Origin of the sequence: Streptomyces diastatochromogenes (assembly GCF_002242805.1) — a bacterium.
Classification (GTDB): domain Bacteria; phylum Actinomycetota; class Actinomycetes; order Streptomycetales; family Streptomycetaceae; genus Streptomyces; species Streptomyces diastatochromogenes.
The window spans coordinates 285,204-341,306 of the sequence record NZ_MCGQ01000016.1; the positions used below are offsets into that span (position 1 = coordinate 285,204).

Annotated in this window: 52 protein-coding genes, 1 other RNA gene and 1 pseudogene (2 of these 54 running past the window's edge); 28 read left to right on the forward strand and 26 right to left on the reverse strand. The window is 69.5% G+C overall.

Going from position 1 to position 56,103, the window contains the following annotated elements:
- The 3 genes in view from BEK98_RS20765 to BEK98_RS20775 are tightly spaced (at most 18 nt apart) and all read left to right on the forward strand, a layout consistent with a single transcriptional unit that may run on beyond the window.
- On the forward strand, positions 1–117 hold the final stretch of the coding sequence (locus BEK98_RS20765) for a Nif3-like dinuclear metal center hexameric protein (protein WP_094218090.1). 720 nt of this gene lie to the left of the window's left edge; the window shows 117 of its 837 coding nt (coding positions 721–837); the start codon falls outside the window, past its left edge; it ends in the stop codon at positions 115–117.
- A gap of 18 nt (positions 118–135) precedes the next feature.
- Complete coding sequence (locus tag BEK98_RS20770) at positions 136–879, forward strand: CT398-like coiled coil hairpin domain-containing protein (protein WP_094218091.1); 744 nt, start codon at positions 136–138, stop codon at positions 877–879.
- 12 nt (positions 880–891) lie between these two features.
- A complete protein-coding gene (locus BEK98_RS20775) occupies positions 892–2,220 on the forward strand; it encodes a bifunctional RNase H/acid phosphatase (RefSeq protein ID WP_094218092.1) in 1,329 nt (442 codons plus the stop codon).
- Here the strand turns inward: BEK98_RS20775 and BEK98_RS20780 are convergent.
- Positions 2,192–2,839, reverse strand: coding sequence for a bifunctional 4-hydroxy-2-oxoglutarate aldolase/2-dehydro-3-deoxy-phosphogluconate aldolase (locus BEK98_RS20780; RefSeq protein ID WP_094218093.1), 648 nt, complete (start codon positions 2,837–2,839; stop codon positions 2,192–2,194). The genes BEK98_RS20775 and BEK98_RS20780 overlap by 29 nt on opposite strands.
- 76 nt (positions 2,840–2,915) lie before the next feature.
- Entirely contained in the window at positions 2,916–3,698 is a 783-nt protein-coding gene (gene yaaA / locus BEK98_RS20785; RefSeq protein WP_094218094.1) for a peroxide stress protein YaaA, read from the reverse strand.
- Positions 3,699–3,774: 76 nt separating this feature from the next.
- On the opposite strand from yaaA, the gene BEK98_RS20790 reads away from it, so the two are divergent.
- Positions 3,775–5,208, forward strand: coding sequence for an RNB domain-containing ribonuclease (locus tag BEK98_RS20790; protein WP_094218095.1), 1,434 nt, complete (start codon positions 3,775–3,777; stop codon positions 5,206–5,208).
- Here the strand turns inward: BEK98_RS20790 and BEK98_RS20795 are convergent.
- The 3 genes from BEK98_RS20795 to BEK98_RS20805 are packed head-to-tail and all read right to left on the reverse strand — an operon-like array spanning position 5,159 to position 8,172.
- On the reverse strand, positions 5,159–5,773 hold the full coding sequence (locus tag BEK98_RS20795) for a hypothetical protein (protein ID WP_094218096.1): 615 nt from the start codon (positions 5,771–5,773) through the stop codon (positions 5,159–5,161). The genes BEK98_RS20790 and BEK98_RS20795 overlap by 50 nt on opposite strands.
- Complete coding sequence (locus tag BEK98_RS20800; RefSeq protein ID WP_094218097.1) at positions 5,770–6,516, reverse strand: MerR family transcriptional regulator; 747 nt, start codon at positions 6,514–6,516, stop codon at positions 5,770–5,772. Before BEK98_RS20800 ends, BEK98_RS20795 begins: the two co-directional genes overlap by 4 nt.
- A 33-nt stretch (positions 6,517–6,549) precedes the next feature.
- A complete protein-coding gene (locus tag BEK98_RS20805) occupies positions 6,550–8,172 on the reverse strand; it encodes an FAD-dependent monooxygenase (protein ID WP_279635473.1) in 1,623 nt (540 codons plus the stop codon).
- Positions 8,173–8,272: 100 nt separating this feature from the next.
- Here BEK98_RS20805 and BEK98_RS20810 point away from each other — a divergent pair, with 100 nt between their 5' ends.
- The 7 genes and pseudogenes from BEK98_RS20810 to BEK98_RS20845 all read left to right on the forward strand — a co-directional run bounded on the left by BEK98_RS20810 (position 8,273) and on the right by BEK98_RS20845 (position 12,913).
- The gene (locus BEK98_RS20810; RefSeq protein WP_094218099.1) at positions 8,273–8,881 is read left to right on the forward strand and encodes a TetR/AcrR family transcriptional regulator; all 609 of its coding nucleotides are present in this window, start codon (positions 8,273–8,275) and stop codon (positions 8,879–8,881) included.
- Positions 8,882–8,974: 93 nt separating this feature from the next.
- On the forward strand, positions 8,975–9,385 hold the full coding sequence (locus tag BEK98_RS20815; RefSeq protein ID WP_094218100.1) for a DUF4260 family protein: 411 nt from the start codon (positions 8,975–8,977) through the stop codon (positions 9,383–9,385).
- On the forward strand, positions 9,378–9,899 hold the full coding sequence (locus BEK98_RS20820) for a TetR/AcrR family transcriptional regulator (protein WP_425276616.1): 522 nt from the start codon (positions 9,378–9,380) through the stop codon (positions 9,897–9,899). Before BEK98_RS20815 ends, BEK98_RS20820 begins: the two co-directional genes overlap by 8 nt.
- A 156-nt stretch (positions 9,900–10,055) precedes the next feature.
- Complete coding sequence (locus BEK98_RS20825) at positions 10,056–10,874, forward strand: AraC family transcriptional regulator (protein WP_094218101.1); 819 nt, start codon at positions 10,056–10,058, stop codon at positions 10,872–10,874.
- A gap of 88 nt (positions 10,875–10,962) precedes the next feature.
- A pseudogene (locus BEK98_RS51295) lies at positions 10,963–11,679 on the forward strand (DMT family transporter); the annotation flags it as partial.
- Between the two features lie 118 nt (positions 11,680–11,797).
- Positions 11,798–12,204, forward strand: an RNA gene (gene rnpB, locus BEK98_RS20840) — RNase P RNA component class A.
- Positions 12,205–12,235: 31 nt separating this feature from the next.
- Positions 12,236–12,913, forward strand: a complete 678-nt coding sequence (locus BEK98_RS20845; RefSeq protein WP_094218103.1) for a DUF429 domain-containing protein — start codon at positions 12,236–12,238, stop codon at positions 12,911–12,913.
- Between the two features lie 747 nt (positions 12,914–13,660).
- Here the strand turns inward: BEK98_RS20845 and BEK98_RS20850 are convergent.
- Both BEK98_RS20850 and BEK98_RS20855 read right to left on the reverse strand, forming a co-directional pair.
- Entirely contained in the window at positions 13,661–14,134 is a 474-nt protein-coding gene (locus BEK98_RS20850) for a hypothetical protein (protein WP_094218104.1), read from the reverse strand.
- A 20-nt stretch (positions 14,135–14,154) separates the two neighbouring features.
- Complete coding sequence (locus BEK98_RS20855) at positions 14,155–15,393, reverse strand: helix-turn-helix domain-containing protein (RefSeq protein WP_244201913.1); 1,239 nt, start codon at positions 15,391–15,393, stop codon at positions 14,155–14,157.
- Positions 15,394–15,674: 281 nt separating this feature from the next.
- On the opposite strand from BEK98_RS20855, the gene BEK98_RS20860 reads away from it, so the two are divergent.
- From BEK98_RS20860 to BEK98_RS20870, 3 genes are all read left to right on the forward strand, one after another.
- Positions 15,675–16,103, forward strand: coding sequence for an ATP-binding protein (locus tag BEK98_RS20860; protein WP_094218267.1), 429 nt, complete (start codon positions 15,675–15,677; stop codon positions 16,101–16,103).
- Positions 16,104–16,469: 366 nt separating this feature from the next.
- Entirely contained in the window at positions 16,470–17,630 is a 1,161-nt protein-coding gene (locus BEK98_RS20865) for a methyltransferase domain-containing protein (RefSeq protein WP_094218106.1), read from the forward strand.
- A 10-nt stretch (positions 17,631–17,640) separates the two neighbouring features.
- A complete protein-coding gene (locus BEK98_RS20870) occupies positions 17,641–17,961 on the forward strand; it encodes a DUF6087 family protein (protein ID WP_094218107.1) in 321 nt (106 codons plus the stop codon).
- A gap of 630 nt (positions 17,962–18,591) precedes the next feature.
- On the opposite strand, the gene BEK98_RS20875 is transcribed toward BEK98_RS20870, so the two are convergent.
- The 5 genes from BEK98_RS20875 to BEK98_RS20895 all read right to left on the reverse strand — a co-directional run bounded on the left by BEK98_RS20875 (position 18,592) and on the right by BEK98_RS20895 (position 28,396).
- Complete coding sequence (locus BEK98_RS20875; protein ID WP_244201914.1) at positions 18,592–20,178, reverse strand: serine/threonine-protein kinase; 1,587 nt, start codon at positions 20,176–20,178, stop codon at positions 18,592–18,594.
- Between the two features lie 70 nt (positions 20,179–20,248).
- Positions 20,249–23,395, reverse strand: coding sequence for a type I restriction endonuclease subunit R (locus BEK98_RS20880; protein ID WP_094218109.1), 3,147 nt, complete (start codon positions 23,393–23,395; stop codon positions 20,249–20,251).
- The gene (locus BEK98_RS20885; RefSeq protein WP_094218110.1) at positions 23,392–24,657 is read right to left on the reverse strand and encodes a restriction endonuclease subunit S; all 1,266 of its coding nucleotides are present in this window, start codon (positions 24,655–24,657) and stop codon (positions 23,392–23,394) included. Before BEK98_RS20885 ends, BEK98_RS20880 begins: the two co-directional genes overlap by 4 nt.
- Positions 24,654–26,600: a type I restriction-modification system subunit M gene (locus BEK98_RS20890; RefSeq protein WP_094218111.1), complete on the reverse strand. Its 1,947-nt coding sequence runs from the start codon at positions 26,598–26,600 to the stop codon at positions 24,654–24,656. The genes BEK98_RS20885 and BEK98_RS20890 overlap by 4 nt, the downstream gene beginning before the upstream one ends.
- Before the next feature lie 23 nt (positions 26,601–26,623).
- Positions 26,624–28,396 (reverse strand): N-6 DNA methylase, encoded by a 1,773-nt coding sequence (locus BEK98_RS20895; protein WP_244201915.1) that lies wholly within the window; start codon positions 28,394–28,396, stop codon positions 26,624–26,626.
- Positions 28,397–29,144: 748 nt separating this feature from the next.
- Between BEK98_RS20895 and BEK98_RS20905 the strand changes: the two genes are divergently transcribed.
- Positions 29,145–30,812 carry a DUF6119 family protein gene (locus BEK98_RS20905; RefSeq protein WP_094218114.1) on the forward strand — a complete coding sequence of 556 codons (1,668 nt, stop codon included), beginning with the start codon at positions 29,145–29,147 and terminating at the stop codon, positions 30,810–30,812.
- A 141-nt stretch (positions 30,813–30,953) separates the two neighbouring features.
- Here BEK98_RS20905 and BEK98_RS20910 read toward each other — a convergent pair whose 3' ends face one another.
- Positions 30,954–31,418, reverse strand: a complete 465-nt coding sequence (locus tag BEK98_RS20910) for an ATP-binding protein (RefSeq protein WP_094218268.1) — start codon at positions 31,416–31,418, stop codon at positions 30,954–30,956.
- Positions 31,419–31,627: 209 nt separating this feature from the next.
- On the opposite strand from BEK98_RS20910, the gene BEK98_RS20915 reads away from it, so the two are divergent.
- Together BEK98_RS20915 and BEK98_RS20920 are read left to right on the forward strand one after the other, a co-directional pair.
- A complete protein-coding gene (locus tag BEK98_RS20915) occupies positions 31,628–32,953 on the forward strand; it encodes an NsdA family TPR-like regulatory protein (protein ID WP_094218115.1) in 1,326 nt (441 codons plus the stop codon).
- Between the two features lie 136 nt (positions 32,954–33,089).
- Entirely contained in the window at positions 33,090–34,010 is a 921-nt protein-coding gene (locus BEK98_RS20920; RefSeq protein ID WP_094218116.1) for a tyrosine-protein phosphatase, read from the forward strand.
- Between the two features lie 16 nt (positions 34,011–34,026).
- Here the strand turns inward: BEK98_RS20920 and BEK98_RS20925 are convergent, their stop codons facing one another.
- Both BEK98_RS20925 and BEK98_RS20930 read right to left on the reverse strand, forming a co-directional pair.
- Complete coding sequence (locus BEK98_RS20925) at positions 34,027–34,374, reverse strand: MazG-like family protein (RefSeq protein WP_094218117.1); 348 nt, start codon at positions 34,372–34,374, stop codon at positions 34,027–34,029.
- Positions 34,375–34,403: 29 nt separating this feature from the next.
- Positions 34,404–34,949: a DoxX family membrane protein gene (locus BEK98_RS20930; RefSeq protein ID WP_094218118.1), complete on the reverse strand. Its 546-nt coding sequence runs from the start codon at positions 34,947–34,949 to the stop codon at positions 34,404–34,406.
- A gap of 118 nt (positions 34,950–35,067) precedes the next feature.
- Between BEK98_RS20930 and BEK98_RS20935 the strand changes: the two genes are divergently transcribed.
- Both BEK98_RS20935 and BEK98_RS20940 read left to right on the forward strand, forming a co-directional pair.
- Positions 35,068–35,394 carry a nuclear transport factor 2-like protein gene (locus BEK98_RS20935; RefSeq protein ID WP_094218119.1) on the forward strand — a complete coding sequence of 109 codons (327 nt, stop codon included), beginning with the start codon at positions 35,068–35,070 and terminating at the stop codon, positions 35,392–35,394.
- Between the two features lie 106 nt (positions 35,395–35,500).
- Positions 35,501–36,487, forward strand: coding sequence for an aldo/keto reductase (locus BEK98_RS20940; protein WP_094218120.1), 987 nt, complete (start codon positions 35,501–35,503; stop codon positions 36,485–36,487).
- 29 nt (positions 36,488–36,516) lie between these two features.
- Here the strand turns inward: BEK98_RS20940 and BEK98_RS20945 are convergent, their stop codons facing one another.
- Both BEK98_RS20945 and BEK98_RS20950 read right to left on the reverse strand, forming a co-directional pair.
- Positions 36,517–37,311 carry an ABC transporter ATP-binding protein gene (locus BEK98_RS20945; protein WP_094218121.1) on the reverse strand — a complete coding sequence of 265 codons (795 nt, stop codon included), beginning with the start codon at positions 37,309–37,311 and terminating at the stop codon, positions 36,517–36,519.
- A 43-nt stretch (positions 37,312–37,354) separates the two neighbouring features.
- Complete coding sequence (locus BEK98_RS20950; RefSeq protein WP_094218122.1) at positions 37,355–38,830, reverse strand: ABC transporter permease; 1,476 nt, start codon at positions 38,828–38,830, stop codon at positions 37,355–37,357.
- A 200-nt stretch (positions 38,831–39,030) separates the two neighbouring features.
- Between BEK98_RS20950 and BEK98_RS20955 the strand changes: the two genes are divergently transcribed.
- Complete coding sequence (locus BEK98_RS20955) at positions 39,031–40,272, forward strand: D-alanyl-D-alanine carboxypeptidase family protein (protein ID WP_208643172.1); 1,242 nt, start codon at positions 39,031–39,033, stop codon at positions 40,270–40,272.
- Between the two features lie 253 nt (positions 40,273–40,525).
- Here the strand turns inward: BEK98_RS20955 and BEK98_RS20960 are convergent, their stop codons facing one another.
- Positions 40,526–41,284: an SDR family oxidoreductase gene (locus BEK98_RS20960; protein ID WP_094218124.1), complete on the reverse strand. Its 759-nt coding sequence runs from the start codon at positions 41,282–41,284 to the stop codon at positions 40,526–40,528.
- Between the two features lie 136 nt (positions 41,285–41,420).
- Positions 41,421–42,434 carry a Gfo/Idh/MocA family protein gene (locus tag BEK98_RS20965; protein ID WP_208643173.1) on the reverse strand — a complete coding sequence of 338 codons (1,014 nt, stop codon included), beginning with the start codon at positions 42,432–42,434 and terminating at the stop codon, positions 41,421–41,423.
- A gap of 86 nt (positions 42,435–42,520) precedes the next feature.
- On the opposite strand from BEK98_RS20965, the gene BEK98_RS20970 reads away from it, so the two are divergent.
- From BEK98_RS20970 to BEK98_RS20990, 5 genes are all read left to right on the forward strand, one after another.
- A complete protein-coding gene (locus BEK98_RS20970) occupies positions 42,521–43,816 on the forward strand; it encodes a multidrug effflux MFS transporter (protein WP_094218125.1) in 1,296 nt (431 codons plus the stop codon).
- Positions 43,768–44,937: a serine hydrolase domain-containing protein gene (locus tag BEK98_RS20975; RefSeq protein WP_094218126.1), complete on the forward strand. Its 1,170-nt coding sequence runs from the start codon at positions 43,768–43,770 to the stop codon at positions 44,935–44,937. Before BEK98_RS20970 ends, BEK98_RS20975 begins: the two co-directional genes overlap by 49 nt.
- 115 nt (positions 44,938–45,052) lie before the next feature.
- A complete protein-coding gene (locus BEK98_RS20980) occupies positions 45,053–46,048 on the forward strand; it encodes a small ribosomal subunit Rsm22 family protein (protein WP_094218127.1) in 996 nt (331 codons plus the stop codon).
- Between the two features lie 26 nt (positions 46,049–46,074).
- Complete coding sequence (locus BEK98_RS20985) at positions 46,075–46,704, forward strand: TetR/AcrR family transcriptional regulator (RefSeq protein WP_094218128.1); 630 nt, start codon at positions 46,075–46,077, stop codon at positions 46,702–46,704.
- Positions 46,705–46,767: 63 nt separating this feature from the next.
- Positions 46,768–47,505, forward strand: coding sequence for a bifunctional DNA primase/polymerase (locus tag BEK98_RS20990; protein WP_094218129.1), 738 nt, complete (start codon positions 46,768–46,770; stop codon positions 47,503–47,505).
- A gap of 28 nt (positions 47,506–47,533) precedes the next feature.
- On the opposite strand, the gene BEK98_RS20995 is transcribed toward BEK98_RS20990, so the two are convergent.
- From BEK98_RS20995 to efeO, 4 genes are read right to left on the reverse strand one after another with little or no spacing between them, the layout of a single operon-like run.
- Entirely contained in the window at positions 47,534–48,529 is a 996-nt protein-coding gene (locus BEK98_RS20995; protein WP_094218130.1) for an SCO2278 family lipoprotein, read from the reverse strand.
- Positions 48,489–49,361 carry an iron uptake transporter permease EfeU gene (efeU, locus tag BEK98_RS21000; RefSeq protein ID WP_094218131.1) on the reverse strand — a complete coding sequence of 291 codons (873 nt, stop codon included), beginning with the start codon at positions 49,359–49,361 and terminating at the stop codon, positions 48,489–48,491. Before efeU ends, BEK98_RS20995 begins: the two co-directional genes overlap by 41 nt.
- A gap of 3 nt (positions 49,362–49,364) precedes the next feature.
- The gene (gene efeB / locus BEK98_RS21005) at positions 49,365–50,627 is read right to left on the reverse strand and encodes an iron uptake transporter deferrochelatase/peroxidase subunit (RefSeq protein WP_094218132.1); all 1,263 of its coding nucleotides are present in this window, start codon (positions 50,625–50,627) and stop codon (positions 49,365–49,367) included.
- Between the two features lie 13 nt (positions 50,628–50,640).
- Complete coding sequence (gene efeO, locus BEK98_RS21010; protein ID WP_094218133.1) at positions 50,641–51,777, reverse strand: iron uptake system protein EfeO; 1,137 nt, start codon at positions 51,775–51,777, stop codon at positions 50,641–50,643.
- Positions 51,778–51,955: 178 nt separating this feature from the next.
- Here efeO and BEK98_RS21015 point away from each other — a divergent pair, with 178 nt between their 5' ends.
- Both BEK98_RS21015 and BEK98_RS21020 read left to right on the forward strand, forming a co-directional pair.
- Positions 51,956–52,846, forward strand: a complete 891-nt coding sequence (locus BEK98_RS21015; RefSeq protein ID WP_094218134.1) for a hypothetical protein — start codon at positions 51,956–51,958, stop codon at positions 52,844–52,846.
- Positions 52,839–53,483, forward strand: coding sequence for a PhzF family phenazine biosynthesis protein (locus tag BEK98_RS21020; protein ID WP_094218135.1), 645 nt, complete (start codon positions 52,839–52,841; stop codon positions 53,481–53,483). The genes BEK98_RS21015 and BEK98_RS21020 overlap by 8 nt, the downstream gene beginning before the upstream one ends.
- 19 nt (positions 53,484–53,502) lie before the next feature.
- Here the strand turns inward: BEK98_RS21020 and BEK98_RS21025 are convergent, their stop codons facing one another.
- Entirely contained in the window at positions 53,503–54,150 is a 648-nt protein-coding gene (locus tag BEK98_RS21025; RefSeq protein WP_094218136.1) for a biliverdin-producing heme oxygenase, read from the reverse strand.
- A 143-nt stretch (positions 54,151–54,293) separates the two neighbouring features.
- Positions 54,294–55,151, reverse strand: coding sequence for a type I methionyl aminopeptidase (map, locus tag BEK98_RS21030; RefSeq protein WP_094218137.1), 858 nt, complete (start codon positions 55,149–55,151; stop codon positions 54,294–54,296).
- Between the two features lie 59 nt (positions 55,152–55,210).
- Between map and BEK98_RS21035 the strand changes: the two genes are divergently transcribed.
- The gene (locus BEK98_RS21035; RefSeq protein WP_167444216.1) at positions 55,211–55,450 is read left to right on the forward strand and encodes a hypothetical protein; all 240 of its coding nucleotides are present in this window, start codon (positions 55,211–55,213) and stop codon (positions 55,448–55,450) included.
- Here the strand turns inward: BEK98_RS21035 and BEK98_RS21040 are convergent, their stop codons facing one another.
- On the reverse strand, positions 55,451–56,103 hold the 3' portion of the coding sequence (locus BEK98_RS21040) for an MFS transporter (protein ID WP_094218139.1). Its footprint extends 625 nt past the window's final position; only the last 653 of its 1,278 coding nucleotides appear in the window; the start codon falls outside the window, past its right edge — the gene reads right to left on this strand; its stop codon occupies positions 55,451–55,453.

Here is a 56,103-nt window from a genome sequence, read left to right on the forward strand (position 1 = left end):
GCCGCAGCCCAGCTCGACGAGATCTCCGACCGCCACGGCTGGGACCTGCGCGTCCACGTGTCCAAGACGGTCACCGACCCCTGGACCGCCCACGCGGCGTCCACCGTCACCAACTAGCCCATCGGGAGCCCCCAACTGAACGCCGCGCCCGCCGACCAGATCCGACTCCTCGACGTCCAGGCCCTCGACGTCCGCCTGCAGCAGCTGGCACACAAGCGGAAGTCGCTGCCCGAGCACGCCGAGATCGAGTCGCTCAACAAGGACCTGACGCAGCTGCGCGACCTGCTGGTGGCCGCGCAGACCGAGGAGAGCGACACCGCCCGCGAGCAGACCAAGGCCGAGCAGGACGTGGACCAGGTGCGCCAGCGTGCCGCCCGCGACCAGCAGCGCCTGGACTCCGGCGCCGTCACCTCGCCGAAGGACCTGTCCAACCTCCAGCACGAGATCGCCTCCCTCGCCAAGCGCCAGGGCGACCTGGAGGACGTCGTCCTGGAGGTCATGGAGCGCCGCGAGGCCGCGCAGGAGCGGGTGACCGAGCTGACCGAGCGGGTCGGGTCCGTCCAGTCGAAGATCGACGACGCGAGCGGCCGCCGGGGCTCGGCCTTCGAGGAGATCGACGGCGAGGTCGCCTCGGTGACCAAGGAGCGCGAGGTCATCGCTGCCTCCGTCCCCGCGGACCTGCTCAAGCTGTACGACAAGCTGCGCCAGCAGCAGGGCGGCATCGGCGCGGCCAAGCTGTACGCCCGCACCTGCCAGGGCTGCCGCCAGGAGCTGGCCATCACCGAGCTGAACGAGATCCGCTCGGCGGCCCCGGACACGGTGATCCGCTGCGAGAACTGCCGTCGCATCCTGGTGCGTACGGCCGAGTCGGGTCTGTAAGGAGTCGGCGCGGTGAGGGAGTTCATCGTCGAGGCCGACGGCGGGTCGCGGGGCAACCCGGGGCCCGCGGGCTACGGTTCCGTGGTGATCGACGCGGCGACGGGCGAAGCCCTCGCGGAGATCGCGGAGTACATCGGCATCGCCACGAACAACGTGGCCGAGTATCGCGGCCTGGTGGCGGGCCTGAGCACCGCGCACACCCTGGACCCCACCGCCCGGGTCCACGTCCGCATGGACTCCAAGCTGGTCATCGAGCAGATGTCGGGCCGCTGGAAGATCAAGCACCCTTCGATGAAGCCCCTCGCTGCCGAGGCGGGCCGCATCTTCCCCCGGGACCAGATCACCTACGAGTGGATCCCCCGCGAACAGAACAAACACGCCGACCGCCTGGCCAACGAGGCGATGGACGCGGGGGCGAAGGGCGGCCAGTGGTCCCCGTCGGAGTCCAGGGCCGCGCTGGACACCCCGCGCGCCGTACCCGAGCCGTCGGGCCCGCCCGGAGACGCGGCAGCGGGTGCGGCGAAGGCGCGGGCGGCGCTGGCGAAGGTCGACTCGGCCGCCGCAGCTGCGGGCAGTCGTGCCGCTGGGGCGGCACGGGTGGGCGCAGCGGCACCTCCCAGCGAGCAGCGCCCCACCACCCCCGACGAGCAGCCCCCCTCAGTGTCCGGTGAGCAGCGCCCCTCCACCCCCGGCTGGAGCGCCGCCGCAGACATGGGCGCCCCCGCCACCTTCGTCCTCCTCCGCCACGGCGAAACCCCCCTCACCCCCCAGAAACGCTTCTCCGGCAGCGGCGGCACCAACCCCTCCCTCTCGGACGCGGGCCGCGAGCAGGCCCACCGAGCAGCAGAGGCACTCGCCAAGCGAGGCACGATCCAGGCGATCCTCGCCTCCCCCCTCGCCCGCACCCGCGAGACCGCCGGCGTCGTCGCCGCCCGCCTCGGCCTGGACGTCACGATCGAAGAGGGCCTGCGGGAGACGGACTTCGGCGCCTGGGAGGGCCTGACCTTCGGCGAGGTCCGCGAGCGCCACCCGGACGATCTGAACGCCTGGCTCGCCGACCCCGAGGCCCACCCCACCGGCGGCGGCGAGAGCTTCGCGGAGACCGCCACCCGGATGGAGGCCACCAGGGAGAAGCTGGTCGCGGCCTACGCGGGCCGCACGGTCCTGCTGGTCACCCACGTCACCCCGATCAAGACCCTCGTACGCCTCGCCCTCGGCGCCCCGCCCGAGTCGCTGTTCCGCATGGAACTCTCCGCTGCCTCCCTGTCGGCGGTGGCGTACTACGCGGACGGCAACGCGAGCGTGCGGCTGTTCAACGACACGTCCCACCTGCGTCCCTGAGCCCGGCGGCGGCCCGCGCCAGCTCCTCGATCCGGGCCCAGTCCCCGGCGGCCACCGCGTCCGCCGGGACCATCCAACTCCCGCCCACGCAGCCGACGTTGGGCAGGGACAGATACTCCGGCGCGTTCGCGGGCCCGATCCCGCCCGTAGGGCAGAAGCGGGCCTGCGGCAGCGGACCGGCCAGGGACTTCAGATAGGCGGTCCCGCCCGCCGCCTGCGCCGGGAAGAACTTCATCTCCCGCACCCCCCGCTCCAGCAACGCCACCACCTCCGAGGTGGTCGACACCCCCGGCAGGAACGGCACCCCGGACGCCCGCATCGCCGTCAGCAGGGCGTCCGTCCACCCGGGGCTGACCAGAAACCGCGCCCCGGCCGCCACGCACGCGCCCACCTGCTCCGGCGCGATGACCGTCCCCGCCCCGACCACCGCGTCCGGCACCTCGTCAGCGATGGCCCGGATCGCGTCCAGCGCGGCGGGCGTCCGCAGCGTCACCTCGATCGCGGGCAGCCCGCCGACGACCAGCGCACGGGCGAGCGGTACGGCATCCCCGGCGTCCTCGATGACGACGACGGGGACGACAGGCGCGAGGTCCAGCACAGACGAGGGCATGCCGCTCATCCTGCCGATGTGATGCAGGGTGCGCAAAGGTCATTGCATATGTTGCAACGACCTGGCCGACGGCCTTAGAGGAGGCTCAGTGAATCTCCTCCACCAGCACGTCCAGCGACCACGCCTGCCCCGCCTTCACCGGCGCCTGAGCCTCCACGACGTACCCGAGGTCCCGCAGCGCCTCCACCAGCTGGGCCGGACCCTTCGGCGCGGCCCCGGCCGACAGCAGGCTCCGTACGATCCGCCCCTTCGTCGCCTTGTTGAAGTGGCTGACGACCTTCCGGGTCGGCGCGTGCAGCACCCGTACGGTCGCCGTACGCCCGGCCACCTCGCCCTTCGGCTTCCACGCGGCCGCGTACGCGGCGGACCGGAGGTCCAGGACGAGCCCGTCCCCGGCGGCCTCGGGCAGCACCGACGCCATCGGCGTCCGCCAGTGGGCGCCCAGCGCCCCGAGCCCCGGCAGCTTCACGCCCATCGAGCACCGGTAGGAGGGGATGCGGTCGTTGACACGCACCGCGCCCCACAGGCCCGAGAACACCAGCAGAGACCGTGCGGCCCGCTTCTTCGCGGTCGCGTCGAGGGAGGCCAGGTCGAGGGCGTCGTACAGCACACCCGTGTAGATCTCCCCGGCGGGCCGCGCCCCGGCCGTCAGCAGTCCGGCGTTCTTCGCGACCTCGCCGCGCAGCCCCTCGCTCAGCCCGAGCACCTCGCGCGCCTTGTCCTCGTCACCGGCGCACAGCTCGACCAGTTCCCCGAGTACGGACTCCCGCGCGTCGGTCAGCCCCGGCAGGGACAGCGACTCCAGCTTCAGCGGGGCGCCACGGCCCGAGGACGCCTTGCCTTCCGAGGGCGGCAGCAGGACAAGCACGGGTAGTACTCCTTCTCTCCGGTTCTGCGCCAGGGTACGGGGTGCTGCCCCCGCGCCTTCGACCTACGCTCGACACATGCCCCGCCGCAAGATCCGCGTGACCGGCGCCCCCAAAGCCCCTCTGAGGGCCGCCCTCGCCGCGCTCCGCGCCGAACTCGGCGTACCGGAGGCCTTTCCCGCCGAGGTCCAGGCGGAGGCCGAGCGGTCGGCGCAGGCGCCCGCCCTGCCGTCGTACGACGTCACGGACCTGCCCTTCTTCACCGTCGACCCGCCCACCTCCACCGACCTCGACCAGGCGATGCACCTGTCCCGGCAGGGCACCGGCTACCGGGTCCGGTACGCCATCGCCGACGTCGCCGCCTTCGTCGCACCCCGCGGTGCCCTGGACGCGGAGGCGCACAAGAGGGTGAACACCCTCTACTTCCCCGACCAGAAGGTCCCGCTCCACCCCACCGTGCTCAGCGAGGACGCCGCGAGTCTGCTGCCCGACCGGACCCGGCCCGCCGTGCTGTGGACGCTCGACCTGGACGCGGAGGGCCGTACCGTCGCCGTCGACGTGCGCCGGGCCCTGGTCCGCAGCCGGGCCAAGCTCGACTACGCGGGCGTGCAGCGGCAGATCGACAGCGGGACGGCCGAGGAGCCGGTCGCCCTGCTCAGGGAGGTCGGCCTGGCCCGGGAGCGCCTCGAGGTGGAGCGCGGCGGGATCTCGCTGGGCGTCCCCGAGCAGGAGATCACCGAGCGGGACCACACCTACGAGCTGAACTACCGCGCCCCGCTGCCCGCCGACGGCTGGAACGCCCAGCTCTCCCTGCTCACCGGCATGGCCGCGGCCGACCTGATGACGGCCACCGGCACCGGCATCCTGCGCACCCTCCCGGCCGCACCCGACGGCGCCGTGGCCCGCCTGCGCCGTACCGCGGTCGCCCTGCACATCGACTGGCCGCACCACGTGTCGTACGCCGCCCTGATCCGCACCCTCGACCCGCACGACACCCACCACGCGGCCTTCCTCCAGGAGTGCACGACCCTGCTGCGCGGCGCCGGCTACACGGTCTTCCGGGACGGGAACCTGCCCGCGATCACCACCCACGCCGCCGTCGCCGCCCCCTACGCCCACTGCACCGCCCCGCTGCGCCGCCTCGCCGACCGCTACGCCGCCGAACTCTGCCTCGCGGCCGCCGCGGGCGAGACCCCGCCCGCCTGGGTCCTCGCCGCACTCGACGCGCTGCCGCAGCGGATGACCGAGGGCAGCCGCCGCGCGGCCGAGGCCGAGCGGGAGTGCGTCGACATCGTGGAGGCCGCCCTCCTCAAGGACCGGGTCGGGGAGGTCTTCGACGGCTGCGTGGTGGACCTCTCGGACCGCCAACCGACCGTCGGCACCGTGCAGTTGACGTCCCCGGCCGTGATCGGCCGGATCGAGGGCGAGCACCTCCCGCTCGGCGAACGCCTGCGGGTCCGGCTCACCCGAGCGGATCCGGGCACGTCGAAGATCCTGTTCGCACCCGCGTGAGGGCTCGCGTGAGGGCTCGTACGAGGTCGTCGGGGTCCTCGGCGTGCAGCCGGACCACGCTCGCCGTCCGGCGACGACCGAAGAGGGTCGTCCGGGTGACCGGCGCGGTGAGTTCGAGGGTGAGGGTGGTCCGGGAGGCGACGGGAAGGTCGAGTTCGCCCGCCGCGCGCTCGTGCGTGGTGCGCGTCTCCCGTCGTACGGCCCCGATCGCCGCCAGCGGTATGCGCAGGTCCACATGGGCGCCGTACCGCACCCGCAGCGCGTCCGGGGTGAGCACGTGCGGGCGGACCACGCAGGCCGCGTGCAGGCCGACGACGAACAGCAGGGTGTAGACGTCCAGCAGGAGCACGACCCGGTGCGCGGCGGGCCAGTCGCGCAGCAGCACGGACATGGTGAACGACTCGACCACACACACGAAGCCCAGCCCGAACAGGGTCGAGCCCTGCCCCCGCGCATACCCGAACGCCCGCCCGCCGGCCGTGCCGTGCGTACGCCGGGCCAGCCACAGCCCGAGACTCACGAACAGCCGCGCCTCGTGCCGGACCAGGCCGTGGACGACTCTCACGACCGTTCCCCGGCGAGGATCCGCAGGAGGCGGCGGATCGCCTCGGCCTGGGCGGGCGCGAAGTCGGCGTAGAGGGCGCGCAGGAAGGCGTTGTCCCGGTCGAAGTCCGACGCGGGCAGAAACTCCGCGGGGACCAGGTCGGCCAGAGTCCGCGCGGCCTGCTCCACGCGCGGGTCGTCCGGCGCGGCGTCCGCGAGCGCGTCGAGCAGCGCGTACGCCTCCTGCGCCCGCGCCAGGGCGTCCGGGCCGTCCAGGGTGCCGCGCAGTGCGGACAGCAGCCGCTCCCGGTCCGCCGCGGCCGCGCCGGTGTCGATCAGGGCGAGGATCTCGCGGTCCTTGGCGGCCATGGGGGAGTCGCTGCCGGGCAGACCGGCGAGGAGACCGGCCAGCTCGGGGGAGAACGGCCCGTCGGCGGGCAGCTCCCCGGCCTCCAGCAGCGTCCGCAGCCGCTGCCGGCGCTCCCTGATCTCCGCCTCCTGTCGGGCCAGGTCCTCGTCCAGTTCGGTGAGCACCTCGACCAGGTCCTTGCCGGCGTCGTCGGCGAGCACGTCCCGTACCTCGGTCAGGCCCATCCCCAGCTCGGTCAGCCGCCGGATCCGGGCGAGGACGACGGCGTGCCGGAGGGTGTAGTGCCGGTACCCGTTGGACAGGCGCTCGGGTTCGGGCAGCAGGCCCAGGTGGTGGTAGTGCCGCACCGCGCGCGTGGTGACGCCGACGGCGGCGGCGAGTTCTCCGATCCGCATGGGTCCAGTACAGACGTTGACGTCGCGGAAGGGTCAAGCGGTGACGGCGGCGGAGCCCAGCCAGCGTTGCAGGGCCTCGGGCAGGGACGCGCCGTCGTCCCCGCCGTCCGCTGCCCTCGTGCTCGCTGCTCCCGCGTTCGCTGCTCCCGTGCTCGCTGCCCCCGCGTCCGCAGCCTCCGCGTCCGCCGCCCACGCCACGAACCCGTCCGGCCGAACGAACAGCGCGGCCAGGTCCGGCCGGGCGGGGCAGGCGACGGTCAGGACGTCCAGCCGGTCGCCGTATGCCTCGGCGCGGGCGCGCAGCCTCGGGTCGTCCGCGAGGTCGAGCAGCAGGGCCCGGCCGGTGTGCAGATGGTCGCCGAGCCGGGTGCCGTCGGAGAGTTCCAGGTCAGGGGCGCTGTGGCCGGTGAGGGGGTGGTCGCCGGGGAGGTCGTAGGTCTGCCATACCCCGGAGATCTGCGTGACCAGGTACGTCGTACCGGTGGTGGTCAGGGCCATGTCGGTCACCACCCGGCGCAGGGCCCGGGCATGCCGGTCGGGGCGCATCAGCGCGATCTGGGCGCGGGTCCAGTCGAGCACCCAGGCGCCGACCGGGTGCCGTTCGGCGGTGTAGCTGTCCAGCAGGGCCTCGGGCGCCCGGCCGCGCACCACGGCGGCGAGCTTCCAGCCCAGGTTCATCGCGTCCCCGATGCCGAGGTTGAGCCCCTGCCCGCCGAACGGCGAGTGCACATGCGCCGCGTCGCCCGCGAGCAGCACCCGGCCCCTGCGGTAGTCGGTGACCTGGCGGGCGTTGTCGGTGAACCGGGTCGCCGTCACGACCTTCGTGACGGTCACCTCCGGCACGCCCGCCACCCGGCGCAGGCTGGCCTGCAGTTCCTCGGCGGTGACGGGCGCCGACCGGTCGGCCGGGGGCCCGTCGAACTCGACGCTGAGGATGCGACCAGGGAAGGGCCCGTGGACGTACGTCCCCACATCGGTGGTGTTCCACCCCGCGCCCAGCCGCTCGGTGCCGGACATCTCCACCACCGCCTGGTAGCCGGTGATCTCCGGGTCCGTCCCCGGGAAGTCGAACCCGGCGAGCTTGCGGACGGTGCTGCGACCGCCGTCGCAGCCCACGAGCCAGCCGGCCCGTATCGTCCCTCCGCGCGTGTGTACGGTCACCCCGTCCGCGTCCGCCTCGAACCCGGTCAGCTCCACACCCCGGCGCACCTCGACGCCCAGCCGCGCGGCCCGCCGGGCCAGGATCCGCTCCAGCTCGGCCTGCGGCACACCGAGACCGGCCTCGGCGGCCGGGCCGACCTCCGCCCAGACGGGGTCGGATCCGTCGAACAGGTCGCGGTCCATCATGATCCCGGCGAAGTGCCCGGCGAACTTCGGCGGGACGCTGAGCCGCTTCCCGAAGGCCCGCATCCGTTCCTGGGCCGCCTCCCACACCGCCGCCATCTCCGGCAGCAGGCCCCGCCGGTAGAACGCCACCGCGCTGGGGATGTTGACCGCGCCCGCCTTGATCGTCTCGTCGACCTCGCTCAGCCGCTCCACGACCAGCACCCGGGCCCCGCCGAGCCCCAGCTCACAGCCGAGGAACAGGCCCACGGGCCCGGCGCCGGCCACCACCACGTCGTAATCGGTCGTCGTCATGCCCTCGTCGGTCGTCATGCCCTCGTCGGTCGTCATGCCCTCGTCGGTCGTCATGCTCTCGTCGGTCGTCATGAATTCACTTTAGTCACTAAAAGTTTTGAGCGGCTATAGTTTTCGCATGAAAGAGGAACTTTCGCTGAGGGAGCGCAAGAAGCGGGAGACGCGGCAGCGGATCTCGGACATCGCCACGTTGCTCTTCGCGCAGCGCGGCTTCGACGCGGTGACGGTCGCCGAGGTGGCCCGCGAGGCAGGCGTCTCCACGATGACGGTCTTCAACTACTTCCCGCGCAAGGAGGACCTGTTCCTCGACCGCATCCCCGAGGCCGCCGACCTGTTCGTCACGGCCGTACGCGAACGCGCCCCCGGCGAACATCCGCTCGCCGCCCTGCGCCGCCTCACGCTCCAACTGCTCGACCAAAGACACCCGTTGAGCGCCATCGCGGAGAGGTTCGTGCACTTCTGGCGTGTCGTCATCGACTCACCGGCCTTGCGTGCCCGCGCCCGCGAGGGGGTCGAGGAGGTCGAGTCCGCCCTGGCCGGAGCCCTGGCCGAAACGGAAGTCGCCGACCCTTGCCTGCTGGCCGCCCTGACGGTCGCCGCGTACCGCACGGTCTACGTCACCTCGGCGCGCCGGCTGATGGCCGGGGATCCGGTGGAGGAGGTCGCGGAGGACCACCGTGCGCGACTGGAGGCCGCCTTCGCCGCGCTGGAGCGGATGGCTGCCTAGCTGCCCCTTGACGGCTAACGATGTTAGCCATACCGTCGTGGCTAACGGCGTTAGCCAGCCTGGCCCGGGCGCCGTATGACCCTGGAGGCAGCCATGTCCGCCACGACCACGAGCGCCACCTCGCCCCTCACCGTCCTGCGTCGCACGGCCTGGCTCGCGGCAGCCCTCTTCTGGTCCGCCTTCGCGGTACTGGAGGCCATGAACCACGGCTGGCTCGCCGGCACCCTCGCCCTGGTCTTCCTGGTCCTGCCCGACCTGACCTTCCTGGTCGCCGTAGACGACGCGCCCCACATGGCGAAGGGCCAACTGCCGCCGCGCGCGGTGCCGTACTACAACGCGATGCACCGCGCGCTGATCCCGCTGGCGCTGCTGGTGGCATACGCGTTCGGCCCCTTCACCTGGGCCCCCGCCTTCGCGGCGCTGTGCGGCTGGCTGGCCCACATCTCGTACGATCGCGCCTTCGGATACGGACTGCGGACGAAGGAGGGCTACCAGCGTGGCTGAGCGCCTGACACCGAGGGCACGGGAGATCGTCGCCGCTGCCCGGGCCCTCCTGGAGGAGTCCGGGGCGGCAGCCCTCACCATGCGCACCCTCGCCGACCGCCTCGGTATCAAGGCCCCGTCCCTCTACAAGCACTTCCCAGACAAGCACGCCGTAGAGGTCGAGCTGACGGCACAGATGCTCGCGGAATCGGCCGAGGCCCTGGAGGCGGCGGAGGCCCACACCCCCGGCTCCCTGGAGACACTCGCCGAGGCCTACCGCACCTACGCCCTCGCCCACCCCCACCTCTACTGCCTGGCCACGGAACAGCCCCTCCCGCGCGCCGAACTCCCCGCGGGCCTGGAGGACCGCGCCGCCCTACCCCTGCTGCGGGCCTGCGCCGGCGACCTGGACCTGGCCCGCGCCATCTGGGCCTTCGCCCACGGCATGGTGATCCTGGAGATCCACGGCCGGTTTCCGGCCGACGCCGACCTGGACGCGGCATGGAAGCGGGGCCTGAAGGTGTTGCACGTCTAAGCGGGGTCGGCGAAGTCGGCTGCGGTTCTGCAGCGCCGCAAAGGGGCGCGGGGAACTGCGCGACCAGCCACGACGGCGCCGCAGACGGCTGACGGCACATCGCGGCACATCCCGCGGAGCGCTCAGCAGGCAGAGCACGGCAAGGGGGTGTGTCCGATGACGGAACAGGCGCTGTGGACGAGGGCGCGACTGGGGCTCTGCGGCCCCCCGCTCGACCTGCTGACCGCGAACTTCCGCCGACACACCTACGCCCCGCACGCCCACGACGAGTACACGGTCGGCGTGTGCGTGGGCGGCTCCGAGGTGATCGACTACCGCGGCGGCCACATCCGCACCGGCCCCGGCACGATCGTCGTCCTCGAACCCGGCGAGATGCACACCGGCGGCCCCGGCACCCCCACCGACGGCTACGCCTACCGCGCCCTGTACGCCGAGCCGACCCTGCTCGCGGACGGCACCCTCGGCACTCTCCCGCACTTCCGCGAACCACTCCTCGACGACCCCGAACTGGCCACGGCCCTCCGCCGCGCCCACACCGAACTCAGCGCCTGCCCCGACCCCCTGGAGGCCGAATCCCGCCTCCCCTGGCTCCTGACGGCCCTGGCCCACCGCCACTCCACGGCAAGACCGATCTCGGACCACATCCCCGGCGCAGCCACCCTGGCCCTCACGGTCCGAGACCGCCTGGCCGACGAACTGACAGCCCCACCCTCCCTGGCCCTCCTCGCCTCCGACCTGGGCCTCTCCCGCTACCAGCTCCTCCGAGCCTTCCGCACGACCATGGGCATACCCCCGTACGCCTGGCTCGCCCAGTACCGCGTGACGCGGGCCCGCACCCTGCTGGAGGCCGGCCTCCGCCCGGCCGAAGTGGCGGGCCTGGTGGGCTTCGCCGACCAGGCGCACCTGACCCGCTGGTTCCGCCGAGTACTGGGCGTGACCCCGGCGGCCTACCGCAACAGCGTTCAAGACACTTAACGCGTACACGACCGAAACTCGCCCCATGACTGCACGCGGCTGGTTTCTCTTCTCCCTGATGGGAGTGGTCTGGGGCATCCCCTATCTGATGATCAAGGTGGCGGTGGACGACCTGTCCCCGTCCATGGTGGTGTTCACGCGCTGTGCGCTGGGCGCGCTCCTGCTCCTCCCGTTCGCGATCCGAGGCGGCGGCCTCATCCGGACGGTACGAACGCACTGGCTCCCCATGCTGGCCTTCGCGTGCATCGAGATCATGGGCCCGTGGTTCACCCTGACTGACGCCGAACGGCACCTGTCCAGCTCCACGGCGGGCCTGCTGATCGCGGGCGTACCGATCGTCGGGGTAGTTTTTGCCCGCTTCTTCGGCGACACGGAACGCCTCGGCATGCGTCGGGTTGCGGGCCTGACCCTCGGCCTCGCAGGCGTGGCGGTCCTCACCGTCCCCCACCTCACCGGCGGCGACGCCCGCTCACTCGGCGAGGTCCTGCTCACGGTCCTCGGCTATGCGACGGCCCCCCTGATAGCCGCGCGCTGGCTGAAGGACGTCCCCACCCTCCAGCTCACGGCCCCCTGCCTCACCCTGGCCGCCTTGGTCTACGCCCCCGCGGCCGCGGCCACCTGGCCGTCCACCGTACCGTCGGGCCAGGTCCTGGCCTCCCTCGCCGGCCTGGGCGTCATCTGCACGGCACTCGCCTTCGTGGCCTTCCTGGAACTGATCAAGGAGGTCGGCCCGACCCGCTCCACGGTCATCACGTACGTCAACCCGGCGGTGGCGGTAGCTGCGGGAGCCCTCTTCCTCAACGAGCCCCTGACCTCCGGCATCCTGGTCGCCTTCACCCTCATCCTGGCGGGCTCGGTCCTGGCCACGGCGACCGCCGGTCCCCGCCGCCCCACACGCCCGGTACCATGGTCGACACGGCAGACGAGCCGGGCGGACGGCCGCGTGGAGTCCCCCTAGGGGGCTTCCCGAGGAACGTCCGGGCTCCACAGGGCAGGGTGGTGGCTAACGGCCACCCGGGGTGACCCGCGGGACAGTGCCACAGAAAACAGACCGCCGGGGACCTCGGTCCTCGGTAAGGGTGAAACGGCGGTGTAAGAGACCACCAGTGCCCAGGGTGACCTGGGCAGCTAGGTAAACCCCACCTGGAGCAAGGTCAAAAGGAGCCGCTGTAAAAGGCGGCTCTGCGCGGACGTTCGAGGGCTGCCCGCCCGAGTCCGCGGGTAGACCGCAGGAGGCCGGTGGCAACGCCGGTCCTAGATGGATGGCCGTCGCCGAGGGGTTCGCGAGAACCCTTCGGAACAGAACCCGGCGTACAGCCCGACTCGTCTGCCTCTTCCTCTTGCCCGAGAGGTGAGGCGGGATGGATGTCCTCGGCATCGACGCGTGCGGCAAGCAGGGCTGGACAGCCATCAGACTCACGGACGGCGCGTACGCGGGCAGCCTGGTGGACGTCCGACTCGACGCGTTGATCGAGCGTGCGGGTGGGGTAGCGGCGATTGCGGTGGACATGCCGCTGGGCCTGGTCGAAAAGGGCTGGCGCAGCGCGGATCTTGAGGCAAGGACGTTGCTGAGGGTGCGGCGCAGCAGCGTTTTCCTAGTGGCACCGCGACCGGCCTGGGAGGAGTCGGATTACGCGGCGGCCGGGGATCGGTGCCATGAACTCACGGGCCATCGGCTGAGCCGGCAGGCGTGGGCGCTGGCTCCGAAACTCCTTGAGGCTCGGGCGTGCTGGCTAGCCGACGAGCGGATCCACGAGGTGCACCCCGAGGTGTCCTTCTACGCCTTGGCCGGAGGGGTGCCGATGAGCCACGCCAAGAAGACGTGGCGTGGACAGATGCGCCGCCGCCAGCTGCTGGCCGCAGCCGGGCTCGTGCTGCCGGATGAACTCGGCGAGGCGGATGTCGTTCCCGCGGACGACGTTCTTGATGCCGTTGCCGCGGCCTGGTCGGCGTACCGAATCGCGCTGGGGGTCGCGGGGCGGATTCCCGAGGTGCCTGAGCTGGACGCGGAAGGGCGCGTCGTCGAGATCCGATACTGACTATCCGTCACACACCTTGATCGGTAACCACGGAAATCCTAGCCCTGGCGTAGGCAACATCCGGCAGGGAACAGTGCAGTGACCGGTGACAGGCCGGAGTGGCGTCGGTTTGCGCCTGGCGCGGTCCTTATCTCGCGAACCGGTTACGCGCACATCCCCGGCTGCTCGCACCTGACTGAGGACCTGGTGAAGGAGCCTGAGTGGGGCTGGATCCCGGACCCGGAGCCGGTCTCTGGAACCGGGCGAGCGTGGCTCATCCGGTGGTGGCCACGCAGGTCAACACCAGGCTCCACGCGGTACGACGGTGCACGGACTGCCAGTCTCGGCTGACGGCCCATGCGTGAAGGGCGCGTCGTCAGACTGGCACTTCCAGCAGCGCGCCGGTCAGGCGATCCGCCGCGTCCGGTCGGCCAAGGGCGCGGGCCTGCGCTGCCATCTCCTCCCGGAGTTTTGGTGAGGTGAGGATCGGGGTGCTGGCCGTGCAGAGGCTCTAGGGGATGACCGCCTCCTTCAGCAGGGCCACAGCTGCGGGTGAACTCGCCCTGTCTGCCCGCGCCCAGTGATAAGTGGTCGCGGCAGGGCTTTGGCCCCGCTGGAGTGTGCACACGATCTTCACGGTCCCTCATCATGCGAAACGACAACACAGCTCAGAAGACGATTTCGAGCTCACGGGGCTGTCCCGGCGTACAGCCCGACTCGTCTGCCGTCTTCGCGTTTGCATGGTCTGGGCAGCCGCCGGAGTGGCGATCAGCGGGTGGCGCCTGTCGGCCACAGCACACGCACGGGGACGCCGTTCCGCTCGGCGTAAGCCACCACATCCGCTGTGCCCCCATACCCCCACGCTGGCTTCCCATCCCACACTGCGATCAGTTCGTCGGCCAGGCCGACGAGGATTTCGGACGCGGCCATGTGGGCTTCGGAGGTCGACTCGGTCAGGCCGGTCTCGTGCACATCGCCAGCCCGGCTTAGAAGTCGGTCGTAGACGGGGTGGTGCCAGTCCGGCAGACTCTCGCGGTACTTGGTCGCGGGCACGACGACCTCAAGCTGTCCGCCGTGTTTGAGAACAGCCTGTGCGAACCAGGAGTCCGGGCCGTCGGCGATGCACGACACCGCGACCAGGTCGGCTGCGGCGTGCGCGTTCACTGCCTCGTTGATCATGGCTCGCACGCGTTCCTCGACCTCCGGGCTCAGCCCGCGGTGACCGGTGATCCCTAGCTTCATCTGTCGTCGTCCTCTCCCTGCTACAGGTGTACGTCGTGCAGCCGCTCGTCGAAGTTACGCATCACCTTGGGCGGTGAAGTGGTGGTGAGGCTACGGCGCACTTCACGCGCCCGCTCCACGATCCGCCCCGACCGGTACTGCAGCCCTGCGTCGAGCGCCCGCCCGGCGAGTGCGAACGCCGCCTCGACCCGGCCGGCTGCGAGGTGCCCGGCGGCGATGTCGAGGGCCAGCAGGGCGCGTTGTTTGGCGTGGCCGGTGACCAGAGCCTCTACGTCCTCGGACAGCACCCAATCCGCGAGGCCAAGCCGGGCGCCGCAGGTGACCCGGGCTGCCGCTACCTTCTCGGGGCTGAAGGTGAACACCCACGGCCACGGCGGTGGGTCCTCCGGCAGTGCCTCGGCTGCCGCTCGGGATACGACCAGTGCCTTGTCGGCCGCGCGCCGGTCCCCGGCTGCGGCGTGCCCGAGCGCTTCCACGCTGGAGAGCCACGCATCCGCCACCGGCGGTGCGTTGTCGCCCAGCGCTCGGCGCGCTTTCCGGGCCCGGTTCAGCGCCTCGACACCGTTACCGGCGTGCGCCTCGAACTGGGCCAGGCTCCCGGACTGGTAGGCCGTGAGCAGTGGGTCACCGGCGCTGCGGGCCGCTTTGATCGCCGAGCCGTACCAGGTGCGGGCGGACCCGGTGTCACCCATGTCCCAGTACAACCATCCCGCCAGGCTCGCCGCCTCGCTCGCCACGGCCGCCAGCCGAGCCCGTGCGGTGACATTCGCGTTCTGGGCCACGGTCTGAATGAGCCGCAGATGTCCACGGACGGCTTCCACCAGGTCCCGTGACGGTGTGGAGCCGTCCAGCCGCCTGTATGCCGTGGTGGACAACCGCAGGGCAGCGGCCTGCCCTGCGGCGGTATCCGCCACCTCCGGTCGGGCAGTCAGTACCGGAGCCGCCGCAACCGCGGCAGCACCCCCGAGGAACCTGCGTCGCTCCACGTCTGACCCGTCTCTCACCTGCACCGAGGGGCGGCCACCTGCGAGCCCGACAAGCGCCGGCGGGATCTCCAGATGCGCGGCGGCCGCGGCCAGGGCGTCCGTGCTGTATGTGCCAACGCCGCGCTTCTCCAGGCGGGAGACAGCCGACTGCGACATCCCCAGTGCTTCACCGAACTGGAGCTGAGTCATGCGCCGGTCCCTGCGGGCCAGTTCAATCACTCTGCCGTAATCGCCTGTCCGGGAAGCTTCCCGGATCTCTTCCGCCTGCTGCACGGCTTACCCCCACGCTACGAGTCCACAGGGCCCCGGGCTCCTGCCCGTACCCGCTCAACGCATATCCGCATGCGTTTGCCGCATGCGTGATGGTCCCACAGCGGTGGGTGACCGTTGACTGTCTGTCAGCGCCAACGAGCCCTTAAGCAGGATCTGTTGGCGCGTGATACGGCCCGTCGCCTGCGCTCCTGGGGCGGCCCGTCTACGGCCGCGATCACGTTTCCCACTCGTGAGGGAGGTGAGCGCGGCGCACCCCCCAACCCCACCACCAAGGCGTGACGATGACGATGACCGCGGAGCCACCACCGCAGGGCCACCCCGGCTACAACATCACGATGGGTGCCGAGCCGAAATCTGTCGCCCAGGCCCGCCACCTGGCCCGCCAGAGCTGCACCGCATGGGGCTTCGATGCCGAGACTGGCGAGACCGCTGCCTTACTGACCTCCGAACTTGTCACCAATGCCGTCCTCCACGGCCGCTCGCACTCCATCCGTGTCCAGGTCGCGCGGGTTGACGGCGACCTGGTCAGGATCGTCGTCGTCGACAAGTCCCACCGCATGCCCGAGATGAAGCACCCGGATCCCGAAGACGTCAGCGGCCGTGGCCTGCTCCTCGTCGATGCCCTCACTGATCGATGGGGCACAGACCTGCTGCCCTGGGGCAAACGCATGTGGGCCGAGATTCTGATCAAGAAGCAGAGCGAGCAGTGAGCGGTCGCCGCTGGCGCGGCGTCCTCGAACCGTACCTATGGCCCGCTCCCCGCCGAAGCCGCGTCGCCCCTGCCGCCTTTGGCTCATGAAGCTCCGCCCGTATTCCCTGCGCAAGACCGGGACAGGCGGCCACCCAACACCACACGAGAAGGGAGCACCATGAGCACTCCCCGACCTCCGATCCCCGGCCCGGACCCGCCGGGCGGTCCCGGCACACCGCCTGCAACACCCGCCCCGAGCAGCCAACACAGGAGGTAACCCAGTGGGTAAGCACCAAGGACCCCCAGCCCCGATCCAGCCGCCGCCTCCACCTCCCCCGCCATCGCCCGACGGCTCCGGTCCGCCTGGTGACGGAGGCCACCGAAAGTGACCGCGAAGCACCAGGAGCGCCCCGGCCGTACGCGGCTGGGGCGCCGCCTCACGGAAACCGGCGCTCTCTCCTCGGACTGGGTACCGGCGTTCGCGGCCGTAGACCGCGCCGCCTTCTTGCCTGACCTGATGTGGCTGTGGGACATGGACACCGAAACAGCCGTCCCCGTTGACCGGCGCGAGGACGCCGCCGCCTGGCATGACACAGCCGACAGCGACAAGCCGATCGTGACGCAGTGGGACGACGGACGGCACAACGGCACCAAACCCGGTCGGGTGCCCACCAGTTCGGCTAGCGCGCCTAGCATCGTGTACGGGATGCTGCGGGACCTGGACATCGACGTCGGCATGCGCACGCTCGACATCGGCACCGGCACGGGCGAAACCGCCGGACTGCTCGCCCACCGCCTCGGGTGGCGGAACGTGAGCACGCTCGAACTGGACCCGGCCGTATCCTGGGCCGCCCGGGAACGCCTTTGCCGACTTGGCCTGTACGTGACCACCGTCATCGGCGACGGCGCGGATGGATACCCGGCCGCTGCCCCGTACGACCGGCTACTGGTCACCTACGCTGTGCGCACCGTGCCCGCCGCGTGGATCGCGCAGACCCGTTCAGGCGGCGTGCTCGTTGCCCCCTGGGGTACGCACTACAGCAACCGTGACGCTGTTGCCCGCCTGGTCGTGAACGGTAGGGTCGCCTCCGGCAGGTTCACCCAGGCCGTCGAGTTCATGAAGGACCGCCACGATCGCGCTCCCTGGCCGAACCATGGCGAGTACGTCACGGACTGGTCGGGTGCCAGTAAACAGACCGCAGACCTCGCGCCGGCTGAACTCGACGCCGCCCGGTTCGCGCTCGGCCTGGCCGTGCCGGACTGCGTCCACACCGCCTACGCGGAGGCCGACGGCACTCCGGCCGCCTGGTGGTACAGCATCCGTGACCACTCGTGGGCCGCCGCCCGGTGGTCCGAAACCGAATCAGCCAGTGTCTACCAACGCGGCCCCCGCCGCCTGTGGGACGAGATTCAGGCTGCTCACCGGTGGTGGGAGCTGCGTGGGTGCCCGCTGGTGGAGAGGTACGGGCTCACTGTCGATCCGTCTGGCGCTACGGTGTGGCTGGACGAGCCGGACCAGCCAGTACCGCAGACCGCGACCCGGTAGGAGGCGCACCGTGGACCGAGAGGACGAGCCGCTGGAGGTCTGGGCCGCACGCCGCGACCGGCGCCGGGAAGCGGACCGGCAGATCGTCGGCACACGCCGCGTCGTCTCCCTCGCCCCCGGCCCGAAGGCGGCCCATATCAACCCCGAGGGCCCACGGGCCCTTCTGGGGTGGGACGGGCACGCATGGGTGACGGTCGGCGTCGCACGGAACGCCGACGAAGCCCGCGAATTCCTCGGCCACATCCCGGTCCCGGCCGCGGAACCCGGTGCCGAAGTCCCGCCAGCAATTCCCGGACTCGGCCTGGGGCCAGGACGGCACCGTAAACCCTGACCCGGCACAATGATGCCTCCGCCAGTCGGACTGGCGGGTGGGCCGCACGAGTTCGGCGGGCTGGATGGCCGTCGCTGAAGGGCCCGCAAGATCCCCCGGAACAGAACCCGGCGTACAGTCCTACTCGTCTGCCTTCTGGGATCTGACCAGGGAAAACTTCCTGATCAGGGCAATGCGTCCTGGGGGAGTTCCTGCCTGTACGTGTGGATTCCTGGGAGTCCCGCGCGAACGATCCTATGTCGAACTTCATCCGCCCATTCTGTGTTGACTGCGGCAGAGGACGGGTGCGGTGAACGCCAGCCTGGAGTTGAGGATGGCATGGATTTCGGCCAGGCGTTTGCCCTGGGAAAGCAAGACAGCGATGTGTGCGACCACAAGGCACCGACGAGCTGATGACTGCCGAGATCGTCATGCATGTGCTTCTTGGGTAACCTCGGCGTATCAAGGGTATGAAAAGACCCTCCAGGATCTGCTGGGGCCAATTTCGCGCTCTGCAGTGAGCGATCTGGATGCAGCGTGCTGCTTGCCCCCTCGCTGTTTCTGCTGGTGCGCATGGTGATGGAGGGGGCGATGTCTACCTGGGGCACGGGCATATTCATTGTCCCGCCGTGTACCGTCCCCACGCGAGGATCAGCTGGCGGACCTCAGCTGGGCGATCTGCTTGTCGAGGTTCCTTACCTGTATCGAGTCGGCTCCGTAAGCGTCGACCAGGAGGATACGGACGGCTTCGAGTTCCACGAGCGATTCCTCCAAGTAGCCGGACGCCGCCAGCATCTGGGCGACGACGAAGCAGGAGTCGCGGATCTGGTCCGCGGTGTCGCCGTCAGCTGAGGCGTGGGCGTTCTGCACGTAAAACCGCAGCTGCGGAAGGGCCCTGTCCGGTTTCCCGATCTCGGCGTACGCGTGGCCGGCATGGTAAGCGCAGTCCAGGACGATGGGGTCGCTAGGCGGTAGGTACTTGCGGTAGTCGCGGCCGACGACGTCGAAGAGCGTGGCGGCATGGGTGTACTCGCCAGCGTAGAACTGTGCGGCGGCCAGGAAGTGGCGCAGGCGCAGCTCCAGGTAGGGGTCATCTGCAGCGCGGGCGACGCCCGCTTCGAGGAGACGGATCGCCTGGGAGGGTTGGTCATTGTCCAGAAGCGCCTGCACGTTCGCCTGCAGGGCTGCTGCTTCGGCGTCCGTCAGCCGAGTCCGGTCCGTGGCCTGCTCCCGTGGCCTGGTCGCGGCCAGGAGAGGCAGACGGAACGGGCGGGTCGGGTCACGGCTGTCCTCGCCAGTGGCGGATGCTCCGGTTGATGCGGCTGCGTGAGGAAGAAGCGCCTCATATACGGCCTCTGCCTGAGGCCGCTTCCCCGGGTCCTTCGCGAGCATTGACGTTACGAGGGTGTCGAGTGCCGCCGGAATGTCGGCACGGCGCGTCAGTACCGACGGGGCGGGTGTCTTCAGGTGGTGGGCGCGCAGGGGCATGGCGGAGGTTGCGAAGAACGGTACGTCCCCCGTGAGCAGTTCGCAGAGCAGGCAGCCGAGGGAGTAGATGTCCGACGCGGAGGTCACCGGCTGGCCGAGGCATTGCTCGGGTGACATGTACGGCGGAGTGCCGACGGTCTTGTCGACCTGGGTCAGCCTTGGCAGGGCCCCTGCGCCGCGAAGGATCGCGATGCCGAAGTCGAGGACCTTCACCAGACCACCGTCGATGACAATCATGTTGGCTGGCTTGATGTCGCGGTGGACGATGTCGACTTGGTGCACGCCGACCAGGACCGCGGCGATTTGCGCGGCGATCGACGCGGCCCATGCCACGCTCGGTGGCGCAGAGGTGTAGTCCGCGTGGTTGAGCAGCGTTTCCAGGGTCGATCCGCGCAGCAGCTGCATGACCAGCCACAACTGGGTGCTGCCATCGTTGCCGGTTTCGACGCCCGTGTCGTAGACCGCGGGAATGCCCGGGTGTTCGAGCTGGGCAGTGGTGCGGATCTCCCGCAGGAAACGCTTGCGGTCCCGTTCCATCTGGTCGAGGAGATCCGCTGCCTCCGGGCTGTCCGGCGCGGTCGGAACCGGTCCGGACGACGGCCGCAGGAGTTTGATCGCTACGCTTCGGTCCAGACGCTCGTCATAGCCGTGAAAGACCTCACTCATGCCGCCGCGGCCGAGTACACCGTCCACGCGGTAGCGGCCCGCGAGGAGCCGTCTACCAGGAGACTGTGCCACACCGTCGTTCACGTCCCACCACCCCTGCCCAGCGATAAGAGCACATGACATACGTGGCTACGTACCGTGCCATCTCGATCGGTCACTGTTCGAGCGCCTGATCGCCGGTTTCTCGACGCATTTCGGCGCGCAGCCGGGCGAGCGCCTCGTCCCGTGCGGGCTCGGTGATGATCCGGTATGCGCGCTTGCGGGCCGCCTCCTTGATCGCCTTCCGGAATTCGTTGTTGTCGAAATACAGCTTCATGAAGTCGGTGTTGCGCTCAGCGTTCTCCGCGACAATGTCGTCGAGCCGATCGTCGGCGACCTGGCCGAACCGGTTCTCGTCGTTCATGAGCGCGATCTGCTGCATTCCCGTGTCCTCTACCAGCCCCACGACCTGCTGGTAGACGAGGATCTGATCGGAGGTGCCGAGCCCCAGCCCGAATCGCTCGTTCAGCTCCTCTATCACCTCCGACAGCGGCTTGACCTCCGGCTCCCGGTAACCTCCTCCGTCGGCTGCGTGGCCGCGTACATCGCGGTCGCCGACGGGGGACAGCGAGACGTTGTGACGTCCCGTGTACTCGAGCCGGAAGTGGCTCAGGTCGGCGTCGCCTATGTCCACCGACGTGGGCGACCGGCCCGGGAGCCGGAGCAGCAAGATCCGGCCGTACTGATACAGGCGCTCCAAGTCGCGATCGCCCCAGTCGACGATCTGCGCGATGAGGCTGTAGGCGCGTACGTAATCCCGTAGGGCGGTGCGGAAGCCCTCCCGCTCGTCGTCGGTCGTCAGATCGGCGAAGCGATCGAGTGCCGGCTTGAGGTACTCGTGCAGCTGGGCATGGAGCCTGCGCTCGGCCGCGTCCGTCATCCGGTCGGGTCCGGCTGCAGCCAGAACACGGATGAACGCCTCCATTTCGGAGGCGACAAGCAGCTCGTACGCCGTCACCTCGCGCTGCTTGGTGTACAGCAGGTTCGGGTCAGTCGGCTCGCTGATGGTCGCCTCGAACCAGTCTGCGAAGGCCTCCTTCATATCGGTGGCTGTGTTGACGAAGTCGAGGACGTGTACATCCTCCTGAGCCTTGAGCGGGTGGATGCGGTTGAGTCGGGACAACGTCTGCACCGCCGCGACACCGGTGAGCGGCTTGTCGACGTACATCGCGCACAGTAGCGGCTGGTCGAACCCGGTCTGGTACTTCTCCGCGACCACAAGAAGCCGGTACTCCTCCTGGTTGCGGGCGACAGCCTGCGGATCGTCGGCCTTGGTGTAGGCGAAGTGCTCCGGCAGTCGGGCTTCGGAGAAACCGTTGAGCTGAGCCTCGGTGAACTCCAGTCCGGTGGCCTCGCCCTTGAGCTGCCCGGAGAACGCGACGAGTGTGCTGCAGTCGGTGTACCCGCGCAACTCGACGTAGGCGCGGATCGCCTGGTATAGGCCGAGCGCGTGTGACCGGTCGGGCGTGACGACCATGGCCTTGGCTCGGCCGCCGAGCCGGCCGGCGATGTTCTCCCGGAAGTCGTCGACGATCAGTTTCGCCTTCTGCTCCAGCGACTTGGGGTGCTGCTCGGCATAGCGGACCAGCATGCGCTTCGTCCTGGATGAGTCCACCTCTGGATTGGCTACGTCCGACTCTGCCTTCTGCACCGCCTCGTTTCGCAGTCGCCACTTGGTGTCGTAGGTGATGTAGTTCGCCAGGACATCGAGGATGAAGCCCTCCTCGATCGCTTGCCGCATCGAGTAGATATGGAAGGGCACGTGCATGCCCTTCTCGCCGGTGCGTGGGTGAACTCGGTCCGGATCGAAGGCGCCGAACAGCTTCAGTGTTGGGGACTTCGGCGTGGCGGTGAACGCGAAGTATGACAGGTTCGGTTGCCTGCCGCGCACCCGCGTCATGTACTCGACCTCGTCCTCGTCCTCCTCGCGCGGGGCCGCGTTCACGCCGAGGGCCTTCTTGAGCTTGATCGCAGACTCGCCGCCCTGCGAGGAATGCGCCTCATCGATGACCACCGCGTAGCGCTTGCCCTGCAGGCCCATGTCGGCGATCTTTCCAAGCACGTAGGGGTACATCTGCAGTGTGCTGATGACGATCTTTGACGTGGAATCGTCGAGGGCCGCGGCCAACTGAGTGGAGTCTTGGTCGATCTTCTTGACGACACCAGGCGTGTGGTCGAACTGGAAGATGGTTCGCTGCAGTTGGCGGTCGAGTACGACCCTGTCCGTGATCACTATGATCTTATGGAAGACGGGCTGGTTGGCGGCGTCGTAGAGGTTCGACAGCCGATGCGCGAGCCAGGCGATCGTGTTGGACTTGCCCGAGCCCGCCGAGTGCTGGATGAGGTAGTTGTGTCCGGCGCCGTGATCCCGGGCATGGCCGATCATCTTCTGGACCGCGTCCCACTGGTGGTAGCGGGGGAAGATACGCGGAGAGGTGTGCGGGCTTTCTCGTACGCCCTTCTTGTCCGGCAACTGAATGTGCAGGAAGCGGTGCAGGATCTCCAGCCAGTTGTCGCGCTGCCATATCTGCTCCCAGAGGTAGGCGACGGCGACGCCTCCGTCCGGAGCCGGCGGGTTCCCCGCTCCGCCTGACACGCCCGGTCCATTGGAACCGATGTTGAACGGCAGGAACTGAGTTTCGGCGCCCCGCAGCCGTGTAGTGATGAAGGCGCGGTCCGGGTCGACCGCGAAGTGGACCAGAGCCCTCTTTGCGAAGAACACCTCGTTCGGATCGCGATGTCGGTACTGCGCGATGGCATGGTCGGCGTTCTGCCCGGTGTTGGGGTTCTTCAGTTCGACGCTCGCGACGGGCAAGCCGTTCACGAAGAACGCGAGGTCCAGCGAGTGGCGCGGATGCCGCAGGCTGTAGTGCAGCTGACGTGAGACGGTAAGGATATTCGCGTTGTACTCGGCCAGGGCGTCGGCAGCCAGGGTGTGCCCGGGGCGGAAGTACGCAAGGTCGATCTGTACGCCTCGGTCGCGTACGCCCTGGCGCAGCACATCCAGGACTCCGCGCGCGTCGATCTCGGTGGCCACGCGCTGCGCGAACTGCCGTCTTGCGGCGCTCCGGTCGTCCCCGTAGAAGCCGACAAGGCGGGCCCAGTTCCGCGTCTGTGTTGCGTCAATGAACCGGTACATCTCGTCGGCATCGATGGCGAGTTCGACATCGAAGGTTCCCCGCGCCTGGGACCAGCCGCGTGCGAGTAGCTCAGCCTCGACCCGGTTCTCGAAGGCAACCTCGGTGTGGGCGCCTGGGCTCATACGGACACACCTTCTCCGGTCGGAAGCTGAGGGCGTGCGGTTGTCACGTCGACCTGGCCGGTGACGGCGGCTGTGATCAGGGCCTGGCGGCGCTCGGCGAGAACGGCGAGTTGGCGTTCTCGAAGTGAACTCTCAGCCCTGATTACTGCAACAGCGTCATCGACATCCTTCACTAGCTTCTGTTGTTCGCTAAGAGACGGAAGGGGGACAATGAGATCTCGAATATCTCCCAGCGAGAGCTGGGTTTTGGTTCCCCCGTATTGGTTGCCCAGTAGTAGTTCCTGAATCTGTGGCGCAGAGAGCGCATATGCAAGCCATCTCCCGTCGATTGCCTCACCGGGCCTGATAAGGCAAACGTGTTGACTTACATTAGTATGAGCGATTCTCTGGTCTGCTAGTGAAACCCAGCCTGTATTTGCCCCTGTGATGCCAATTAGGATATCCCCTGCACGGACCCTTGAGCGCAGAGATTCGGCGGAGGCTTCCGGCGGGATATTTACCCGCGCCAGGGCTTCAAGGTTCGGCTCGATGCTATCTCGCCGCAGGTTCGCACTTCTAAAGAATGGTGTTCCTGTGGGTCCGGTATAGTCACCCCACCCGCGCGGGCCACTGGTGACCAAATCAAGGTAGTAGCCGAGTCGGACATTACCGCATCTGCGATCTGGGAGGATGGAGAGAAGTCGCGCACGCCGTTTGGCTTGTAGGAGTTCTAGAATCTTGGAGATGGAATCAGTCAGATGGTCAATCCGGGAGGTTGCGACGTCGAGAAATTCGGCGATGCGGCGCTGCTCGGCGAGAGGGGGAAGGGCTACGCGAAGGCCGCGTAGCTCGTCGTTGTCAATCTCGATCTGTCCGGGGCGCACGCCGCGAGACATGCGCGCGTACTCGATCGTGTAGACATTTGAGCGCAATAGCCAGTTCAAGAATCGGGGGTCTTCGCCGTGACTTGGGCGGAAACAGAGATAGTGTCCTGAAACAATCCCCCGAAGCTGGGAGATCCCGACCGACCCCTGCCATGCTTTCATCCGGTTAACGATGAACCATCCGCCATTGACGAGCTGGTAGATATTTCGGTTCTCGGCGGTCTGATTAGCATTATCGTCGCGACTGCTCTTCTTTACGACACCGTGCGCACGATAGACGCTGAGCATCTCCTCTTCTGGATGACCGACGTCCTTTATCCGGTCGAAGAGGGCCCAGAGTGGAATGTTTCGCCAATCTTTTGGCCATTCGACTGATGTTGGTAGCTGCCTCGCACTCATCCCGTCACCTCACCCAGCAGCTTCTGAACCTGCGCCTCCAGGTCGCGTAGCTCTGCATCGATTGCCGTGAGCGGCCTGGATGGTGTGTACACATAGAAGTGCCGGGTGAGCGGGATCTCGTAGCCGATCTTGGTCTTGTCGTGGTCGATCCAGGCGTCGGGGACGTGTGGGGTGATCTCCCGCGTGAAGTAGGCGTCAATGTCCTCGTCGAGCGGGACGTTCTCGTAGTCACGCAGGTCCGGGTCGGGGAGGACGTTGCCCTTCTTATCCTTTTGTACCTCGCCCTCGGGGTCGGATACCGAGACTGCGCCCCACAGTCCCTTCTGTAGAGATGCCGCACTCGGCCAGAGGGCTCCCGCTCCTGCAACGGTTGCGTGCATCGCGTCGGTGGCCTCCTGCTTCGTCCACCAGACCGAGCCATCCAGCTCGCGCAGTATCTGGATGAACGTCTCGCGACCCTCCCAATTAGCCAGAGTCTTCGCGTTCTCCAGCGCGGCCACGGTGTCCTTAGTGATTTCGAAGCGGAGTTTGAGTGGGCGCTCGACGGTGATGCGGTGATAGCCGAAGTCCCGGTTGTTGAAGATCTTCACCCTGCTGTGGTTCGCGTGTTCGGGGTTCTCTGCGACAGTGAGGGCGTCGACGTACAGCTCGGTGATGTGCTTGATCTGCTCGTCGGTGATCTTCTTGCGCTTGTCGCCAAATGACTTGCGTTCCCTCTCCCACTGGTCGCGGGCGTCGAGCAGGATCACTTTGCCCCGCAGCCTCTCGGCCTTGCGGTTGGTGAGGATCCAGAAATACGTGGAAATGCCGGTATTGTAGAAGAGCTGGTCCGGCAGGGCGACGATGCCCTCCAGCCAGTCGTTCTCCAGGATCCATTGGCGGATCTTCGACTCACCGGACTCGGCGGCGCCGGTGAAAAGTGGCGAGCCGTTGAAGACGATCGCCAGCCGGGAGCCCTTGCCCTCGACGGGTTCCATCTTGGAGATCATGTGCTGCAGGAAGAGGAATGAGCCGTCGTTGATACGCGGCGTTCCCGCGCCGAAGCGGCCGGCGTGGCCGATCTTGGTCTCGTCCTCGACCGCGTCCTTGACCTTCTTCCACTCCACGCCGAACGGTGGGTTGGCCAGCATGTAGTCGAACTTCCGGTCCGGGTGACCGTCGTCGCTGAAGGAGTTGCCGAAGTGGATATGGCCGCGCTGGTTGCGCATGAGCATGTCCGACTGGCAGACCGCCCAGGACTCGGCGTTGATTTCCTGACCGAAGAGGAAGACTTCGGCATTCGGATTGATCGACTTGATCAGGTCCTCGGTGGCGGTGAGCATGCCGCCCGTTCCGCAAGCTGGGTCGAGGACGTTGATGACCTGACCCTCGGCGACGATGGTGTCCACGTCCGGGGCGATCAGCAGGTTGACCATCAACTTGATGACTTCGCGTGGAGTGAAGTGCTCACCAGCGGTCTCGTTGGAGTCCTCGGCGAACTTGCGGATCAGGTGCTCGAAGACGTAGCCCATGTCGTGGTTGGTGAGCTTGTCAAGGTCGCGCATTTTGGCGAACCTGCCCACAACCTCGTAGAGGAGCTTCGCGCCCGCGAGCCGGGTGATCTCATTGTCCAGGTCGAAGCGTTCCAGGATCCTCCGGACGTTGGAAGAGAAACTGTTGATGTAGTCGCGCAGGTTCTTCGCGACGGTCTGCGGATCGCCGGCGATGGTTGAGAAGTCCTGCTTGGAGGTGTTGTAGAAAGGCAGCTTCGCTGCGACCTCCAGCAGGCGGGTCTTGTTCTGGATATTTAGGGAGGCATCACGGTCCCACACCGCCTGACGTGTCGGGGCCATCACCGCGTCGAGACGACGCAGAAGCGTGAAAGGAAGGATTACCTGCCCGTACTCGTGCCGCTTGTAGTCGCCGCGCAGCAGGTCGGCAACCGACCAGATGTCGTTCGCCATCTTGGAATGTGTCGGGCCTGAAGTCACAGCTCTCTCGTCTCGTTGTCGGTCGCAATGGCACCATCAGTGTCCCGCGCCGCGGAGAAGCCCGGTGCTAGAACACCCGTAGTCAGTGCGTGGAGGGTTTGGTCGATTACATGCGAGCTCGTCTTCGCGAGCGCCGTGAGCGTGTCCTGCAGTTGTTGCAGATAGCGGAACGCGTCGCCGTAGCGGCGCTGTTCGGCAAGGGGCAAGCGAGGGATGCGGCAACGGCGCAAGTCCTCGCGGTTGAGCGCACCAAGGGTGTTGGCCACAGGCAGAGCCTGGGCGTCGGCCTGCAGAAAGGCCACGACGAAGTGCGGATCCAGCCGGTCGGCGTTAATCTCGACGACCTGGGCCACACCGATCCCGTCCTCGGCGGTGCCGGTCGCCACGACCGGCGGACGCCCGAGTGTGCGCATGAGTAGATCGCCAGCGCTCGGCGTGGTCTCGCGTGAGCGGATTTTCAGTGCTCCGGTGCGTTCCAGTTCTGCGAAGGAGACGTACATGTGGCGGACCTGAGTGTTGGGCGCGGTGAAGTTCGGCAGTCCCTGTCCGATGTGCGTATAGAGGGCCCGCAGCCGACCGGTGACACGGGCGAAGTCGTCTGGGCTCGTCTCCACATGTGCGCTGACGTACCGGGAGGGTAGGAGGCTGACATCATCGTCGAGGAGTTCCTGACACGGCACGGCGCGAGAGACGGCCGGGCTGTCGCCGCGGACGATGTCTCGCCAGGCGGCATTTCCGTCTGGGACATCGGCAGGGTCACTCAGCCCCGACAAGTCGATCATGTCCACGGTATCGGGGGTGGGGGTGCCGTAGGGGCGTCGCAGGACCCAGATGTGGAGGCTTGAGTCCGGTGTCGAGCCCATCCCTGTCGGCAGCGCGATCACGCTGCGGAGAGCGCCGGAGCGCACCAATGCGGTGCGGATGCTCTGCCCGGACGGTTGGATGCAGGTGCGCGGGGACACTGCGACGACGGCCACGCCATGCGGGCGGAGGTGCGCGTAACAGTGCTGTACCCAGGCCAGCTCAGGGTCGCGCGGAGAGGGGATGCCGAACGTCCAGCGCTGATCGTCGGCCAGTTTGGTTGCCGGCCACTGCAGCAGGTCGAAGGGTGGTTCGCAGATGACAGCCGCAGACGCGCCCAAGTAGGTGCCGAGCTGGTTGTCTAGCAAGGAATCCCCGGAGTGGATCTCGTACTTCACGCTCTGGGTGTCGCTCCGCAGGTGTAGCGCGGCTTTCGCTTTCGCCGCTGCCAGCTCGTCGATCTCCTGCCCCACTAGTTTGACGCTGCTGCCGAACCTGTCGGCGACGGCCATCAGTAGCGTCGCCTCGGCGCAGGCAGGGTCGAGTACGACAGGTGGGTCCGTATCGGGCACGTCGGTGTCGTCTGAGTGGTTTGGCGGGGGCGCCGTTGACTGCGGAAGCAGGGATGTCATCACCCTCGCCAGCAACTGGCCAGGGGTGAGGTCGGCGAGACCGTGCTCCGGCTCTCGCGTGTAGCTAGGTCCACCGCTGGCGAACGGTGACAGGTCGCTGATGCTCTGAGTCCCGGTCTCCGTGCTGCCAGCGGTCGCCAGCTGGTCACTCTTTCCGGTCTCCTTCAGCCACGCCTCAACCTCCTTCCGAGAGAACGTCGGACGTTGCGGGGTGCCGCCGAGCTGCTGCGGGAACCCCGGGTAGCGGCGTCGCCAGTTGGAGACGGCAGCACGGCCGACACCGGCCAGCCGCGCAATCTCGGCGGCGGTCATCTGGTCGTGCTGGTCCGAGGTCATGTTGGTGACCGTATCTGTAGGCCTCTCATTACGGCAAGTGCGCGTGAACATCGACGTTACCGTACACAACTTCACTGTGTACATTCAAACTGCATGGCACGAATGACCACAAGGGGCTTGCGGGGGCGAGGTCTGCCCACTACCGTCCTTTTCGGTGGAGTCGCAGCGTCGACCGATGGCTCCTCCGGATTCCCCGCGTCAGGGCCGCCCCCGGCACCCCCGGGATGGCTGGGCTGCGTCCCAAGTGCTTCCGAACCGACCCGCTCCCAAGCCGCAGCGGACGTCTGCGCTGCATTGGTCATGCCCATGCCTATTTCGACTCTTATGAAGGTCGGGAGACGCGCGACCGAGATCGCCTAGCTGGAGGAGAAAAGTGCACCATCAGCGCAAAGTCCGCGCCGTCGAGCGCGCCCTACGGCACTGCCGGCACGGGAAGCCGACTTCCTGCGGCAAGACCTGGTTCGTTGACCGCATCGCCGCGGACCTGGCTCTTGCCGGGATTCGTGCTCATGGGGCGGCGCGCGTCAAGGCCCCCATCCGCTCCTACAACTGTCCGCGGTGCCACGGATGGCACCTGACCTCGGCTCCCGCCCGGCGGGACCACGCAACACGAAAGATCACACGACGTCACTGACAGGACGACCGAGCGCTAGCCCCTGCTGTTCGCGCGCTATCTACGGACCCACTACGGGGCGCGCATCAGCTCCACCTCGAACAACCGGAGGAAGAAATCACCCACCCGACCGCCATGGCGACCCTTTACCGCCTCATCGGTGTCACCCCCACTGTGGAGGCGATGAGGACGGCGATTGAAGGAGACCGGCTCAACCACTGGGAGGCCCACCTGCACGACGCTAGTGCAGGGCTGGGCGTGCCTGCGGTCTTCCTCAGGGCCGGAAAGGACTGCGAGGCAACCTGGTGCGGAGTAATGGCGCGCACCACAGGGATCCGAGTCGCGGAGCCCAAGCGTCGGACGGCCGCGCTCCTGCTGATCGCCGTCGACGGCGGAGTGTACGCCATCGCCCACGACGAGGGCTTCCGCCTGCTCCCCGAGGACATCAAGGACCCTCGCTTTGGCCTCTCCTTTGCCATCCGGCAGATCGACCCCCAGCAGGTCCGCGGACTGGTCGCCTACACCCTCGGACAGGCCAGGACCGACATCGCGATCGTGCCGGGCGGCATCCCCGTCCCCTCGCTCGGCATCCGGGAATACGCCCAGCTCGTGTCTCGCATCGGCGGCTACCTCGACAACACCGAGCTGACGTACTCCCAGTACGGCCGGGGAAAGACCACCAGCGCGGAGGGCGGGAGCGGCCTGCGACTTCGGCTCGGCGTCGAGCCCGCAGACCTGATCGCCGACGTCCGAGAGATCAGTCGCATCTGTCGCGAAGTCGAGCCTCAGCAGGGACTGGAGTTCGTCGAACATCTCGTACCGGTCCGGGATCCGAAGACCCGTGAAGTCCTCGACTCAGCCTTGGACGACGCCCTCGGACGCTTCGACGACGGCGCGATCACCATTTCTGTACCGGCGGACTATATCGGTGCCTATGAGGAGGCCGTGGCCTTCGGGGTGAAGATCGGTGCAGGCGGGCCGAAGCGGGTGGACGATCTGGCTGTTGGTCATCTTCTCGACTGTGTGCGTACTCGTAAGCCTGGCCTCCGCTTGGAGGCACTGCGCGAGGGCAGGGTCTACGTCTACCAGCACGACGCGGCCGACCTGCCTGCCGCCACCAAGGCACTGCGCTGGATCGAGGCGGAAACGAGCCTGGGTGAGCGGCGGTTCTGTCTGCTCGACCAGTCCTGGTACGAGATCGGCGCGATCTATCGGGCCGAGGTCAAGAACGTCATTTCTCGGGTGATCAGCCCCACGCCCTCGATGTCCCTGCCTCCGTGGCCGCGGGGCGTCGACGAAGAAACGTACAACCGGAAGCTGTCCGAAGCCTCGGAGGGACGAGGTTTCATCAATCTGGACCGCGCCTACGTGAAGAACCCCCTCAAGCGTCGTGATGTCCTGGAGGTCAGCGACCACTTGACCCCTGACGGCACCCTGGTCCTGGTCAAGCCGGCTCACGGTCGGTCGGGTCCGCTCAGTCACCTGTTCAACCAGGGACTCGTGGCCGTCCAGATGTTGCAGAACTCGGCTGCGGTTCGAGCAGAGTTCGCCAGGGTCGTCCGCGAGAGGAGTGGCGGTAGGCGCCGCCTTCCTGAGAACTTCGTTCCCCGGCGGCTTGTCTTCGCCATCCACCTGAAGCGCGGGACGGAACTGACGCCGGACACGCTCTTCGCCTTCTCCCAGGTCACACTCGCGCAGACTGTCAAGACCCTGCAGCAGTGGGGCGTCACGGTCGAGGTCATCGGTATCCCGGACGGCGGCCCCAACGCCGCCCATGACAACGTGGAGGAGTCTGCGGCGTAGGCGCGACGACACAGCTTCCTCGTGTGCGGCTGCTGATTCGTGGCCGACGATTCCGGCCGGCTCGACCTGCGAGGTTCTTCCGGCCGGGAGACCGCAACTGCGAGCCGGATTCGGCGTATCGCAGCATCGAGACGACGAGGGCTACGACGGCGGCGATGTAGAGGACGACGGCGGTGCGCTGCCGCACTGCTCGGACTCCTCACCACACACCCGAAGTTCGGCCCACGTGACCTTGCCCCAGCCGTGAAGGTCGTAGCCCCAGCGATCGGCGATTGTGTCGATCACAGACAGACCCCGGCCGTTCTCGGAGTCCTCGTCCGGCTTCGTCATCTCCGGACCCTCGCGGGACTTGTCGGCCACGCCGATGCGAATACGGTCCTCGGTGACGCGTCGGACCACGACGCGGGCTGCGCGATCGTGGGTGTGGTCGAGGCTGTTGGTGAACAGCTCGGACACGATCAGCGCTGCGGCGTCGACCAGCTCGACTATGCCCCACCGGTTCAGCGCCTCGGTGACGAGCTGCCGGGCACGCCCGGCGGACTCCGGTTCGCACGGCAGGGTTTTGCTGTAGCCGATGCCGGTCGCGGCGGGTCTGGCGGCGGACATGGTCACGAAATGTTCCTTCCGGTGGGCGTGGGACGCCCCGCCCTGTCGGGGGACGAGCAGGACGGCGCTCTCATCCACTGCCGCCGGGTCGGGAAGCGAGCGGATGGGTACCTCCGGCGGCTGGTATCCATCCAACGCGGGTACGACCGCAGGGAGAACGGGCCATGCTGGTAGGGCCGTTGAATGCGTTGAACGCCAGGGAGCTGGACATGGGACGCACACCGAACGTCGCCCTTGCCGCGCTCATGCGTGAGGCCGGATGGGGAAACGGGCAGCTGGCACGAGCCGTGAACCGCACCGCGTCCGAGGGTGGACTGACGCTGCACTACGACGCGAGCACCGTGACGCACTGGCTGAGGGGAAGTGTCCCGAGGGAAGAGGCGCGGGCGGCCGTCGTCGAAGCGCTCTCCCGGAGGGTCGGCCGGGTCGTGACGTTCGCCGAGGCGGGGTTCCCCGGTGAGGACGTGAACCGGTCCGCCGCTCTGGCTGATCTCGTGCGGAGCGACCTGGATCCGTCGCGGCGTGGAGTGCTTGTCACCGGGCTGTATTCGGCCGCCCTGATGGTTCCGCGGTTCTCCGATCTGAGCGACCGTCTCGACCATGCCGACGACGAGGTGAAGGCCGGGCGCACGGTAAGGGTGGGCGCGGGCGAGGTCACGACCGTCCAGCGGATGACGGACCACATCGCGACGATCCTCGACGATCTCGGTGGTGGCCATGCCCGGCCGATGGCGGCGGCATTCCTGTCGAACACAGTGCTGCCGTGGCTCGACGCGGACGCCACCTCGAAGGTGAAGAACGACCTGCTCGCCGCCGCCAGCGATTTCGTGTACCTGACCGGCTGGATGGCCATGTACGAGCGGGCTCACGGCCTGGGGCAGAAGTACTTCGTCCAGGCGCTCGACCTGGCAAAGGAAGGCGGCGACCAGGTCACGTACTGCCGGACGCTGCGAGGCATGGCGTTGCAGGCGGCCAGCCTGCGGCACGGTTCGAAGGCTCTGGAACTGGCGGACTCGGCCGCCGAGGCGGCTCCGGCCGCCGGCCCCAGGCTCGGCGCATTCCTGCGGGGCCAGCAGGCGCACGGTGCGGCGCTTGTCGGCGACCGGCAACAGGCCTTCAGCCGCCTGCGGGAGACCGAGCAGGCCTTGGCGCAGGCCGACGGCCGAAACGACGCCGTCGGCGGGTACGACCAAGCGGCCTACCAGTTCCACGTCAGCGGGGTCCTGTACGCGCTCGGCGACCTGCCCGGCTCCATCAAGGCCATGCAGCAGTCGAACCGCGCCCGCCCCGCACATGAGCGCCAGGGGCGCATGCATGCGAACGGCGTCCTCGCCTCCCGGCAGTGGGAGCAGGGGCACGTGGAGGCCGCATGCGGCGTCTGGGAGCGATTCCTGGACGACTACACCGCCCTGTCGTCTTCACGCGGTGACGAGCACTTCGACACGCTCAAGAAGCACGTGGCCACGCGCAAGAGCCGGGCTGTGCGGGTGCTCGGGGAGCGGGTTCGTGAGGTTGCGAGGCAGAAGGCCGCCTAGGAGGCGTGACGCGAAGACTCCGCCCCGCTGCGGGAGGCGGAGCTTCGTACGCCCAGGCATTCCATGAGCATCCGTATTCCGCTCTCAAGATCCCAGCGCTAGCTTCGCCCCCCTGTTTCCAGGAAGGGGCACTCACATGAGACGCAGAGCACGTGCTGCCAGCGCAATCGCCCTCACGCTGGCCCTCGCCGGCCCCCTCGCTCCCGTCGCCGCCCAGGCGATGCCGGCGGCCCAAGCAAGGACGGCGGGTGGTTCCCAATCCGTCTCCACCGCGCGCGTTCTCACCATCCCCGGCACCGTCAACGCCCGCGACACCGGCGGCTACCGCACCTACGACGGCAAGACCACCCGGTGGGGTGTGCTGTACCGGTCCGAGAGCCTGTCCAAGATTCCCCCGGAGGGCGTCACCGCCCTGGGCAACCTGCACCTCGGCAGCGCCATCGACCTTCGTACCCCCACCGAGGTCCAGGCCGACGGAACCGACCGCCTCCCGACAGGTGTCGCCTCCGTCCCTCAACCGGTCGACGACACCAGCCTCTTCGCCTTCATCGGGCAGGTCGTCCGCAGCAAGGACCCGGTGTATCAGCAGGCCATGCTCGGAGACGGTAAGGCGGAGGAGCGGATGCGCACCCTCTACCGGGGTTTCGTCACCAACTCCGGCAACCGGGCCGCACTTGGCGCCGCCATCCGTACCGTCGCGAACTCCACGAAGCCGGTCCTCTTCCACTGTTCGGCGGGCAAGGACCGTACGGGAGCCCTGGCCGACACGATCCTCCGAGCGGTGGGCGTCCCCGCAACGACCTCCGAAAGCGACTACCTGCTCTCCAACCAGCTGCGCGCCGCCTCCGATCAGGCCTTGCGGGACCAGGTCAAAGCGGCCGGCTACATGCAGAATCCCGACCTGCTCATCCCGCTCCAGGAGGTGCGCAGCGACTATCTCGACGCGTTCCGGGATCAGGCCGTGCACGACTACGGCAGCTTCGGAGCCTTCCTGACCGATGGTCTTGGTCTCGACGTGTCCACCCTGACTCGCCTGCGGGGTCGCCTCGTTGGCTGAGTTCGAGTAGCGGCCTTCATGCAGGAGGCGTCAGCGGGCGTGCTCGTACACCCTTCAGGTGTGCTTCGAAGACCTCCCGCGCCTCCGGCGTCAGCGTCCGTAGCGCCACCAGCGCCGTGATCGCCACATCGCACAGCTCGCCCTGGACGTCCTCCCACGTGTGGGTGACCCCCTTGCGTGGGTTCTGGCCGGTCGCGCCGATCACCGCCTCGGCCACCTCGCCCACCTCCTCCGACAACTTGAGGATGCGGAGCAGTACGCCCTCCGGGCCGGCGTGCTTGCGAGTCGCCTCCAGACGGTCCCAGAGCTCGTCGATCGTCGGCCAGAGGTCAGCGGCAGTGTCGGCGGTGTCCTGATCGCTCATACCCCGCAGCCTGCCACGCCCCGGATGGGCTAGTCCTCGAACAGCACCTCCTGCTCCCCCTCCACCTTCGCCCGCACCCGCCGGTTCCGTGCCCCCACCACCACCGCCGTAGCCGCCGCCGTCACCCCAAGCGCCACCGGCACCATCCAGCCCCGGTCGAAGACATGCCCGGACGCGTGGTCGAGGGAGAGGCGGCCGGGGCCCGTGATGGCCAGTCCGGCCGCGGCCAGGCCCAGGGTCGCCGCGTACTCGTAGCCACCCTCCTGGGCGAAGAAGCCGTTGGGCTTGTGGACCGCTGCGGCTCCGGCCATCGCGCCGGCTGCCGCCGCGCCCGCCGCCGGGGTCGCGAGGCCCAGGGCCAGCAGTGTGCCGCCGCCCGCCTCCGCCAGCCCCGCCGCCGTCGCGCTCGCCTTGCCCGGCGCGTAGCCGACGGACTCCATGAACTGGCCCGTGCCCTCCAGGCCGTGCCCGCCGAACCAGCCGAACAGCTTCTGCGCACCGTGTGCGGCGAGCACCCCACCGGTCCCCAGTCGGAGCAGCAGCAGGCCCAGATCACGTCGGTCGTAGCAGGTCACGGTTGCTCCCATCAGTGCCTAAGAAGTCCGTTGTCACCGTCGCATCCCGCGCACCGACGGGCCCGTCGTGGAGGGCGTTCGGGTGGCGGGGCCGGGGGAGCGGTGTGAGCCTGGCGCCATGACGATTCAGCCAGCCAAACTCAGCGACCCGGCCGTCCGCGCCTTCGTCAACGCCGTGAACTCCCACGACCGCGAGGGCTTCATGTCCCTCCTCGCACCCGGCGCGACGATGTCCGACGACGGCTCCGACCGCGACCTCGCCGAGTGGATCGACCGGGAGATCTTCTCCTCCCACGGCCACATGGACGTCGACAACGAGTCCCGCGGCGGCCGCGACCTCATCGCCCGCTACCGCAACGACGCCTGGGGCGAGATGCGGACCAAGTGGCACTTCGAGGTCGAGGACGACGGCAGGATCTCGCGGTTCGAGACCGGGCAGGCGTAATCCCCGAGCAAGATCCCCGAGCAAGATCCCCGCACAAGATCCCCGTACAAGATCTCCGCGCAACCGCTTGCCTTCGTGTGCGCTTCAACTCCTAGCGTTCCCAGGCATGGAGACCACCAGCAGGACACTGGGACGCAGCGGTATCGAGGTCAGCGCGCTCGGCTTCGGGTGCTGGGCCATCGGCGGTGAGTGGCAGGCCGCCGACGGGCAGCCGCTCGGGTGGGGGAAGGTCGACGACGAGGAGACGGTACGGGCTGTTCGCCGTGCCCTCGACCTCGGCGTCACCTTCTTCGACACCGCCGACGTCTACGGCACCGGGCACAGTGAGGAGGTCCTGGGCCGTGCGCTGGGCAAGCGCCGGGACCAGGTCGTCCTCGCCACCAAATGGGGCAACGTCTTCGACCCGGACACCCGCACCCTCACCGGCGCCGACGACTCCCCGGAGTACGCCCGCCGGGCCCTGACCGCGTCCCTCCGTCGCCTCGGCACCGACTACGTCGACCTCTACCAGCTGCACCTCTCCGACGCGGAACCGGAGAAGGCGGCCCAACTCCGCGACCTCTGCGAGGAGTTCGTCAAGGAGGGGCTCGTCCGCGCCTACGCCTGGAGCACCGACGACCCGGCCCGCGCCGCCCTCTTCGCCGAGGGGGAGCACTGCGCGGCCGTACAGCACGCGCTCAACGTGTTGCAGGACGCGCCCGACATGCTGGCGCTGTGCGAGCGGCTGGACCTTGCCAGCATCAACCGCAGCCCGCTCGCGATGGGGCTGCTGACCGGTAAGCGGCACACCTCCCTGGAGGCCGGGGACATCCGGAGCAAGCCGCCGGCCTGGCTCCAGGGGTTCGGGGGCGACGGGTCCGGCTCCGATCCCGAGTGGGTGGGTCGGGTCGAGGCCCTGCGGGACATCCTCACCAGTGACTGTCGTACCCCGGCCCAGGGCGCCCTGGCCTGGCTGTGGGCGCGCAGCCCGCGTACCGTCCCGATCCCGGGCTTCCGGTCCGTCGCCCAGGCCGAGGACAACGCCGGCGCGATCGCGAAGGGGCCGCTCACCGCGGAGCAGTTGGCCGAGATCGACCGCCTGCTCGGGCGATGAGCGGCCCCGACGGGCCGTACGACTGAGGGTCAGTAGCCGTAACTGCCGTACTGCTGCTGCGCGTACTGCTCCTGCGGCCCGTGCTCGCCATAAGCCTGCTGGCCTTGAGCCTGCTGGCCGTACGCCCGCTGCCGTGCCGCCGCCCCGCCCCCCTGCTCGGTGAGCGTGATCTGGCCCGCCTTGATGGTGGCCAGGCGCGGGGCGCGGCGGGCGATGGAGGAGTCGTGGGTGACCATGATGAAGGTCAGCCCGTGCTCCCGCCAGAGGCCCTCCAGCAGGGCCATGATGTCGTCGCGGGTGCCCTCGTCGAGGTTGCCGGTGGGCTCGTCGGCGAGCAGTACCTTCGGGTTCTTCACCAGCGCGCGGGCGATGGCCACGCGCTGCTGCTGGCCGCCGGACATCTCGGACGGGACGTGCGACAGGCGTTCGCCGAGGCCGACCGAGCGCAGGGCCTCCGCCGCGCGCTCGCGGCGCTCAGCGGGCTTGACGCCGAGGGGGACGAGCGCTGTCTCCACGTTCTCCTGGGCCGTGAGCGTCGGGATGAGGTTGAACGCCTGGAAGATGATGCCGATCTTCTCGGCGCGCAGCCGGGTCAGCTTGGCCTCGCTGATCGTGCCGAGGTCGACGCCGTCCAGTTCGACGCTGCCGGAGGAGGGGCGGTCGAGGCCGCCGATCATCTGCAACAGCGTCGACTTGCCGCCGCCCGTCGGGCCCTGGATGACCAGCTGGTCGCCGTCGGCGATGGTGAGGTCGACGCCGCGCAGCGCCTCCACCGTCTCCTTGCCCCGCGTGTACCGCTTGGTGACGCCGGTGAGTCTGTACATGGGTGCTCCGTGAGTGAGACAGAAGATGAGACAGAAGAGCGGGTCAGGAGACGCTGCGCAGGGCGTCGGCCGGGCGCATCCGGGAGGCGCGCCAGCCGCCCATCGCGCCGGCGATCAGCCCGCCCGCGACCGCGAGGCCGACGGCCAGGGCGATGGTGGTCAGGGAGACGGGCGCGGTCAGCGCGATCTCCAGGGTGTTCTTGGTGGCCTGCTGGCCGGGGCCGCCGCCACCGGGGCCGCCCATGCCACCGCCCATACCGCCACCGCCGCCGCTGCTGCCCAGCTCCGCCTTGAGCTTCGGGCTGATCGCGGTGACCGTGTAGGCGGCCGCCAGACCCAGGGCGATGCCGAGGCCGCCGCCGATCAGGCCGTTGACCATGGACTCGCCGACCACCTGCCGGGTCACCTTGCGGCTCGGCCAGCCGAGCGCCTTCAGGGTGCCGAACTCCCGCACCCGCCGGGACACGGCCGAGGAGGTGAGCAGCGCGGCCACCAGGAAGGCGGCGATCAGGACGGTGATCGAGAGCCACTTGCCGACGCTGCCGGCCAGGTTCGAGGCCGTGGACAGCGAACCGGAGACGGTGGAGGCCAGGTCGGAGGAGGTGGTGACCGTCGTACCGGAGATGTTGCTCTGGATCGTCTTCTTGACGGTGGAGATCTGCTGGGAGTCGGTCGCCTTGACGTAGATCGTGGTGACCTTGTTCTTGGCGTCACCGAGCGACTGGGCCTGCTTCAGCGGCAGGTAGACGTCGGTGGTGGACTCGCTGCTGTCCGGGGTGGCGATGCCGATGACCGTGTACTTGGTGCCGGAGACCTTGAAGGTCGAGCCGAGCTTGTACTTCTTCTCCTTCGCGTACGACTTGCTGACGACCGCGACCTTCGCGTTCGTCTGCGCCGAGGTGAAGGTCTTCCCGGAGGTGATCTTCATCGTGGCCAGCGGGCCGAGGGCCTGGTCGGTGACGTCGACGCCGGCCACCGAGTAGCTGTTGACGTTGAAGTTGGCGCCGCCGCCCTGCACCTGCGGCTGCCCGCTGCCACTGCCGGTGCCGCCGCCCGGGCCGCCCTGCTGCTGGGAGCCGGACGACGACGTGGACGACTTCGCCTTGCCCTGGGTGAAGGAGCCGTCGACCTTGGTGACGTTGAGGGAGAGGGCGCCCACCGCGCTCGCCACGCCCTTCTGCGCGGCGACCTTCTCGACCAGCGAGGACTTCAGGGCCTGACCTCCCTGCGTCATCACCCGGTCCGAGCTCTGTGAGCTCTTGCTGCTGGACTTGGCGTCGAACTTGAAGTTCGGGCCCTGCGAGCTGCCGGCCTTGGGCGCCGACTGTGCCTTGGTGACCGTCATGTCGGTGCCGAGGCCGTAGAGCGACTTGAGGACCTTGTCCTGCGCCTGCGTCATACCGGCCGACACCGAGTTGACGGTGATGACCAGGGCGATTCCGAGCGCCAGACCCATGGCGATGACCAGAGCGGCCTTCTTGCGGCGGCTCAGCTCGCGCTTGAGATAGATGCCAAACATCCCGTTCCTCGAAGGTTCTTGGCGCCCGCTGTGGGCGCTGCCACAAGCTAGGGAGGAACCTTTGAGGCGCACTGAGTAAAGGATGTGTCAGAGCTGAGAAAGCGACGTGGGTGATCAAATTTTCATAAGACAGCAAATTCCTATGCTCTGGAGGGCCTCCTGCCAGGAAATGCCTGTTGGGTGCGGTGTACGGTCCCCGGGTGCGTGATTGTTCCCGGCTCAGCCGACGTGCCGCCCTCGGGCTGACGGCCGCCGCCCTGCCCCTGTCCGTGGCCGCCCCCGCCTCCGCCGCGACCGTGATCGGCGGTGAGCGGCTGGCCCGTACCGGAGTCCAGGTGCGCGGCGCCGGCGGCCTGCCCAAGAAGCTCACCGCCCGCTCGTGGCTGATCGCCGACGGCGAGAGCGGCGAGGTGCTCGCCTCCTTCAACGCGCACCGGCGCCTGGCGCCCGCGTCCACGCTGAAGATGCTGTTCGCGGACACCGTGCTGCAGAAGTTCGAGCGGACCCAGCGGTACAAGGTCACCGACGCCGACCTCGCCGACATCCCGGCCGGCTCCAGCCTCGTCGGCGTCAAGCCCGGCATCACCTACTCCGTCGAGCAGCTCTGGCAGGGCGTGTTCCTGCGCTCCGGCAACGACGCGGTGCACGTGCTCGCGCACATGAACGGCGGCGTGGCCAAGACGGTCGCCGAGATGCAGGCCAAGGCCGAGGACCTGCAGGCCCTGGACACCCAGGTGGTCAGCCCCGACGGCTTCGACCACAAGGGCCAGCTCTCCTCGGCGTACGACCTCACGCTGTTCGCCCGGCAGGGCCTCAAGAACGCCGACTTCCGCGGCTACTGCGGCACCAGGACCGCCGACTTCCCGGCCGGCGGCAAGAAGACCTTCCAGATCCAGAACACCGACCGCCTGCTCACGGGGGCCTGGGGGCTGGGCACGTACGACGGTCTGATCGGCGTGAAGAACGGCTACACCAGCCACGCCGGCAACACCTTCACCGGTGCGGCCACCCGGGGCGGCCGCACCCTGCTGGTCACCGTGATGCATCCCACCGAGGGCAGCAACGCCGTCTACGAGCAGACCGCCGCGCTGCTCGACTGGGGCTTCGGGCAGGGGCGTTCGGCGCAGGCGGTGGGCACGCTCGTCGAACCGCTCAGCGAAGGCGGGGCGAGCGCGAGCGCGAGTCCGACGTCCCAGGGGAAGGCGGGCCGGGCCGCGGCCGGTGCTCCCGGCTCGGCGTCGTCGTCCGGACACCCCTCGTCATGGCGGCTGCTGGAGGGCGGCGCCGGGACGGCGGCCCTGCTGGGAGCGGGCGCGTGGGCGCTGCGGCGGCGGATGGTCCGGGCGAAGGCGGCGCGGGCGGAGGCCATGGCCGAGGCGCAGACGGAGAGGGAGACGGACACGGGAACGGAGTCCGAGTCCGGGGGCCGGCACCGGCGCTGAGCGCTCGGGATGCGTACAGCGGCAGCCGTTCCACCGACCGGTGCGTACCCCGCGGTCCCACGCGAGGTCCACCCCCAACTCCGGTCCGGTGGAACGACTGCCGACTCCCCCCTCGGTGTGGCTACGGAACCCCCGTGCTCCAAGTGTGAAGCTCTTGTGGAGGAAAGTTGAGCATATGCGGCCGACCGGCCGCAATACTGCGGACGTTGAAATTCCGTTTGTGTAACTTGAGGATTTGGATTCCGGTCCGTCCTCAACCCCGCCCGATATACGGCATCGCCGTCGCCAGCACCGTCGTGAACTGCACGTTCGCCTCCAGCGGCAGCTCGGCCATGTGCCGCACGGTGCGCGCCACGTCGGCCACGTCCATCACCGGTTCCGGGGCTACTTCCCCGTTCGCCTGCAGTGCCCCGACCTGCATCCGGGCCGTCATGTCGGTGGCCGCGTTGCCGATGTCGATCTGCCCGACCGCGATGCGGTACGGCCGCCCGTCCAATGACAGCGACTTGGTCAGGCCGGTCAGCGCGTGCTTGGTCGCGGTGTAGGCGACCGAGTGCGGGCGGGGCGTGTGGGCGGAGATGGAGCCGTTGTTGATGATCCGGCCGCCCTGCGGGTCCTGCTCCTTCATCCGCCGGTACGCCGCCTGCGCGCACAGGAACGCCCCGTTGAGGTTGGTGTCCACCACGTGCCGCCAGGCGTCGTAGGACAGGTCCTCGACCGGCACCCCGCCCGGGCCGAACGTCCCGGCGTTGTTGAACAGCAGGTCGACGCGACCGAACCGGTCCACGGTCGCCGTGAACAGCGCCTCCACGTCCTCGGGTCGGGACACGTCGGTGCGCACGGCGAGCGAGGGCGCCTCGGGCACCAGCGCCGCCGTCTCCTCCAGCGTCTCGACGCGCCGGCCGGCCAGCGCCACCGACCACCCGGCGCGCAGCAGCTCCACGGCGACGGCCCGCCCGATGCCGGAGCCGGCGCCGGTCACCACCGCGATCTTCGATTGCGTGTCAGTCATGGTTCCGCAGCGTAGGCGGGAAGTCCGCCATGCGGAATTAGGTGTCCGCCATACGGTTAAATGGCGCGCCGTACGGTTAAAGGGGGACTGTCCTCGCGCCATACGGCTAGACGGCGACCGTCGTCGCGCCACACGGCTAAACGGCGACCACCGCCGCTTCCCCGGGATACCGCACCCCGATCCGCTCCCGGATCGCGTCCAGCGTGCGCATCACCGCGAGGCTGCCCGCCAGCGGCACCAGCGGTGACTCCTTCTCGCCCGCCCGCAGGGCCCGCATGACCTCCTCGGCCTCGTGCCGCAGGCTGGTGCGCGGGCCGTCGGCCGGGTCGGCGGTGAACACCTCGGGCTCCCGGCCGTCGCGGTGCAGCACGAAGCGGTCGGGGTGGAAGAAGCCGGACGGGATGTCGATCCGGCCGCGCGAGCCGGTGACCGAGGCGGCGGTCGCCGTACCGCCGACGATCGAGCAGTGCACCGAGGCCAGCGCCCCGCTCTCCCAGGACAGCAGCGCGCCCGTCTGGAGATCGACGCCTTCCTCCGAGAGCACCGCCCGCGCGGCGACCTCGTCCGGCTCACCCAGCAGCAGCTGCGCGAACGACACCGGGTACACCCCGAGGTCCAGCAGCGCCCCGCCGCCCAGCGCCGGGTCCCGCAGCCGGTGCGCCGGCGGGAAGGGGCCGGCCAGGCCGAAGTCGGCCTGGACTGTGCGCACCTCGCCGATCGCCCCGTCCGCGACCAGCGCCTTCAGTCGCCGGACCAGAGGATTGCAGTACATCCACATCGCCTCCATCAGGAAGCGGTCGTGCTCCTTCGCCAGCGCCACCAGTTCCTCGGCCTCGCCGGCGTTGAGCGTGAACGCCTTCTCGCACAGCACGTTCCGCCCGGCGGCCAGGCACAGCCCGGCCGCCGCCCGGTGCGCCGCGTGCGGGGTGGCGACGTACACGACGTCGATGTCCGCGTCCGCGGCCAGGGACTCCCAGTCGCCGTACGCCCGCGTGACCCCGAACCGCTCGGCGAACGCCTGGGCCGACTCCTGGCTGCGCGAGGCCACGGCCACGATCTCGGCATCCGGCAGGTCCACCAGGTCCGCCGCGAACGCGGCCGCGATTCCGCCGGTCGCCAGGATCCCCCACCGCACGCTCTGCTCCGCCATCCCGCCCCGCCCTCGTTCATGTGTGCCACGGCAGTGTGTACGAGCTGCGAGCATAGAGGCCGATCCAGTAGGAGAGGGAGGGGCACATGCCCGAGCACGCGGCGGCACCGACACCGGAAACGGAGCACCAGTCCACCACCGCACCCGCCCCGGTCGCCGCCACCCGCCGCACCGGTCTGCTCGTCACCCTCGTCCTCGGCGGCCTCACCGCCACACCCCCGCTCGCGATGGACATGTACCTCCCGTCCCTGCCGGAGGTCACCCGCTCCCTGCACGCCCCCGCCGCCACCGTCCAGCTCACCCTCACCGCGTGCCTGGCCGGCATGGCGCTCGGGCAGCTGGTCGTGGGCCCGATGAGCGACCGCTGGGGCCGCCGCCGCCCGCTGCTGACCGGCCTCGCCGTCTACCTCCTAGCCACCGCCCTGTGCGCCCTGGCGCCCACCGTCGAGGCGCTGGTCGCCTTCCGTATCGCCCAGGGCCTCGCGGGCGCGGCCGGCATAGTCATCGCACGAGCCGTCGTACGCGACCTCTACGACGGCGTGGCCATGGCCCGCTTCTTCTCCACCCTGATGCTGATCTCCGGGGTGGCGCCGATCGTGGCGCCCCTGATCGGCGGGCAGATCCTGAGGGTCACGGACTGGCGGGGCGTGTTCGTCGTCCTCACCGTGGTCGGGGCCGCGCTCGCCGCCCTCGTCTGGCTGCGGCTGCCCGAGACCCTGCCGCCCGGCGAACGGCACGGCGGGGGAGTGGGGCAGGCCCTGCGCTCGATGCGCGGCCTGCTCGCCGACCTGCCCTTCACCGGCTACATGCTCGCCGGCGGCTTCGCCTTCGCCGCGCTGTTCGCTTATGTGTCCGCCAGCCCTTTCGTCGTCCAGGAGATCTACGGCGCCTCACCGCAGACCTTCAGCCTGCTCTTCGGCGTCAACTCGGTCGGGCTGGTGATCGCCGGGCAGGTCAACGGCCGGCTGCTGGTGGGCCGGGTCAGCCTGGACAAGGTGCTCGGCACCGGCCTCGCGGTGATCGTGCTCGCCGCGACCGCCCTGCTGCTGATGACCGCGGGCACCTTCGGCGAGGTCGGCCTGGTCCCGGTCGCCGCCGCCCTGTTCGTCCTCATGTCCGCGATGGGCATCACCCTGCCCAACGCCCAGTCCCTCGCCCTGCTGCGCACCCGGCACGCCGCCGGCTCCGCCTCCGCCCTCCTCGGCACCACCTCGTTCCTCGTCGGAGCGGTCGCCTCCCCGCTCGTCGGCGTCGCCGGAGAGCACACCGCCGTGCCCATGGCGGTCGTCCAACTGGCGGGCGCACTGGTAGCGGCGGCCTGCTTCGTGGGAATGTGCCGTCCCTGGAACACCCGTGCGGGCTCGGAGGGAGAGGACAACTGAGCGCACCGAAGCTGCGCGTCGGCACACCCGAACGCGCCGGCCTCGATCCCACCGGACTCGAGCGCCTGGCCGGCGAGGCGCACGCCCTCACCACCGGAGCACGCCCCTGGGCCGCCGGTGCCGTCGTCGTGGCCGGACGCGGCCCCGTGATCGCCGTGGCCGAGGCCGCGGGCTGGGCGGTCCGCTACGCCTCCTACGACCCCGAGACCGACACCGCCGTCGAACTGCCGCCCGCCGCCCGGGTCCCGACTACCGTCGACACGCCCTTCGACCTGGCCTCCCTCACCAAGCTGTTCACGTCCGTCGCCGCCGTCCAGCAGATCGAGCGCGGCACCCTCGGCATGGACGCCCGGATCGGCGCCTACCTGCCCGGGTTCACCGCGGCCGCCGCGCACGGCATCACCGTACGGCAGCTGCTCACCCACACCTCCGGGCTGCGCCCCGAACTCCCGCTGTACGAATGCCGGGACGACACCGCCCGCCTCGCGCTGCTCCGCGCGGAGGCCCCCACGTCCGAGCCCGGCCGGTACCTCTACTCGGACCTGAACATGATCCTGCTCCAGTTCGTCCTGGAGCGGATCACCGGCCGCCCCCTCGACGTCCTGATCGAGGACGGCATCACCCGCCCGCTCGGGATGACGGCGACCGCCTTCGGCCCCTGCCCCGGCGCCGCGGCCACCGAGGACCAACGGCGCCCCTGGGCCAAGGCCGACCGCGGCATGCTGCGCGGCGAGGTCCACGACGAGAACGCCTGGGCGCTCGGCGGGGTGGCGGGCCATGCCGGCCTCTTCTCCACCGCGCCCGACCTGGCGGTCTTCTGCCGCGCCCTGCTCGCGGGCGGCGCGTACGGCCCCGCGCGCATCCTCGGCCCCGACTTCGTGGAACTCCTGCTGACCCCACCGGGCCTGGGCTTCACCGTGGACCAGCCGTGGTTCATGGGGGAGCTGGCGGGCCGGGGGGCGGCGGGGCATACCGGCTTCACGGGTACGTCGCTGGTGCTGGACCCGAGGACGGACACGTTCCTGGTGCTGCTGGCGAACACGGTCCACCCGAGACGCAGGGGACCGGACAGCGGACCGAGGGCGAGACTGGGCACGTATCTGGCGCGGGCGGTGATCTGATCTCGACTTTGGCCTTCCGGCCTACCGAGTCGGGTGGTGTGGGTGGGAAACGGGGGTCTGGGGGCGGAGCCCCCAGCAGTCCGGCACCCGCACCGCCCAGCCATACAATCGCCAGGTGAACGCCCCCGCATCCCCGGCCGAATCCCTCCGCACCGCACTGGCCGACCTGCTCGACGGCCTCCCCCCGACGCAAGCCGCCGGAGCCGTGGAGCGTCTGATCGCCAACTACCGCGGGGCCACCCCCACCGACGCCCCCATCCTCCGCGACCGAGCCGACGTGGCCGCCTACGCCGCCTACCGCATGCCGGCCACGTTCGAGGCCGTCCACTCGGCCCTGGAGGCGTTCGCAGAGGCCGTACCCGACTGGACCCCCGGCAGCCACGTCGACGTCGGCGGCGGTACCGGCGCCGCCACCTGGGCCGTCACCGCGACCTGGCCGGGCGAGCGCGGCGTCACCGTGCTGGACTGGGCCGAGCCCGCCCTCGCCCTCGGCCGGGAGATCGCCCGGGCCAACCCCGCGCTGCGGGACGCCCGCTGGCAGCGCGCCCGCATCGGCACCGCGCTCACCCTCGACAGCACCGACCTCGTCACGGTGTCGTACGTCCTCAACGAACTCGCCGAGGCCGACCGCGCCGCCCTCGTCGACGCGGCCGCGGCCGCCGCGCAGGCCGTGGTGATCGTGGAGGCCGGCACCCCAGCCGGCTACGCCCGGGTCATCGAGGCCCGCGACCGCCTGATCCGTGCCGGGTTCCGCATCGCCGCGCCCTGCCCGCACAGCGCCGCCTGCCCCATCGTCCCCGGCACGGACTGGTGCCACTTCTCCGCCCGGGTCAGCCGTTCCTCCCTGCACCGCCAGGTCAAGGGCGGCTCCCTGGCGTACGAGGACGAGAAGTTCAGCTACGTCGCCGCCACCCGGCTGCCCGCCGAGCCGGCCCCCGCCCGGGTGGTCCGGCGCCCGCAGATCCGCAAGGGCCAGGTGCTCCTCGACCTGTGCGAGGCCGACGAGCAGTTGCGCCGCACGACGGTCACCAAGCGCCACGGCGACCTGTACAAGGCCGCCCGGGACGCCGACTGGGGCGATGCCTGGCCGCCGCAGGACCCGACCGCGTAGCCGGCGGGGCTTGTTAGTTTCACCCCATGGTCAAGAAGCCCGCCCCCGACGCCACCCGACGCAGCGAGAAGTCCCGTCGGGCGATCTACGACGCCGCCCTCGCCCTGGTCGGCGAGGTCGGATATCCGAAGACCACGGTCGAGGGGATCGCCGCCCGGGCCGGCGTCGGCAAACAGACGATCTACCGCTGGTGGCCCTCCAAGGCGGCCGTCCTGCTGGAGGCGTTCTTCGACCTCTCCACGCAGGCGGCACAGGAAGCGGGACAGGAGCCGTACGTCATCCCGGACACCGGCGACCTGGCCGCCGACCTCAAGGCGGTGCTGCGGATCACCGTGGACCAGCTCCTCGACCCGCGCTTCGAGGTGCCCTCCCGGGCGCTGGCCGCCGAAGGCGTGGTCAACGAGCCGCTCGGCCGCGAGTTCGTCACCAAGCTCCTCGAACCCCAGCTCCAGCTGTACGTCGACCGGCTGCGCTCCGCCCAGGACGACGGTGCCGTACGGGCCGACGTCGATCCCCGCATCGCCCTGGAACTGTTTGTCTCGCCGCTCGCGCAACGCTGGCTGCAACGGACCGGGCCGATCTCGTACGACTACACGGACACCCTGGTCGACTACGCACTGCACGGAATCGGACCCCAGACGCCCCGAAGCACATGAAGATGGGACGATAAGGCATGCTGTCCGCACACCAGCGAGGCGACCACGGGGCTGAGGGGCTAGATGAGCGCGACGTTCGGCGGCCGGACCGGCCGGCAGGGCAAACTCTCCCAGTGGCTGCTCGGACGCCGCCCGAAGGAGGACGCCGCCGACGACGGCGGTCGTGAGGCTCTGCTGCTCGCCGCCGCCGCAGCGGGACTGCCCCTGGCACCCGCCGCCCACCCCGCCGACGGCTACCGCTGTTCCTGCGACCGCGTCGGCTGTCCCACCCCGGCCCGGCACCCGGTGTCGTTCGCCTGGCAGACCCAGTCCACGACGGACCGCGCGCAGCTCGAACGCTGGGCCCGGCACCAGCCGGAGGCCAACTTCATCACCGCCACCGGCATGGTGCACGACGTCCTCGACGTGCCCCTGGAGGCCGGCCGGGAGGCGTTGGACCGGCTGCTCGGCACCGGTGTGGAGGTCGGTCCGGTCACCGAGAGCGACGACGGACGCATGCTGTTCTTCACCCTCACCCGGGGCACCCCCGAGGACGAGGACGAGTGGTGGCCCTGTGCGTTGGACTGCCACCCCGAGACCATGGACGAGCATCCGGGGCTGCGCTGGCACTGCCGCGGCTCCTACGTCCTCGTACCGCCGGCCCGGCTGCCCGGCGACGACCAGCAGGTGCGCTGGGTCCGCGGCCCCGAGCATCCGCTGCCCGACCCGCTGACCCTGCTGGAGGCGCTCACGGACGCCTGCGCCCGCCACGCCGGCACGGAGCCCGACCACGCGAGCGCCGCCTGGCCCCTGCGGCCCTGAGGCCCGACCGTCCCCGAGGGGGCCGGGCCTACTCGCCCTGTGCCGCAGTCAATCCCTGGAGCCGGCCCAGGACCGACACCGGGCCGCTGCCCGCCGGGTCGAGGGCGGCCTCGTTGGAGATGAACTCCAGCGTCAGCGACTGCTTGACCTCGCCCTTGGTCAGGGCCTGCACGTCCTTGTTCGGGATCGGCACCGTGGTGCCCGGGGCGGCGGTCCGCTTCTCGTAGTGGTGCGTCGTGAAGAACACCAGCGCCCCGCCGTCCACCGTGCGCAGCGCGAGCGGCGCGTAGTCGCCGTGGGTCAGCGGCTGGTCGATGAACTGCCGTACCAGGCCCGGCTTCTTGGCTTCCTTCGCGCGGTCCGAACGCCAGCCGCTGGTGTTACGGCCGTCCGCGAACGTGGTGCCGCCACTCTTCAGATAGGTCGCGTAGCCCTTGCTCAGATCGGCGGGCCGCACGGCCAGTTGGGCGGAGTCGGCGGGCACGGCCTCGGCCCAGCCGTCCTTGTCCTTCTTGAACTCCGGTACGTCACCGGCCGCGACCAGCGTCAGATACGCCACCTGCCAGGGCTCGCCGAGGTCGTCGCGGGTGAACACCAGCAGCCAACGGGCGTTGGCACCCCCGATGTTGCCCTTGGCGTCCGCGACGAACCAGCGGGGCCAGCCGGCCTTCGCGGGGATCGTGAACTTCGCGTCCGTCAGCGTGAGCGGCGTGTGGTTCGCGTTGCCCGACGGGCTGTTGGCGTGCCCGGCCTTCAGCCGGGCGCCGTCGATGTCGGCGAGGGCGCCGGTGACGTGGTCCTTGTCCAGGGAGCGGTCGTAGGCCTTGTCGGCCTTGTTGTACGCGTCCGTGAACTGGGTGAGTGCCTTGGCGGCCTCGGCGCGGGTGGTGGCGGGGAGCACCTCGCGCTCCCCGTGCACCACCACACATCCGCTCGCCGTCAGCGCCATGGCGGTCAGCGAGACCGCTATGAGCGCGTTCCGGTCACGCCTGCGGAGCCTTCGACGGCTGCGTTCCCTGGTCATGAGGTGCTTTCACCTTCCCCTTCCCGGAGGCGAACCCTACCGGGGCGAGGAAGACCGCGAGTGTCGGGACCAGGTACAGCAGCCACACCGTGACCTGGACCACGGTCGGGTCGGGCTGGAAGTTGAACACGCCCTTCAGCAGCGTGCCGTACCAGCTGTCCGGCTCGATCGTGTCGCTGATGTCGAAGGCCAGGTCCCGGATGCCCGGGATCCAGTTGGCCTCCTGCAGGTCGTGGAAGCCGTACGCGAGCACGCCCGCGGCGACCACGACCAGCATGCCGCCGGTCCAGGTGAAGAACTTGGCCAGGTTGATCTTCAGCGCGCCCCGGTAGAACAGCCAGCCGAGGACGACCGCCGTGGCGAGGCCGAGCGCCACGCCGACCAGCGGGCGCGGGGTGCCGTCGCTCGCCGCGTGCACGGAGGCCCACACGAACAGGGCGGTCTCCAGGCCCTCCCGGCCGACGGCCAGGAACGCGGTGGCGACCAGCGCGCCCGTGCCCATGGCGAGGGCCGCGTCCAGCTTGCCGTGCAGCTCGGACTTGAGGTGCCGGGCGGTGCGCCGCATCCAGAACACCATCCAGGTGACCAGGACGACGGCGACGACGGACAGCGAGCCGCCCAGCGCCTCCTGCGCCTCGAACGTCAGCTCCTGCGAGCCGAATTCGAGGGCGCAGCCGAAGCCCATCGCGATGGCGATCGCGATGCCGATGCCGATCCAGATCGGCTTCAGGGCGTCTTTGCGGTCCGTCTTCACCAGGTAGGCGATGAGGATGCAGACGACGAGCGAGGCCTCCAGGCCTTCGCGCAGGCCGATCAGGTAGTTGGAGAACACGGGCTACGCCTCCTCGGAGAACAGCGTGCGGCCCCACCAGTCGTCCTTGTCCCGGACGCCGGGCGGGACGGCGAAGACGGCCGAACCCACGTGCTGGATGTACTCGTTGAGCGCGTCCTTCGCCGACAGCTGCCGCTGCAGCGGGATGAACCCCTTGCGCACGTCACGCTGGTAGGCCAGGAAGAACAGGCCCGCGTCGAGGCGGCCCATCCCGTCGGTGCCGTCGGTGAAGGAGTAGCCGCGGCGCAGGATGGTGATCCCGTTGTTGGATTCGGGGTGCGCGAGGCGCACGTGCGCGTCCGGCTTCATCGCCTTCAGGAACGGCTTGTCGTGTTCCTTGGCCTTGCCGACCGGAGCGCCCTCGCCCTTGTCCCGGCCGAAGATGTCCTCCTGCTCCTGCAGCGAGGTCCGGTCCCAGGTCTCGATGTGCATGCGGATGCGCCGGGCGACCAGGTACGACCCACCGGTCATCCACTTCGTGCCGTCGCCCTCGCCGACCCACACGAACTTCTTCAGCCGGTCCGTCTCGGTGCCCGCGATGTTGCGGGTGCCGTCCTTGAACCCCATGAGGTTGCGCGGGGTCTGGGCGTCCGGAGTCGTCGACGAGGTCTTGCCGAAGCCGAGCTGCGACCAGCGGATGGCGACCTTGCCGAAGCCGATGCGGGCCAGGTTGCGGATGGCGTGCACGGCGACCTGCGGGTCGTCCGCGCAGGCCTGGACGCACAGGTCGCCGTCGGTGCGGGTCCGGTCGAGGTTGTCGCCCGGGAACTTGGGCAGGTCGACCAGGGCCTCGGGCCGCTTGCCGGACAGCCCGAACTTCTCGAAGAACGACGGCCCGAAGCCGATGGTGAGCGTCAGCCGCGAGGGCTTCAGCCCCAGGGCCTCACCGGTGTCGTCCGGCGGCGCCTCGGCGAGCCCGCCGTACGCGCCCTCGCCGACCGCCTTCCCGGCGGTCATCCGGCGCGCGGCCTCGGTCCAGTCCTTCAGCATCTGCACGAACTCGTCACGGTTCTCGGTCTTCACGTCGAACGTGGCGAAGTGCAGCCGGTCCTGCACCGGCGTGGCGATGCCGGCCTGGTGGGCACCGTGGAACTGCACGGCTGCGCCCACCTCGGCGGCGGCCGGATCCACGTCGTTGCCCGCCTTGGCCGCCGCCACGGCACCGCCGGCCGCGGCGGCACCGAGCGCGAGCCCGGCACCGCCCCAGCCGATCAGCGCACGGCGGGAGGGGGAGGAGCCGCCCTGGACGTCCTGGGTCTCTGTCATGGCCCGTCTCCCCTTACTTCACAACCGCGGCGGCGAGCTTGGACAGCGGCTCGGCGAGCGCGTTCACCGCGTCCGAGAGCTGCTTCTGCTCGTCCTTGCCGACCTTGTCGTACGAGGTGAAGTCGTACGAGTTCTTGTCCGTGCGGTACTTGTCGAGCAGCGTGTTCAGCGCCGCGAACTGCCTGTCCAGCTCGGTGGTCAGCGCGGCGTCGTTCTTCGAGGCGACCGGCTTCAGCAGCTCGTACGACTTCTGCGCGCCCTCGACGTTGCCCTTGAAGTCGACCAGGTCGGTGTGCGAGTAGCGCTCCTCCTCGCCGGTGACCTTGCCGGTGGCGACCTCGTCGAGCAGCTCCTTGGCGCCGTTGGCCATGGAGGTCGGGGTGATCTCGGCCTTGCCGACCCGCTTCTGCCAGTCCTTCAGGTCGGTCACCAGCTGGTCGGCGAGGGTCTTCTCCTCGGCACCGATCTTCTTGTCCGCCCAGAGGGCCTTCTCCAGACGGTGCCAGCCGGTCCACTTCTGGCCGTCCTCCAGGCCGTCCTCACGGACGTCGACCTTCGGGTCGATGTCACCGAAGGACTCGGCGACCGGCTCGGTGCGCTCCCAGCCGAGACGCGAGGGGGCGTACGCCTTCTTGGCGGCCTCGATGTCGCCGTCCTTGACCGCCTTCACGAAGGTCTCGACGAGCGGCAGCGTGGCGTCGGCCTGCTCCTGGGCGTACTCGCGGTAGTCGGCGACCGCCTTGTCCAGCTGCGGGTCGCGCTTCGCGACCTTGCCGGAGCCGGTGACCGTGAGTTTCTGCCGGACGCCCTTGCCCTTCATGCCCGGGACGCAGGCGATCTCGTACGAACCGGCCTTCACCTCGGCGGTCAGCGTGTACTTCGTGCCCGGGCCGATGTTCTCCTTCTCGGAGACGATCCGGTCGTCCGGGAAGAGGATCTCGACCTCGGTGGCCTTCGAGCCCTTGTTCTCGATCTTCAGCGTGACCTGGCCGGCCGGGACCGACTTGGCGGAGGTCTCGCACTTCGAGTCGGCGGCGGTCACCTGGATCGCGTCGCCGTCCTTGGCGTCGCTTTTCGCCGTGCACGCCGTGATGGCGGTCAGAGCGGCCACGGTGGCGGCGGCGGTGACGGTGAGTCGGACGGCTCGCATGCAGGCTCCAAGCGGGAACGGTGTGGTGAGGCTGGCCTAACTTACATGAGGCTTACCTCACCAATACCCGCCCGGGTCCTGATTCACTGCTCACGGAAATCTCACAGACACGGCTTGATTTCGACGGCTCAAAACGGATCCCAAGAGATGGTATAGGGAAGGTCAAGGGGTGGCTCGCATGGGCAGGTCGCGCAGGGAACTGCTGGGGCCGGGTGGCCTGGTGCTGGACGTACGAGGTCGACCGGGTCCGCCGTCACTACGCTTCGAATGCGCGCCCGGTGGCCGGTTGTTGCTGCGGCAGGGGGAGCGGCCGGTGCTGCTGGGCCGCGAGGAACAGGGCGGCTGTACGCGGGAGGGGCTCTTCGTGCACCGGTTGGCGGGCTACCGCTCACCGCTGCCGCCGTCTCGCTCGGCGTGGCAGCGCCGGCCGGGCAACTGGGTCCACCGGTACGCGCGTTGGCTGGAGGAGGCGCCGCAGGGCGGACCGCTGCACGAGGGGCGTTGGCTTCTCGGGGAGCGCCACCGGTTTCCGACGTACGTCTGGTGGGGCGACTTCCTGCGGGACTGGCCCGGCGGCCACCTGGACTGGTGCGGCGGCGGCTGGGAGGGCGTCGTACCGTTGCGGCCGCTGTCGCCGGAGGACGACCCGCGGGTGAAGGCGTACCGGAAGCACGCGCGCGAAGGTATGCTCGCGCCGGTTCTCCTGTGGTGGGTCACGCTCCTCGACGGCTGGGTGATCCTGGACGGTCACGACCGTGCCGTCGCGTCCGTCGCTGAAGGCCGGACCCCGCCCTGCGTCGTCCTGACCCGGGTGCCGGACGAGGAGGACTGGCGCCGGACCGCCGACGAGGTGACCCAGGGACACGAGCGGAGGATGGAGCGGCTGACCGCCCGCCCCGCCGACCCCGGCGCCGAGCGGCAGCGGGACACGTTGGTACGGGCGTACGGCGACGTCATGTCCTCGCTGCCGTACGAGTGCGCCCCCACCCGCTCCTGGCCCCTCCCCGGCGGCGCCCCCGCCTGGGACGCGCTCGCCGGTGCCGCGATGTTTCAATTCCCAAGTGACTGATTACGACGTACTCCGCGTGTTCTGTGCACCGAACGGCGGCTACGGCAATGAACTCGGCGTCGTCCGCGACGGCTCGGTCGTGCCCGAGCGGAGCGACCGGCAGGCGCTCGCCGCCAAGCTCGGCTTCAGCGAGACCGTGTTCGTGGACGACCCCGAGCGCGGGGTCATCGACATCTACACCCCCACCCTGCGCCTGCCCTTCGCCGGCCACCCCTGCGTCGGCGCGGCCTGGCTGCTGGACGTGCCCGAACTGGTCACGCCCGCCGGGGTGGTGGGCGCCCGGCTGGACGGCGAGTTCAGCTGGATCGAGGCCCGCGCGGAGTGGGCCCCGCCGCGCACCCTGCGCCAGTACCCGACCGCAGCCCAGGTCGACGCCCTCGACGTGCCGCCGCCCGGCGAGTGGATCTACGCCTGGGCCTGGGAGGACGAGGCGGCCGGCCGGATCCGCGCCCGCGCCTTCCCCGGCCGCGACGACGGCATCGACGAGGACGAGGCGACCGGCGCGGCGGCCCTGCTCCTCACCGACCAGCTGGGCCGGGCGCTGAACATCACGCAGGGCAAGGGATCCCAGATCCTGACCGCGCCGCAGCCGTACGGGTGGGTGGAGATCGGGGGGCGGGTCTTCCTGGAGCGGTAGGGCAACCTCCGGCGGGCGGTCACGCGGACAGGGGGAACTCCTCGCTCAGCGCCCGGAAGACCTCCGTGTTCAGCGCGAACGCCCGCTTGCACTCCGCCACGATCCGCTGCTTCTCCAGGTCGTCCACGGCGACCCCGTCCAGCAGCTCCCGGTAACACCGCTTGAACGCGGCCGGGTTGGGGATCTGCTCGAACACGTAGAAGCGGACCCCGTCGCCCTTCCTGGCGAAGCCCCACGTCTTCTCCGCCCTGTCGCGGATGATCTGCCCGCCGGAGAGGTCGCCGAGGTAGCGGGTGTAGTGATGGGCGACGTACCCGCCCGGCCAGCGCTCGGCGCACTCCCGCACCCGGTCCGCGTACGCCCGCGTCGCCGGGAGCGCGCCCACTCCCGCCCGCCACCCGGACCCCCGCAGATGCGCGAGGTCCCGCTCCAGCGCGGCCAGCCGGAACAGCTCGGGGCGGATGAACGGCCCCGCCACCGGATCCGCCGCCAGCCGCCCGGCCGCGTTCTCCAGCGCCTCGTACACGAACCACAGCTGCTCGGTGTAGCGGGCGTACGCGCTCACGCCCAGCCGGCCGCCGAGCAGGTCGCTCATGAACGTCGAGGTCTCCGCCTCCACGTGCTGCTCATGGGACGCCGTGCGGATGAGGGTCGAGAACGACTCCATGGACTCTCCTCGGTTTGCCGACCTGCTGTCGGTAAGTTTACCGACAGGCTGTCGGAAAAACATCAGCAAGCGGATCCGGGCAGAGAAAGGCAGAGAAAAGCCCGCCCTGGGCGTCAGGGCGGGCTGCGGGAGGGCGGTCGCGGTTACGGCAGGGTGAGGATCTCCGCACCCGTGTCCGTCACGACCAGCGTGTGCTCGAACTGGGCCGTCCGCTTGCGGTCCTTGGTGACGACCGTCCAGCCGTCGTCCCACATGTCGTACTCGTGCGTGCCCAGCGTCAGCATCGGCTCGATGGTGAAGGTCATGCCGGGCTGCATCACGGTCGTCGCGTGCGGGCTGTCGTAGTGCGGGATGATCAGGCCCGAGTGGAACGACGAGCTGATGCCGTGCCCGGTGAAGTCCCGTACGACCCCGTAGCCGAAGCGCTTGGCGTACGACTCGATGACCCGGCCGATGATGTTGATCTGCCGGCCCGGCTTGACCGCCTTGATCGCCCGGTCGAGGGACTCCCGGGTCCGCTCCACCAGCAGCCGCGACTCCTCGTCCACGTCACCGACGAGATAGGTGGCGTTGTTGTCGCCGTGCACCCCGCCGATGTACGCGGTCACGTCCAGGTTGACGATGTCGCCGTCCCTGAGCACCGTCGAGTCCGGGATGCCGTGGCAGATGACCTCGTTGACGCTGGTGCACAGCGACTTCGGGAAGCCGCGGTAGCCGAGCGTGGACGGGTAGGCGCCGTGGTCGCACATGTACGCGTGGGCGACCTTGTCCAGCTGGTCGGTGGTCACGCCCGGCGCGATGATCTTCGCGGCCTCCGCCATCGCCTGCGCGGCGATCCGGCCGGCGACGCGCATCGCCTCGACCGTCTCCGGGGTCTGCACCTCCGGTCCGGTGTACGGCGTCGGCGCGGGCTTTCCGACGTACTCGGGGCGGCGGATGTTTCCGGGTACCGAACGGGTGGGGGACAGCTCCCCTGGTACGAGCAGCGACTGGCCAGACATGCCAGCGAGTCTAACCAGCGGGCATGGGGGAACATGTCCGTGGTGAGAGGAGCTTGTTCATGCCCCTGTTCAAGAAGCGCACCGTCGGCAAGCCGGGCGAGTGGTACTACTGCCTGGAGCACAAGAAGGTCGAGGAGGGCCCGGAGTGCCCGGGCAAGGACCGCTTCGGGCCGTACGCCTCCCGGGAAGAGGCCCAGCACGCGATGGAGACCGCGGCCGAGCGCAACCTCCAGTGGGAGACCGACCCCCGCTGGCACGACGCCTCCGCGCGCGGTGACGAGGACGCCGGCCAGGACTGATCACACCTGCGTGGGTGCGGTGGCGGCGCGCTGCTCGCGCAGCCGTACCGCGTGCTCGTTGGTCCGGGCGTCGTAGGTCATCAGCCCCGGCAGGCACAGCGCCAGCAGGCCCATCGCGCCCACGCACAGCAGTCCGCCCGACCACACGGACGTCCGTACGCCCGCCCAACCGGCGACCGTGCCGGAGCGGACCTGGCCCAGCTGCGGGCCCACCGAGTACGACAGCAGCTCGATGCCGGCGAGGCGGCCGCGCAGCTCGTCAGGGATCGTCTGGTTCCACATCGCGGCCCGGAAGACCCCGCTGACCATGTCGCAGCCGCCGGCGACGGTCAGGAGCAGCAGCACCAGCCACACGTTGCCCACGACCCCGGCGGCCGCGATCGCCACGCCCCACAGTGCGGCCGCCAGCACCACCATGCGGCCGTGCCGGTGCACCCGGGAGGCCCAGCCGCTGGTCAGGCCGACGACCATCGCGCCCAGCGGGACGGTCGCGTACATCAGGCCGAGCGCCCACTCGGCGTGCAGCTCGTCGGCGAGGAAGGGCAGGACGGCGAGCGGCATGGCCAGGAACATCGCGGCGAGGTCGACGATGTAGGTGCCGAGGAGTTCCTTGCGGCTCCAGGCGTAGCGGGCGCCCTCGGCGATGGCCCGCA

Excerpts from the sequence above, each read along its gene's own strand:
- BEK98_RS20915 (WP_094218115.1), top strand. The coding sequence starts at position 31,628 with ATGGGACGCACACCGAACGTCGCCCTTGCCGCGCTCATGCGTGAGGCC.
- BEK98_RS20925 (WP_094218117.1), bottom strand. The coding sequence starts at position 34,374 with ATGAGCGATCAGGACACCGCCGACACTGCCGCTGACCTCTGGCCGACG.
- BEK98_RS20960 (WP_094218124.1), bottom strand. The coding sequence starts at position 41,284 with ATGACTGACACGCAATCGAAGATCGCGGTGGTGACCGGCGCCGGCTCC.
- BEK98_RS20880 (WP_094218109.1), bottom strand. The coding sequence starts at position 23,395 with ATGAGCCCAGGCGCCCACACCGAGGTTGCCTTCGAGAACCGGGTCGAG.
- BEK98_RS20970 (WP_094218125.1), top strand. The coding sequence starts at position 42,521 with ATGCCCGAGCACGCGGCGGCACCGACACCGGAAACGGAGCACCAGTCC.
- BEK98_RS20950 (WP_094218122.1), bottom strand. The coding sequence starts at position 38,830 with ATGTTTGGCATCTATCTCAAGCGCGAGCTGAGCCGCCGCAAGAAGGCC.
- efeB (WP_094218132.1), bottom strand. The coding sequence starts at position 50,627 with ATGACAGAGACCCAGGACGTCCAGGGCGGCTCCTCCCCCTCCCGCCGT.
- BEK98_RS20905 (WP_094218114.1), top strand. The coding sequence starts at position 29,145 with ATGGCGACCCTTTACCGCCTCATCGGTGTCACCCCCACTGTGGAGGCG.
- BEK98_RS20780 (WP_094218093.1), bottom strand. The coding sequence starts at position 2,839 with ATGAGCGGCATGCCCTCGTCTGTGCTGGACCTCGCGCCTGTCGTCCCC.
- BEK98_RS20920 (WP_094218116.1), top strand. The coding sequence starts at position 33,090 with ATGAGACGCAGAGCACGTGCTGCCAGCGCAATCGCCCTCACGCTGGCC.
- BEK98_RS20910 (WP_094218268.1), bottom strand. The coding sequence starts at position 31,418 with ATGTCCGCCGCCAGACCCGCCGCGACCGGCATCGGCTACAGCAAAACC.
- BEK98_RS20790 (WP_094218095.1), top strand. The coding sequence starts at position 3,775 with ATGCCCCGCCGCAAGATCCGCGTGACCGGCGCCCCCAAAGCCCCTCTG.
- BEK98_RS21025 (WP_094218136.1), bottom strand. The coding sequence starts at position 54,150 with ATGGAGTCGTTCTCGACCCTCATCCGCACGGCGTCCCATGAGCAGCAC.
- BEK98_RS20985 (WP_094218128.1), top strand. The coding sequence starts at position 46,075 with ATGGTCAAGAAGCCCGCCCCCGACGCCACCCGACGCAGCGAGAAGTCC.
- map (WP_094218137.1), bottom strand. The coding sequence starts at position 55,151 with ATGTCTGGCCAGTCGCTGCTCGTACCAGGGGAGCTGTCCCCCACCCGT.
- BEK98_RS20845 (WP_094218103.1), top strand. The coding sequence starts at position 12,236 with ATGGATGTCCTCGGCATCGACGCGTGCGGCAAGCAGGGCTGGACAGCC.
- BEK98_RS20810 (WP_094218099.1), top strand. The coding sequence starts at position 8,273 with ATGAAAGAGGAACTTTCGCTGAGGGAGCGCAAGAAGCGGGAGACGCGG.
- BEK98_RS20805 (WP_279635473.1), bottom strand. The coding sequence starts at position 8,172 with ATGACGACCGACGAGGGCATGACGACGACCGATTACGACGTGGTGGTG.
- BEK98_RS20850 (WP_094218104.1), bottom strand. The coding sequence starts at position 14,134 with ATGAAGCTAGGGATCACCGGTCACCGCGGGCTGAGCCCGGAGGTCGAG.
- BEK98_RS21035 (WP_167444216.1), top strand. The coding sequence starts at position 55,211 with ATGCCCCTGTTCAAGAAGCGCACCGTCGGCAAGCCGGGCGAGTGGTAC.
- efeO (WP_094218133.1), bottom strand. The coding sequence starts at position 51,777 with ATGCGAGCCGTCCGACTCACCGTCACCGCCGCCGCCACCGTGGCCGCT.
- BEK98_RS20860 (WP_094218267.1), top strand. The coding sequence starts at position 15,675 with ATGACGATGACCGCGGAGCCACCACCGCAGGGCCACCCCGGCTACAAC.
- BEK98_RS21015 (WP_094218134.1), top strand. The coding sequence starts at position 51,956 with ATGGGCAGGTCGCGCAGGGAACTGCTGGGGCCGGGTGGCCTGGTGCTG.
- BEK98_RS20995 (WP_094218130.1), bottom strand. The coding sequence starts at position 48,529 with ATGACCAGGGAACGCAGCCGTCGAAGGCTCCGCAGGCGTGACCGGAAC.
- BEK98_RS20965 (WP_208643173.1), bottom strand. The coding sequence starts at position 42,434 with ATGGCGGAGCAGAGCGTGCGGTGGGGGATCCTGGCGACCGGCGGAATC.
- BEK98_RS20895 (WP_244201915.1), bottom strand. The coding sequence starts at position 28,396 with ATGACCTCGGACCAGCACGACCAGATGACCGCCGCCGAGATTGCGCGG.
- BEK98_RS20885 (WP_094218110.1), bottom strand. The coding sequence starts at position 24,657 with ATGAGTGCGAGGCAGCTACCAACATCAGTCGAATGGCCAAAAGATTGG.
- BEK98_RS20940 (WP_094218120.1), top strand. The coding sequence starts at position 35,501 with ATGGAGACCACCAGCAGGACACTGGGACGCAGCGGTATCGAGGTCAGC.
- BEK98_RS20825 (WP_094218101.1), top strand. The coding sequence starts at position 10,056 with ATGACGGAACAGGCGCTGTGGACGAGGGCGCGACTGGGGCTCTGCGGC.
- BEK98_RS20945 (WP_094218121.1), bottom strand. The coding sequence starts at position 37,311 with ATGTACAGACTCACCGGCGTCACCAAGCGGTACACGCGGGGCAAGGAG.
- BEK98_RS20990 (WP_094218129.1), top strand. The coding sequence starts at position 46,768 with ATGAGCGCGACGTTCGGCGGCCGGACCGGCCGGCAGGGCAAACTCTCC.
- BEK98_RS20800 (WP_094218097.1), bottom strand. The coding sequence starts at position 6,516 with ATGCGGATCGGAGAACTCGCCGCCGCCGTCGGCGTCACCACGCGCGCG.
- BEK98_RS20935 (WP_094218119.1), top strand. The coding sequence starts at position 35,068 with ATGACGATTCAGCCAGCCAAACTCAGCGACCCGGCCGTCCGCGCCTTC.
- BEK98_RS20815 (WP_094218100.1), top strand. The coding sequence starts at position 8,975 with ATGTCCGCCACGACCACGAGCGCCACCTCGCCCCTCACCGTCCTGCGT.
- BEK98_RS20890 (WP_094218111.1), bottom strand. The coding sequence starts at position 26,600 with ATGGCGAACGACATCTGGTCGGTTGCCGACCTGCTGCGCGGCGACTAC.